Source organism: Pseudodesulfovibrio piezophilus C1TLV30, assembly GCF_000341895.1.
GTDB classification, from domain to species: Bacteria; Desulfobacterota; Desulfovibrionia; order Desulfovibrionales; family Desulfovibrionaceae; genus Pseudodesulfovibrio; species Pseudodesulfovibrio piezophilus.
The window spans coordinates 1,495,991-1,553,661 of record NC_020409.1 but is presented as its reverse complement, the minus strand read 5'-3'; the positions used below and the strand labels follow the sequence as shown (position 1 = coordinate 1,553,661).

General features: G+C 51.9%; 52 protein-coding genes (2 of these 52 running past the window's edge). 16 read left to right on the top strand and 36 right to left on the bottom strand.

Features of this window, described 5'->3' with window-relative positions:
- A protein-coding gene (gene ispG, locus BN4_RS07445) for a flavodoxin-dependent (E)-4-hydroxy-3-methylbut-2-enyl-diphosphate synthase (RefSeq protein ID WP_015414763.1) crosses the window boundary here: on the bottom strand, positions 1-522 show its beginning. Its footprint begins 549 nt before the window's first position; 522 of the gene's 1,071 nt are visible here — the first part of the coding sequence; the start codon lies at positions 520-522; the stop codon falls past the left edge of the window.
- 253 nt (positions 523-775) lie between these two features.
- The gene (locus BN4_RS07440; protein WP_015414762.1) at positions 776-1,264 is read right to left on the bottom strand and encodes a YchJ family protein; all 489 of its coding nucleotides are present in this window, start codon (positions 1,262-1,264) and stop codon (positions 776-778) included.
- Positions 1,265-1,466: 202 nt separating this feature from the next.
- On the opposite strand from BN4_RS07440, the gene arfB reads away from it, so the two are divergent.
- Positions 1,467-1,895, top strand: a complete 429-nt coding sequence (arfB, locus tag BN4_RS07435; RefSeq protein WP_041720807.1) for an alternative ribosome rescue aminoacyl-tRNA hydrolase ArfB — start codon at positions 1,467-1,469, stop codon at positions 1,893-1,895.
- Between the two features lie 23 nt (positions 1,896-1,918).
- Here the strand turns inward: arfB and BN4_RS07430 are convergent, their stop codons facing one another.
- From BN4_RS07430 to BN4_RS07420, 3 genes are all read right to left on the bottom strand, one after another.
- A complete protein-coding gene (locus BN4_RS07430; RefSeq protein ID WP_041720806.1) occupies positions 1,919-2,533 on the bottom strand; it encodes a 3'-5' exonuclease in 615 nt (204 codons plus the stop codon).
- Between the two features lie 133 nt (positions 2,534-2,666).
- Entirely contained in the window at positions 2,667-3,326 is a 660-nt protein-coding gene (locus BN4_RS07425) for a hypothetical protein (protein ID WP_015414759.1), read from the bottom strand.
- Positions 3,327-3,342: 16 nt separating this feature from the next.
- Complete coding sequence (locus BN4_RS07420) at positions 3,343-4,095, bottom strand: hypothetical protein (protein ID WP_015414758.1); 753 nt, start codon at positions 4,093-4,095, stop codon at positions 3,343-3,345.
- 107 nt (positions 4,096-4,202) lie between these two features.
- On the opposite strand from BN4_RS07420, the gene lgt reads away from it, so the two are divergent.
- On the top strand, positions 4,203-5,015 hold the full coding sequence (lgt, locus tag BN4_RS07415) for a prolipoprotein diacylglyceryl transferase (RefSeq protein ID WP_015414757.1): 813 nt from the start codon (positions 4,203-4,205) through the stop codon (positions 5,013-5,015).
- 376 nt (positions 5,016-5,391) lie between these two features.
- Here lgt and BN4_RS07410 read toward each other — a convergent pair whose 3' ends face one another.
- Together BN4_RS07410 and BN4_RS07405 are read right to left on the bottom strand one after the other, a co-directional pair.
- Positions 5,392-6,270, bottom strand: coding sequence for a glutaminyl-peptide cyclotransferase (locus tag BN4_RS07410; RefSeq protein ID WP_015414756.1), 879 nt, complete (start codon positions 6,268-6,270; stop codon positions 5,392-5,394).
- A 222-nt stretch (positions 6,271-6,492) separates the two neighbouring features.
- Positions 6,493-7,125 (bottom strand): TetR/AcrR family transcriptional regulator, encoded by a 633-nt coding sequence (locus tag BN4_RS07405; protein WP_015414755.1) that lies wholly within the window; start codon positions 7,123-7,125, stop codon positions 6,493-6,495.
- A 154-nt stretch (positions 7,126-7,279) separates the two neighbouring features.
- On the opposite strand from BN4_RS07405, the gene ispH reads away from it, so the two are divergent.
- The 5 genes from ispH to BN4_RS07385 all read left to right on the top strand — a co-directional run bounded on the left by ispH (position 7,280) and on the right by BN4_RS07385 (position 13,119).
- A complete protein-coding gene (gene ispH / locus BN4_RS07400) occupies positions 7,280-8,128 on the top strand; it encodes a 4-hydroxy-3-methylbut-2-enyl diphosphate reductase (protein WP_015414754.1) in 849 nt (282 codons plus the stop codon).
- A gap of 62 nt (positions 8,129-8,190) precedes the next feature.
- Complete coding sequence (locus BN4_RS17700; RefSeq protein ID WP_157871302.1) at positions 8,191-8,331, top strand: hypothetical protein; 141 nt, start codon at positions 8,191-8,193, stop codon at positions 8,329-8,331.
- Positions 8,332-8,556: 225 nt separating this feature from the next.
- The gene (locus BN4_RS07395) at positions 8,557-8,919 is read left to right on the top strand and encodes a molybdenum cofactor biosynthesis protein MoaE (protein ID WP_015414753.1); all 363 of its coding nucleotides are present in this window, start codon (positions 8,557-8,559) and stop codon (positions 8,917-8,919) included.
- 167 nt (positions 8,920-9,086) lie between these two features.
- Entirely contained in the window at positions 9,087-10,091 is a 1,005-nt protein-coding gene (gene moaA, locus BN4_RS07390; RefSeq protein ID WP_015414752.1) for a GTP 3',8-cyclase MoaA, read from the top strand.
- Positions 10,092-10,242: 151 nt separating this feature from the next.
- Positions 10,243-13,119 (top strand): bifunctional diguanylate cyclase/phosphodiesterase, encoded by a 2,877-nt coding sequence (locus BN4_RS07385; RefSeq protein WP_015414751.1) that lies wholly within the window; start codon positions 10,243-10,245, stop codon positions 13,117-13,119.
- Here BN4_RS07385 and BN4_RS07380 read toward each other — a convergent pair.
- The 3 genes from BN4_RS07380 to BN4_RS07370 all read right to left on the bottom strand — a co-directional run bounded on the left by BN4_RS07380 (position 13,116) and on the right by BN4_RS07370 (position 21,181).
- The gene (locus BN4_RS07380; RefSeq protein WP_015414750.1) at positions 13,116-14,666 is read right to left on the bottom strand and encodes a response regulator; all 1,551 of its coding nucleotides are present in this window, start codon (positions 14,664-14,666) and stop codon (positions 13,116-13,118) included. The genes BN4_RS07385 and BN4_RS07380 overlap by 4 nt on opposite strands.
- Positions 14,663-17,446, bottom strand: coding sequence for an ABC transporter substrate-binding protein (locus BN4_RS07375; RefSeq protein ID WP_015414749.1), 2,784 nt, complete (start codon positions 17,444-17,446; stop codon positions 14,663-14,665). The genes BN4_RS07380 and BN4_RS07375 overlap by 4 nt, the downstream gene beginning before the upstream one ends.
- An 81-nt stretch (positions 17,447-17,527) precedes the next feature.
- Positions 17,528-21,181 (bottom strand): DUF748 domain-containing protein, encoded by a 3,654-nt coding sequence (locus tag BN4_RS07370; RefSeq protein ID WP_015414748.1) that lies wholly within the window; start codon positions 21,179-21,181, stop codon positions 17,528-17,530.
- 234 nt (positions 21,182-21,415) lie between these two features.
- On the opposite strand from BN4_RS07370, the gene BN4_RS07365 reads away from it, so the two are divergent.
- Entirely contained in the window at positions 21,416-22,543 is a 1,128-nt protein-coding gene (locus tag BN4_RS07365; RefSeq protein WP_015414747.1) for an FIST signal transduction protein, read from the top strand.
- Positions 22,540-24,177: a PAS domain-containing sensor histidine kinase gene (locus tag BN4_RS07360; RefSeq protein WP_015414746.1), complete on the top strand. Its 1,638-nt coding sequence runs from the start codon at positions 22,540-22,542 to the stop codon at positions 24,175-24,177. Before BN4_RS07365 ends, BN4_RS07360 begins: the two co-directional genes overlap by 4 nt.
- Before the next feature lie 62 nt (positions 24,178-24,239).
- On the opposite strand, the gene BN4_RS07355 is transcribed toward BN4_RS07360, so the two are convergent.
- From BN4_RS07355 to BN4_RS07295, 13 genes are all read right to left on the bottom strand, one after another.
- Positions 24,240-26,555: a hybrid sensor histidine kinase/response regulator gene (locus BN4_RS07355; RefSeq protein ID WP_322785973.1), complete on the bottom strand. Its 2,316-nt coding sequence runs from the start codon at positions 26,553-26,555 to the stop codon at positions 24,240-24,242.
- Between the two features lie 12 nt (positions 26,556-26,567).
- Positions 26,568-27,908, bottom strand: a complete 1,341-nt coding sequence (locus BN4_RS07350; protein WP_015414744.1) for an SPOR domain-containing protein — start codon at positions 27,906-27,908, stop codon at positions 26,568-26,570.
- A 26-nt stretch (positions 27,909-27,934) separates the two neighbouring features.
- Positions 27,935-28,879, bottom strand: a complete 945-nt coding sequence (locus BN4_RS07345; RefSeq protein ID WP_015414743.1) for a type II secretion system F family protein — start codon at positions 28,877-28,879, stop codon at positions 27,935-27,937.
- Between the two features lie 12 nt (positions 28,880-28,891).
- Positions 28,892-29,866: a type II secretion system F family protein gene (locus tag BN4_RS07340; protein WP_015414742.1), complete on the bottom strand. Its 975-nt coding sequence runs from the start codon at positions 29,864-29,866 to the stop codon at positions 28,892-28,894.
- On the bottom strand, positions 29,863-31,251 hold the full coding sequence (locus BN4_RS07335; protein ID WP_015414741.1) for a CpaF family protein: 1,389 nt from the start codon (positions 31,249-31,251) through the stop codon (positions 29,863-29,865). Before BN4_RS07335 ends, BN4_RS07340 begins: the two co-directional genes overlap by 4 nt.
- Positions 31,248-32,435, bottom strand: a complete 1,188-nt coding sequence (locus BN4_RS07330; RefSeq protein ID WP_015414740.1) for an AAA family ATPase — start codon at positions 32,433-32,435, stop codon at positions 31,248-31,250. The genes BN4_RS07335 and BN4_RS07330 overlap by 4 nt, the downstream gene beginning before the upstream one ends.
- Before the next feature lie 181 nt (positions 32,436-32,616).
- Positions 32,617-32,898, bottom strand: a complete 282-nt coding sequence (locus BN4_RS07325; RefSeq protein ID WP_015414739.1) for a hypothetical protein — start codon at positions 32,896-32,898, stop codon at positions 32,617-32,619.
- Positions 32,899-32,920: 22 nt separating this feature from the next.
- Positions 32,921-34,345, bottom strand: coding sequence for a type II and III secretion system protein family protein (locus BN4_RS07320; RefSeq protein WP_015414738.1), 1,425 nt, complete (start codon positions 34,343-34,345; stop codon positions 32,921-32,923).
- Positions 34,346-34,353: 8 nt separating this feature from the next.
- Complete coding sequence (gene cpaB, locus BN4_RS07315; protein WP_015414737.1) at positions 34,354-35,175, bottom strand: Flp pilus assembly protein CpaB; 822 nt, start codon at positions 35,173-35,175, stop codon at positions 34,354-34,356.
- Between the two features lie 15 nt (positions 35,176-35,190).
- On the bottom strand, positions 35,191-35,772 hold the full coding sequence (locus BN4_RS07310; protein WP_015414736.1) for an A24 family peptidase: 582 nt from the start codon (positions 35,770-35,772) through the stop codon (positions 35,191-35,193).
- Between the two features lie 114 nt (positions 35,773-35,886).
- The gene (locus BN4_RS07305; protein ID WP_015414735.1) at positions 35,887-36,063 is read right to left on the bottom strand and encodes a Flp family type IVb pilin; all 177 of its coding nucleotides are present in this window, start codon (positions 36,061-36,063) and stop codon (positions 35,887-35,889) included.
- A gap of 547 nt (positions 36,064-36,610) precedes the next feature.
- Positions 36,611-37,711 carry a phosphatase PAP2 family protein gene (locus tag BN4_RS07300; protein ID WP_015414734.1) on the bottom strand — a complete coding sequence of 367 codons (1,101 nt, stop codon included), beginning with the start codon at positions 37,709-37,711 and terminating at the stop codon, positions 36,611-36,613.
- Positions 37,712-37,812: 101 nt separating this feature from the next.
- Positions 37,813-39,195, bottom strand: coding sequence for a sigma-54-dependent transcriptional regulator (locus BN4_RS07295; RefSeq protein WP_015414733.1), 1,383 nt, complete (start codon positions 39,193-39,195; stop codon positions 37,813-37,815).
- A 253-nt stretch (positions 39,196-39,448) separates the two neighbouring features.
- Here BN4_RS07295 and BN4_RS07290 point away from each other — a divergent pair, with 253 nt between their 5' ends.
- The 4 genes from BN4_RS07290 (at position 39,449) to BN4_RS07275 (ending at position 42,553) form a co-directional block, all read left to right on the top strand.
- Positions 39,449-39,835: a TadE/TadG family type IV pilus assembly protein gene (locus BN4_RS07290; RefSeq protein ID WP_015414732.1), complete on the top strand. Its 387-nt coding sequence runs from the start codon at positions 39,449-39,451 to the stop codon at positions 39,833-39,835.
- A complete protein-coding gene (locus tag BN4_RS07285) occupies positions 39,804-41,072 on the top strand; it encodes a VWA domain-containing protein (protein WP_015414731.1) in 1,269 nt (422 codons plus the stop codon). Before BN4_RS07290 ends, BN4_RS07285 begins: the two co-directional genes overlap by 32 nt.
- An 11-nt stretch (positions 41,073-41,083) precedes the next feature.
- Positions 41,084-41,554, top strand: coding sequence for a TadE/TadG family type IV pilus assembly protein (locus BN4_RS07280; protein WP_015414730.1), 471 nt, complete (start codon positions 41,084-41,086; stop codon positions 41,552-41,554).
- A gap of 270 nt (positions 41,555-41,824) precedes the next feature.
- Positions 41,825-42,553: a tetratricopeptide repeat protein gene (locus BN4_RS07275; RefSeq protein ID WP_015414729.1), complete on the top strand. Its 729-nt coding sequence runs from the start codon at positions 41,825-41,827 to the stop codon at positions 42,551-42,553.
- An 18-nt stretch (positions 42,554-42,571) separates the two neighbouring features.
- Here the strand turns inward: BN4_RS07275 and BN4_RS18120 are convergent, their stop codons facing one another.
- The 13 genes from BN4_RS18120 to BN4_RS07210 form a co-directional block, all read right to left on the bottom strand.
- Entirely contained in the window at positions 42,572-42,817 is a 246-nt protein-coding gene (locus tag BN4_RS18120; RefSeq protein WP_231856588.1) for a hypothetical protein, read from the bottom strand.
- A 309-nt stretch (positions 42,818-43,126) separates the two neighbouring features.
- The gene (trpA, locus tag BN4_RS07265; RefSeq protein ID WP_015414728.1) at positions 43,127-43,888 is read right to left on the bottom strand and encodes a tryptophan synthase subunit alpha; all 762 of its coding nucleotides are present in this window, start codon (positions 43,886-43,888) and stop codon (positions 43,127-43,129) included.
- Between the two features lie 122 nt (positions 43,889-44,010).
- Positions 44,011-45,174, bottom strand: a complete 1,164-nt coding sequence (gene trpB, locus BN4_RS07260; protein ID WP_015414727.1) for a tryptophan synthase subunit beta — start codon at positions 45,172-45,174, stop codon at positions 44,011-44,013.
- An 11-nt stretch (positions 45,175-45,185) separates the two neighbouring features.
- Entirely contained in the window at positions 45,186-45,809 is a 624-nt protein-coding gene (locus BN4_RS07255) for a phosphoribosylanthranilate isomerase (protein ID WP_015414726.1), read from the bottom strand.
- A 1-nt stretch (position 45,810) separates the two neighbouring features.
- Entirely contained in the window at positions 45,811-46,581 is a 771-nt protein-coding gene (locus tag BN4_RS07250) for an indole-3-glycerol phosphate synthase TrpC (protein ID WP_015414725.1), read from the bottom strand.
- Complete coding sequence (gene trpD / locus BN4_RS07245; protein WP_015414724.1) at positions 46,571-47,578, bottom strand: anthranilate phosphoribosyltransferase; 1,008 nt, start codon at positions 47,576-47,578, stop codon at positions 46,571-46,573. The genes BN4_RS07250 and trpD overlap by 11 nt, the downstream gene beginning before the upstream one ends.
- Positions 47,565-48,155 carry an anthranilate synthase component II gene (locus BN4_RS07240; RefSeq protein ID WP_015414723.1) on the bottom strand — a complete coding sequence of 197 codons (591 nt, stop codon included), beginning with the start codon at positions 48,153-48,155 and terminating at the stop codon, positions 47,565-47,567. Before BN4_RS07240 ends, trpD begins: the two co-directional genes overlap by 14 nt.
- Complete coding sequence (locus BN4_RS07235; protein WP_015414722.1) at positions 48,136-49,593, bottom strand: anthranilate synthase component I family protein; 1,458 nt, start codon at positions 49,591-49,593, stop codon at positions 48,136-48,138. Before BN4_RS07235 ends, BN4_RS07240 begins: the two co-directional genes overlap by 20 nt.
- 207 nt (positions 49,594-49,800) lie before the next feature.
- Entirely contained in the window at positions 49,801-50,574 is a 774-nt protein-coding gene (locus tag BN4_RS07230) for a prephenate dehydrogenase (RefSeq protein WP_015414721.1), read from the bottom strand.
- A 34-nt stretch (positions 50,575-50,608) separates the two neighbouring features.
- Positions 50,609-51,949, bottom strand: coding sequence for a 3-phosphoshikimate 1-carboxyvinyltransferase (gene aroA / locus BN4_RS07225; protein WP_015414720.1), 1,341 nt, complete (start codon positions 51,947-51,949; stop codon positions 50,609-50,611).
- Entirely contained in the window at positions 51,946-53,037 is a 1,092-nt protein-coding gene (pheA, locus tag BN4_RS07220; RefSeq protein ID WP_041720788.1) for a prephenate dehydratase, read from the bottom strand. The genes aroA and pheA overlap by 4 nt, the downstream gene beginning before the upstream one ends.
- Positions 53,038-53,170: 133 nt before the next feature.
- Positions 53,171-54,154, bottom strand: coding sequence for a 3-dehydroquinate synthase II family protein (locus BN4_RS07215; protein ID WP_015414718.1), 984 nt, complete (start codon positions 54,152-54,154; stop codon positions 53,171-53,173).
- Between the two features lie 16 nt (positions 54,155-54,170).
- The gene (locus BN4_RS07210; protein WP_015414717.1) at positions 54,171-54,968 is read right to left on the bottom strand and encodes a 2-amino-3,7-dideoxy-D-threo-hept-6-ulosonate synthase; all 798 of its coding nucleotides are present in this window, start codon (positions 54,966-54,968) and stop codon (positions 54,171-54,173) included.
- A gap of 541 nt (positions 54,969-55,509) precedes the next feature.
- Between BN4_RS07210 and BN4_RS07205 the strand changes: the two genes are divergently transcribed.
- From BN4_RS07205 to BN4_RS07195, 3 genes are all read left to right on the top strand, one after another.
- Positions 55,510-56,868, top strand: a complete 1,359-nt coding sequence (locus BN4_RS07205) for an ammonium transporter (RefSeq protein WP_015414716.1) — start codon at positions 55,510-55,512, stop codon at positions 56,866-56,868.
- Positions 56,869-56,909: 41 nt separating this feature from the next.
- Positions 56,910-57,242, top strand: a complete 333-nt coding sequence (locus BN4_RS07200) for a P-II family nitrogen regulator (RefSeq protein ID WP_015414715.1) — start codon at positions 56,910-56,912, stop codon at positions 57,240-57,242.
- A gap of 121 nt (positions 57,243-57,363) precedes the next feature.
- Positions 57,364-57,671, top strand: partial view of an EAL domain-containing protein gene (locus tag BN4_RS07195; RefSeq protein WP_041720787.1) — the start only. The gene runs 958 nt beyond the window's last position; 308 of the gene's 1,266 nt are visible here — the first part of the coding sequence; the start codon lies at positions 57,364-57,366; the stop codon falls past the right edge of the window.

Below are 57,671 nucleotides of genomic sequence, written 5' to 3'. Positions count from 1 at the left end.
CAGTGAAATTTTGATATCATGGAAACCTCGTTTCTCAAGCATGGAAATATGGCGCAGCCCCGATTCCACCATCGCTTCCGGCGTGGGGCCGCCATACTGCCGCAGGAGGTCCTTTTCCAGTGACCCTCCATTGACACCGATGCGAATGGGAGCCCCATGCGCCATGGCTGCTCGGACCACTGCGTCGACCCGATGTTCATTCCCTATATTACCGGGGTTGATCCTCAGTCCGTCAACACCGGCATCCAGTGCTGTCAGCGCCAGCCTGTGGTCAAAGTGGATGTCGGCAATGAGTGGGAGCGGTGATTGGTCGCAAAGGGCAGAAAGAGCCGCAGCCGCTTCATCGTCAGGAACTGCCACCCGGACGATCTCGCATCCGGCATCCGCCAGTTGCCGAATCTGTGTCATGGTGGAAAGGATATCTCGGGTGTCCGTGTTGCACATGGACTGGACGCGCACCGGGTTTTTCCCGCCGATGCCCACGTTCCCGACATTCAAGGTGCGTGTTCGGTTTCGTTTCATAGGGTGTGGGACAATACGTTATTTCGTGAGCCAAGCCAAGAGGCGCGGTAGCAGGTTTCGTATTGGGCAGGGCGTGTGGGGAACCGTTTCTGCCGAGGAGCATGGGGCACGAGAGGGAAGTGCCGTGCAGGAAGCTGCTCTTTGGGCCAAGTGACATTGGGATTGTCCGAAAAAAGAGCATTGGGGCGGTGAACGGCACAGAACTCAGAGCGTGGACATCCGGCAAAAGATGTCCACGAAGCTGTCTCAATTCTTATTTGGCGCAACATTTTTTGTATTTCTTCCCGGAACCACATGGGCACGGCTCATTACGGCCGATTTTCCGTTCCTTTCTGACCGGCGGGCCTGAAACCATGGTGCCATCCACGTAGCGCCAGTGCTCCCCGATCCGTTTGAATTCACCACGTTCTCGATGAATCAGCGCTTCATCATCTATGGCGTACTGGGCAGAAAATTCGACGATGCCTGATTCATCACCTTCGCCTCCGGCCCAGGTTTCATGGACCTCCAGTCCGAGCCAGTTGGCGCGTTCGGCCCATTCCTTGACTGATGAATCATCATGGCCTTCCAGAGCCTCGGGAGCCAGAGATTCCTTAAGGTAGTCCATATCCTTGAGAACATAGGCCGTGTAACGCGAGCGCATCAAAGCTTCGGCTGTAGGAGCGGGCTTTTCCCCTTTGATAAGGGGGGAGCAACAGTCGGCGTATTCCTTTTCGGAACCGCATGGGCATGCATTGGTCATAATGGTATCCTTATGGGCTGATGTCCGGGGTATCCTTGGACCGGCAGAAATCTTTGCCGGAACAGGACTGCCATGGGCGCGTCACCTTCAAAACAGCCTCGGTTGAGTTCAATGAGATGAGTGGAATATAAAGAAAGCCGCCAAGGTGTCAATTCAGATGTGGGGTGTTGCGAAGTTCTCCTGCTCATGGCACCGTGCGGTCATGATTCGCATTAATGACAACCTCACTCTTCCTGACGATGAAATTCGGTTTATAAATTCACGCAGCTCCGGACCGGGTGGGCAGCATGTCAACACCACGGACACGCGTGTGACCCTGCTTTTCAATATAGAAAAAAGTCGGAGCCTGACCCCGTTACAGAAGGTCGCAATAAAGGGAAAACTGCGTCGTCGGATCGACAAAAGAGGAGTTTTTCGCGTGACTTCCCAAAAATTCCGTAGTCAAAAGACCAACAAGGACTCTGCCATTGAGCGCTTTGTGGAGTTGATGCAATGGGCGTTGACGCCGGTCATGCCTCGAAAGGATACGGCTGTGCCAAAATCGGCAAAACGACGGCGGCTTGACCGAAAGCGTCGTACCAGTGAACGCAAGCAGCAGAGGAAAACCCCCAATGTGCGTGGGGAATATTGAGTTTTTGAGAGAGGGACGAACAATTACGGAATAAGTTCGAGTTCCTGAAGAGCCAGAAAAAGTTCCCGGCTGACCCAGGCATCCGTGGCCGCGTAGGATATCTGCTGCTGGGTCAATTTTTCCTTGGCCCAATTCGAGCATTGGGCTGATTTTGAGATGCGGAATCCAAGAAGATTGGCAGCCATATTTCGTAGGCCATGTGTCTGCATGCTCGCCTTGGCGCTGATGTCGGAAAGGTCGATGAACCCGGCGGGATCAAAATCGGCCAGTCGTTGCAGACCGAGGATGTCATCACGGACAGCAACACCTGTTTTGGTGATGCTCTCATCGGCAAGCAGGTCGCACAATCCGTCGCACAGCCTCAGGATATTTATTTGAAAAACATAGACCTGTTCAGCTGTCGCCAATTGGATTAATGATGGTGGGCCTGGTTTTTTGCCCTTTTTGAAGACTGGCCTAGTCTCGGTATCAAAACCGAGAATAGTCTCTTTTGCCATTTCCTTGAGGGCCTGGATTCGTTGTTTTTCGGTACGGACGACCGTGACCGGTCCCTCGTATCGACGCAGGGGCATTTCATTGATATCGGCCTTGGAAAAGACCTTGAGGTGGTGTGCGGGTATTGTTGCGGACTTGGTCATGCTTAAGAATCTTTTCGGGGTTGCCCCGTGGAAGTGGATGAATGTTTCTATATTTTTCCCCTGTTCGTCAAGCCCGGCGTTGAAAAAGTCTCTTTTTAGGGATGGATTTCCCGTTTCAGAGGCTTTTTTCAGGTCAATTGTCCACAAATTGCTTCTGATAGCAGGGAGTCCGATTCTGTCTCCACCAATAATTTCCATTGCAGAGGTCCATGGGAGCTTCGCTGCCGCGTCCGATGGATTTCAGGTTGTTTCTGATCTGTAAACGATAGGCTTGTTCGAGTTTGGCGACTGTTGTCCTGAGAGAGAGTGGGGTGCTGTCCAGGCTTTCAAGTTGGCGGGAGACTTCGTCGGACAGGATGGGCTGGCCCGGACTTGTCGCCATATATTTTTCAAGGAGTGTTTGAGTGGCGCTTGCGGCTTTTTTTCGGGCATGAGCCATGGCGGAAAAGAGCGGGGCTTCCCAAAGGCGGTCGTCTTTTTTGAATGCCATATCCATGGTCGAGATGCATAAGTCGTTCTTTCCTGCGTAATAGAAAGAAATTCCCGCCTGGGCCAGGTTCGAAGCAAACAGCGCCGTCCGGCTGGGGGGCGTTTGTGCCAACGCCTCTTCAAAGGCGTGTGCAGCTGCGCGGTAATAGGTGTTTGCTTTGTCTTCCTTGAGGAAAAAAGAGGCGGACCATGCGCGTTCAAAATTTTTCCGCCCCGAACGGAGCGCATTCCCTGCAAGGGCGCTGGTGGCTGCCAATATTACCAGGAGACAGACTGTCGTGATGAGGGAGAATCGTTTTTTCATGAAAAGTGGTTCCTTTTTATGGCAGGTACGCTCGTGCAATTCTAAAAACATCTTCGTAGGCCAGTTTATTTCTGATGGCCAGGGACATCTCCATTGCCATGTCCATCTTGCGTCCTGTTTCGGTGACGGCATTGTCTCGGATACTTTTGAGGTGGTATGCCAGAAAGTCTGCTTCGAAGTTGTCTATGGCCAACGCCACGGCTTCGGAAAAGAATCGGGAACCGAGGTGGGGCAGGAAACGTTCGAGACTTTGCTTTCCCTCGCGTCTTGAGTACATGACGAAAAAGAGCAATTTGACAAGCAGTCGGTCCGCCATGAGCTTGTGGTTGACCGAAAGCAGGATATTCATGTTGACGCCCTTGGGTTTGATTGCATCGAACATGGCGGTTGCCATGTCGAGTGCCCTGTCTTCGGAAATTAGCGGTGCCGCGAATTTCGAATCCATACGGACGAGCGTGATACGTGGATTTTCTCCAGAAGCAATGGCAAAGGCTGCGATACGCATGAGATCAATCTTTCGCCCATAGTCTTCGAGCTGGGTTTCTTTCTTGACCTGAGCGAGTCGGCGTATCATATCCGAAGACAGTGAAGAGAAAACCGTCTCCAGCAGGTGAAGAATATATGGCTCCTCAGTATGCGATCTCTCTTCATCAATGATTGTCCGGCCTTTTTTGGTATCCATGATTTTCTTGATGGAAAGCCAATAGGCGGCGAGTCCTTCGAAGGGCATCTCAAGTATATCAAGCTTCAGTGGTTTTTGCGTGTCCATATCTGACCCGGGCTTGACGTTGAAATCAAAAAGGCACACCTTGTGCCGCAAGCGCAGTATACCAGAATCTCACAAGAAAACAAAGACGGTCTCAACCGCAATCTTATATGCTCAGTTATCCGTATTTCGACCCGATCATGATTTCCGTCGGTCCCCTGCATTTGCGTTGGTATGGTATGATGTACGTTTTCGGCGTAGTGACCGGTTGGCTCTTGGGGCGCTACAGGGCGCGAAAACCGTGGAATAAAATGACTCCGGTGAAAATGGATGATTTTATCACCTGGGCCGTTGTCGGTGTGGTGTTGGGTGGTCGTCTCGGCTATTGTCTGCTCTATAACCTTCCTTATTATTCGCAGCACCCATTGAAAATATTGTATGTGTGGGAAGGGGGCATGTCCTTTCATGGTGGACTGCTTGGTGTACTCGTGGCCTGCTGGTTTTTCGGGCGAGCCAATGACATGCTTTTCAGGGAAATCGGTGACTTTGTTGCGCCGCTGGTTCCGCCCGGCCTTTTTTTCGGACGTCTTGGCAATTTTATCAACGCCGAATTGTGGGGACGTCCCACTGATGGCTGGTGGGGAATGGTCTTTCCCGGTGCCGGAGGATTCCCCCGGCACCCGTCACAGCTCTATGAAGCAGGGCTTGAAGGCGTGTTGCTTTTCATTGTTCTGTGGTGCTACTCAGCCAAGCCGAGGCCGCGAGGGTGTGTGGGGGCGATGTTTGTGCTTTGCTATGGAATTTTCCGATTCATCGTCGAGTTTGCTCGAGAGCCTGATGCCCAACTCGGTTTTGTCGCGCTCGACTGGATGTCCATGGGGCAGGTACTCTGCCTTCCCATGATTGTTTTTGGCGCGGGGTATTTGGTATGGGCCTCCAGAAAAGAGTCGGCTCATCCAACTCTCGAATCCTCCAGCAGGTAACCTGAGAGGCAAAGGAATCTGTCCCTCTAGCATCATTTTTGCTTCTTGTTGATATGATGCCATAAAAGAGATGCTCTCATTCGACAGGATGTTTTTTGCAAACGGTGAAAAGACAGAAGAGGAAATCGCCTGCGGCGGCATTGTTCGGTGATTTTGTCTCCGATGGCTCACGAGCTGTACCTGTGAGCATTCCATTCTCATCTTCGGCGAACGAAAACCATAGAGACTATGGGAAGTGTTTTTTTCCAGTAAAAAAACTAGAAGCCATTTTCCCTTGGGGATTTTGTCCATTTGTCAGGAGTTATGGGGAACGCCTTGCTTCTTCAAGGGGACCTTTTTTGATGGCATTGTCGAATTGGTTCCGTGTCTGTTTGATTTATTCCGGTTGGTTCACCGGTCTGCGCCACAGCATTTCATCGATGACAATTTCAAAGAGTTTGTCCCAATGCTTCCCGGTTACGTACAGGGTGCCTGTTTTTTTGTCATAGGCAATACCGTTGGCCACTCCGGCATTGCTGGAGAGGCGGGTGCGCAGGGGAGTGAGGTCTATCCATCCCTGGACGATACCCGTTTTCGGGGCGATAATAGCTATGGTGTCGGATTTCCAGACGTTGGCGAGAATCATACCACCGACATACTCCAATTCGTTGAGCATTCGTATCTGGCGGTTGCCATCCTTGACTGTCACGGAGCCGACGAGGGCAAAATCGTCAGGTCGATGAAAGTGCAATGTTGCCTTGCCTGAACTGAGGATGAAATTCGTCTCGTCATAAGTCAGTCCCCAGCCTTCGGTGGAGTCGCCTCGTTGCCGATAGGCAAAGCTGGCCATTAGTTCCAATGTATCCATGGAATGGATGAACCCGGTGCCGGAAAGCCAGGTGAGCATAAAAATTTTGCCATTATATTGTGTAATGCCTTCGGCGAAATATTTTCTCGGCGTGGATTGGCTGTGGATGACCGTGCCTGTTTGAGGGTCGAGAATGGAGAGAAAAGATTCCCCGAACCCCCCTGATGATTCGTAGAGGTGTCCGTTGGCAAAAAAAAGTCCCTGAGTATATACCTTTTTATCATGTGGGTGTTCGGACTTGATTCGTGCGATGTACATGGGAGCCTGGGCATGGCACACGGAAAGGGATGCGAAGATGGTGAGAATTGCCAGGATGCATGGTGAAAGAAACCGCTTCCCGCCTTTGTGCTCAGGAGGGTGCCCTGTGAAAGGCGAAATGGTTATGGAAGAATATGGGAAAAGGCGCATTGAGTTGTTTCCGTGTTGGGGCAGAATGAGTTCTCTTTGATGCCGGACAGAAGCTGCCAATTGTATCCAAACTCCGTCAGAATAGGAAAGAGGAAATTTGATGTCAAAGGATCAAGGGAACGAGGATGTCTGGTTCCGTGTCTGATTCCTTTTCAAGGGCATGGACTGCACAGAATGGTTTTTGGAAAAGAGTGCAACGGGAATGGGGGAGCGCTTGTTCTTTCAGTTCTGTCCTTTGACAGCGTTGAGTCCGCCAAGGGCAAAACGGACAAGATGCTGGACAAAGCTATTTCTATTCCCTTTCACGGCCGGACGTTTGAGACTCAAACGATCCAGAATGGGCTGGGTCAGGACGTGATCAAGCATCATGGCCCATATATTCGAACTGGAAAAGGCGAGCACCTGATCCGGTGTGTCCGGGCCGAGAATAGCAGCGACAATTTCGCGGAGTTCATTGGCGCGAGGCTCTACCTGTCGGTGAACGATAAAGTCGAGGTTGGGGCTTGGTTTTGCCATTTCCCGGAGGAAGATGGCCCACCGTTCATTAACCATCCCATTGCCGCGTTCATATATCTCATCCACCATCATTGTCAGATAGACCCGTAACCGCTCTTCCGGTTCCAGCGAAGTGTCGGTGCTGATGTCCGTGTGTTCTTCCATGGGAAAAACCTGCTCCAGGGCAGCGACATACAGGGCATCCTTACCTCCGTAGTGATAATTGACAGCGGCGACATTGGCGTTTGCCTTACCACATATATCACGGACGGTGGCCGCGTCGAATCCCTTGTCCGCAAAGACTTCAATTGCCGCGGCGAGGAGGGCATCTTTTGTGTTGACGTCAGTCTTGTCGTTCATAATGATTGTTTGCGGACTGTGTCCATCATGAAAAGATTAAACAATTAATTGAATTTAATATTCATTTTGCCACTATAAGTCAAGGTGCATGTTCGGAAACCCTCGGTGTGACTTTCCGTTCTGTGGCGTTCTTGAGTTTACCAGGAGATAATGCATGGAAGTGATACTTGCCGAAACTGCCGGATTTTGCATGGGAGTTGATCTCGCCTTGACCAAGCTTGATTCGCTTGTAGCAAGAGCCAACGGGCGGCCCATCTATATTCTTGGCCCCATCATTCACAATCCTCAAGTCCTGAAAAAGTATGCTGAACTGGGTGTCATAATTGCCGAAAAGCCCGAAGAGGTTCCGGACGGAACATATCTTGTGATTCGGGCTCATGGTATAACCCGGCAGGTGGAAGCCGAGCTTGCGGAGCGGGATATCATTATCAAGGATGCAACGTGTCCGCGAGTCAAGAAGGCCCAATTACTCATAGCGAGACATACTCGGAAAGGAGAGGAACTGCTGCTTTATGGTGAAGCGGATCATCCTGAAGTCAAGGGGTTGGTGAGTTATGCCGAAGATGGTCATTTTCTCTTTGAATCCGCCGAAGAATTGGCGAGCTACCCGCTCGTAAAGGACAAATCATATGTCCTTGCTGCCCAGACGACTCAGGACAGGGCGCTTTTTGATGCTATGACTCAAGAGCTTGCAGGTGATCCGACTCTCGATATAGTGGTGCTCAATACCATTTGTGATGCAACCAAACTCCGCCAGAGGGAGGCCAAAAGTCTTTCCAGCGAGGTTGATTTCATGGTAGTGGTCGGTGGCTTTAATAGTGGGAATACCCGGCGGTTGGCTCAGGTTGCCATGGATAATGGGACACCGTGCAAACATGTTGAGACGGTGGCAGATCTTGATCTTGACGAATTGACTTTCTATGAGCGGGTTGGTGTTACGGCCGGGGCTTCAACTCCCCGTCATCTCATTGATGAAGTGCTGTCTGCTTTGGAAAAAATGTAGCATATTCCACTTGTCGTGCTGGAAGTTGGCACGAACAAGGGGCCAGGCGGTTTGCGGAATGGATGGGATTCCACAAAGCTGACCCTGGCCCCGAGTCGTATGCCCATCGCGTTGTTTCCGACGTCGTCTGTGCGGTCCATGCATCCAAGGCAGTGGAGGGCGTTGGAGTGCGCGGCAGTCGATTTTACCTGGTCCAGGGGTGACGGAACCGGCGATAGGCTCACCCAGGAGAGGAGTACCAGTACGATGACAATGTCATCATTGTCAGCCTTACCTTAACAGACGTTGGGGAGTGTGGTATTATTATAATGCAGCGCGGGGATAGCTTTTGTAGTGCCGGACCGGGGGGAAAAACTCGACACTTGCCCAGGGGGCACTGACGGCATATCGAACAGTTCAATGGAAGACTAAAAGACAGGGAGATTCGCGTGGATATCAATAAAGCAATAGCAGATTTGAAGAAAGAGCCGGGATTTACCGAAAATGTTGGTATGATGCTGGTGCATAATGGCGTTGTCCGTGGTTGGTCGCGCAAGGACCGGACGGAAGTGACTGCCATCGAAGTGACACAGGATTATGAGAAGATCGAGGAAATCAGAAAAGAGATTGAAGCGTACGACGGCATCTTCAGGGCGGTCGCACATGCCAAGTCAGGAACCATGCTTCCCGGTGATGATGTCCTGTTCCTCATTGTGGCTGGTGATATCAGGGAAAATGTCAAAGCTGCGCTTGCCGATTTTCTTGATCGTGTCAAATCCGAGGCTGTGAGCAAAAAGGAAATATTTGCCTGATTTTCAACGATGAAAGATGCGATAGTCGCGGCTCGCATCTTTCAATGACTCGTCTCCGTTATGCCGGGGTTGATCGGCATGATGGAACCATTTATTGAATTGATTGGGCCTGACATTGATGTCTTTTATCTCTATGGCTCATATCCTGACTCAATGGTAGGGACCCCATGCACAAGCTCCTTGAAGATAAGCATGGTCGCAAGGCCAGCTATATGCGCGTCAGCGTCACAGACCGTTGTAACCTGCGCTGTACCTACTGTGCCGGTGAAGGACGTGAATTCATTCCTCACCCTGATATCCTGCGTTATGAAGAAATTCTTGAACTGATGGAACTTGCTGTGGGTTTGGGGGTGGAAAAGGTTCGTTTTACGGGGGGAGAACCTTTTGTTCGCAAAGGATTTGGCGATTTCATGATTCGGGCGGCAGCCCGGTTTCCCCAACTGGACTTGTGCGTCACTTCCAACGCCACCTTGATCGGGGAATATGTCACCCCTCTGGCCAAGGCCGGAATAAAACGGATCAATATTTCTCTTGATACGCTTGATCCCGCCATGTTCGAGAAGATTACCGGGCGTGATCTGTTTCAGGATGTTCGGGCGAATATTGATCGGTGTATTGAGGCGGGGATGACCGTCAAGGTCAATGCCGTCGCCATGCGTGGGGTCAATGATGGCGAACTGCCTGCATTTGTCGACTTCGCCCGTGAAAATGTCCTGGATATGCGTTTTATCGAGTTCATGCCTGTCGGTCTGGAGACTGGATGGGATGACAGCCGGGTTTGGAAATCCGAAGAAATATTGGCCGAGGCCATGGCCCTGGCTGAGATGGAGCCTGTTGTCGAGGCCGGGTGCGGACAAAGCGGACCTGCCCGAATGTTTTCCATTGTAGGCGGGAAAGGGCGTATTGGCTTGATCTCCCCCTATACCAATCATTTCTGCGCGACCTGCAACAGATTGCGGCTGACATCGAACGGGAATTTGCGCACCTGCCTTTTTTCCGACAAAGTGTACAAGTTGCGGGCAGTGCTGCGGAATCCAAAGCTTGGTCTGTCAGCAGTAGAGCGCATTTTGCGACGAGCCAGCAGGCACAAGCCCATGGGGTATGAATTGCTGGAACGGATGCCGGCTGGGCAGGGTGTGTGTCGGACTCGGATGGCATCCATTGGTGGTTGATGTCTCGGAGTGAATCCTTCGGAATCAGAGCCTGCCGGTTTTTTTTGCTATAATCATCTTTTCAAAAGCGGTGTGAGTCTATACTGTTTAAATCTACGCCTTTGTTCTTTACGTGGGTGATCGGATTCGAGCCAGTAACAGGTAGTTCGCTTTGAAATTATTGAAACAAGATATCAGTATAAAATACCACCTTATTGCGTGGTTTTCTCTCGTTTTTCTCCTTATTACCGTTGTCACATCGGGTATAATCTTTTCAGGGGTTAGAGAAACTCTCAAAGAAAATATCATTTCCGAGTTGAGTTCTTCCACAGATGCCATCCGAAATATGGTCCAAACTGCCGGTCGTGTTTCCGTACGGAACAGGCTCCGGGCCATTGCTGAAAAGAACGTCGAGATTCTTGCAGGGCTGGAGGCAGAGGTGCAGGCCGGGAATCTGGATCGTGAAACTGCTCAGCTTTACGCGCGGAAGATCTTGAGCAGCCAGACTATTGGCAAAACCGGGTACATATACAGTATAACACCCCAAGGTCAGGTTACGCTGCATCCCAGCCCATCTCTGATGGGTAAAGATATCTCGGAGCAGTGGCTGGCCAAGGCTCAGGCGTCCATGCTCAGTGGATACATTGAATATGATTGGGCCAATCCAGGAGAGACCATCGCGAGACCCAAGGCGCTTTATATGGACTATTTCGAGCCTTGGAATTGGATTGTTTCCGTTTCCTCCTACCGAGAAGAATTCACTTCCCTTATTGATATCAACGATTTCAGGGCCGGCTTTGACCGATTTGGGATAGGTCCTTCCGGGTACGCATTTATTCTGGACGGACGGGGGGAAGTGATTATTCACCCCTGGCTTGCCGGGAATGTTTCCAATGGGTTGGATGCGCAGGGAAAGGAGCTTTTCAAGTCGCTGTTGGGGCGCAGGGATGGGCAGTTACAGTATCTCTGGAAAGATCCACAGCATGGAGAGCCTCGTAAGAAAATTATGGTTTATCGGTATATACCGGAGCTTGATTGGACTGTCGCGTCGGCCAGTTATCTGGATGAAGTATATGCCCCGCTGACAAAACTTCGGAATGTTCTGATCCTGGCTTCCATAGCTGCTTTGTTGCTTCTTTTTCCGATTGCGTATTACCTGGGGCTTTCGTTTTCCCGGCCCATATCCAAACTGGCAGCCAATATGTCAGCTGCGGAAAAAGGGGATATTTCGGTTCGGGCTGATATTGTCGGTGTGGGGGAAGTTGCCGAGCTGGCCAGGCATTTCAACCAATACATGGAGCAGCTTGATGAGGTCAGGCGTGGACTCCTCTCGGAGATAGAGGAACGGATCAAGGCAGAACAGCAACTCAAGCTTTTCGGCATGGTTTTCGAGCACGCTCTGGAAGGTATTTCCATTACAGACCGCCATGGAGCCATTATTGCGGTGAATCCTTCCTTCTCAACCATAACCGGTTTTGAGCCGGAAGAAGTGCTTGGGAAAAACCCGCGAGTCTTGAAATCCGACAGACATGATGCCGGTTTTTACAAGGATATGTGGAAGGTTCTGAAGGAGCGGGGAGCCTGGCATGGTGAAATATGGAATCGGCGTAAGAATGGAGAATCGTACCCGGAAATTCTGAGTATCAGTTCAATTCGAGATGAAAACGGCGATGTGAGTCACTATGTGGCTGTGTTCCATGATATCTCCGATATGAAGCTGAAGGATCAGCAGATCGAACATCAGGCATACCATGATGCGTTGACAGGTTTGCCCAACCGCGCCCTTGCTCAGGACCGACTTGGGGTGGCTCTTGCGCATGCCGGGCGGGATAAGACAAAGGTGGCGGTACTGTACCTTGATCTGGATAATTTCAAGAATGTCAATGACTCATTCGGTCATGCCAAGGGAGATGTCCTGATTCAGGAAGTTGCCAAGCAGCTGCAAATTCACTTCAAGAACGCTGATACGGTCGCACGATTGGGCGGCGATGAGTTTCTTTTGATTTTCGAGGAAGTTGGGAGTGAACACGAGGTTGCGGAGATTGCGGAAAAGGTACTGAGAGCCTTTGATGCTCCGTTCTTCATTTATGATCAGGAAGTGGAAATATCGCCCAGCATCGGTGTGACAATGTTTCCGGATGATGGAGAAACTCCCGGAGAATTGATCAAGAACGCAGACATGGCCATGTATCAGTCGAAAGCGAATGGAAAAAATTCCTATTTTCTCTTTACCAAGGAGATGAATGCGCGTGTTTTCAAGCGTATTCAGCTTGAAAGCGATATGCGGCAGGCATTGAAGGACCAGGAATTTACGGTTTTCTTCCAGCCCAAGGTCCAGTTGGGAAGCGGCGCGGTGGAAGGGGTGGAGGCTCTCGTTCGCTGGCAGAAGCCTGACGGGTCTTTGATGAGCCCTGCAGATTTCATCCCACTGGCTGAAGAAACCGGGATGATAGTCCCTCTGGGCGAATTTGTCCTTGAGACATCTTGTAAGGCCATGCAGGTTTTTGATGGCATCGGATGCTCTGACATCCGGGTTTCGGTGAATCTCTCACCGATTCAGTTCCAGCAGGATGATTTGGTTGAGATGGTAGTTTCCAGCCTTGAACGAAATGGACTGTCACCATCCAAGTTGGAACTGGAGATTACAGAGTCCACGCTCATGACCGATGTTCAGTCTTCCATTGCCAAGCTCAACCTTCTGGTGGAGCATGGGATATCCATCTCCATTGATGATTTTGGAACAGGGCACTCCTCACTGTACTATCTCAAGAATTTTCCTATTGATGTGCTCAAGGTCGATCGCTCTTTTATTCGGGATATCACGACCGACGCTTCAGACGCTCAAATTGTTGAAACGATCATTCTTATGGCCAGAAACCTGGGTATAGGGGTGGTGGCTGAAGGCGTGGAAACCAAGGAGCAGATAGAAATGCTCCGAGAATTCGGATGTGAATTGATTCAAGGATTCTATTACAGTAAACCCTTGCCCTTGGAAGAGGTTATTACATATGTCCGGTCCATCGGGACTGCGTGCATGATCGAGAGTTAGTCTTTACTCTCATCACCATAGGTTGCTCTGAGCTCAAGAATTTCATCCAGGTTTTCCATGAAAAGATCAATGATTGTCGGGTCAAAATCGGTCCCGCGATTCTGTTTCATATAATCGATGGAGTCTTCCAGGGGCCATGGTTCCTTGTGGGGGCGGTGACTGTCCAAAGCGTCGAAGACATCGGCGACGCGGGTGATTCTGCCAACAAGCGAGATCTCTTCTCCGGCAAGACCCATGGGGTATCCTTCGCCATTCCATTGTTCGTGATGTTCCAGCGCAATAATGGCTGCGAGATGCATCAACGGTCTTTCCGACCCTTTCAGAATATTATAGCCAATTGTCGGGTGTCCCTTGATGATGTCAAATTCTCTGGCATCCAGCTTGGATGGTTTCAAGAGTATGGAATCGGAGATGCCTATCTTGCCGATGTCATGCATGGGAGAGGCCAGTTTGAACTGGTTTGCTGATTCTGTATCCATACCGGAACGCAGGGCGAGAAGGTGTGAGTATTCTGCGACTCGTCGTGCATGATTTGACATTCCCATTGTGCGGCTTTCCACAACATCGCCAAGGATGAAGAGAAGATCTTTTTGCGTTTCATTGAGAACCCGATGGAGGTCAAGGTTGTCATAAGCTGCTGAAATATTGTTTGAAAAAACTTCTATGAGGTCTCTGTCAATTTCACTGATGGGACCGGAACTGCGGAGGTAAATGACACTTTCAGAATCACTGGCAGTTCTGTAGAACCCTACGAAAGTGTTATCCTTGAAGAATGTCTGTTTGTTTTTTGTTGCGAACTGTATGCTTTGAAGAGCTTCCTTGTCCCCCAAGCGTTCCAGTGGCATATCTCTGGTCAGGCTGTACTTGCCGGTGGAAGCGATAACCTTGAAACTACCGTCTTCCTTGGCTGCGGCCAGGCCGGATGCTCGAGCCATGACAGTGTCATCGTCCAGACTGAGGGTTGCTACGAGTTGTGTCAGGACACCGGAAGCGAATTCTCCTAGGGATTGAGATCTGAAAATGGTTGGAGAAGCCGCGACTATTTGTGACAGTCCAGCCCTATTTCGCTCTATGGTGCGGAGATCTCGATAGGATCTGATGGCGGTCGTCACTGTTGTGGCGAGTTTTTGTGAAGTCAGTTCCGCCTTTTCCTTGTAGTCGTTGATGTCATATTTGAAGATGACCTCCTGTTCGGGGGCCTCGCCCGGCTGGCCGGTCCGCAGGATGATACGAATGAGATTATTGTCCAATTCGTCCCTGATCCATGCGGCGAGATCCAGGCCTGCCTGGTGTGTTTCCATGACCACATCCAGGAGAATGACTGCTATATCCTGATGTTCCTTGAGCAGGCTTTTCCCTTCTTCAGCAGAAAAAGCAGAGAGGATTTCCAGGCCGTTGCCCTCGAATGTGTAATCTTCCAGGACCAGTCTGGTGACCTTGTGCACAAAGCTGTCGTCGTCTACTACCAACAGTTTCCAGAGTCGTTGTTCAATAGGGAGTGCTGTCTCTGTGGTTTCTGCTGCAAAAATTAATTCGTCATCAGTCATGCTGGATTTTCCTGTTCTTCGGAGCCATGACTCCGGTTGAGTGGCATGGTAATTACGTACTTGATGCCTTCACCTGGCGAACTTTCGAATTGAATGGAACCGCCCAGCGTCTGGGTAACGGTATTGAAAACGATATGCAGGCCAAGACCGGTGCCGCCTTCACCCCGTTTCGTAGTATAAAACGGTTCGAAAATTTTGTCTTCAGCCTCTTTCTCAAGGCCGATTCCATCATCACTGTATGTGAAAAGGAGCATATCCTTTTTGACCTCACCTCCCATGATCATTCTTCCTGACGAGCCATCCGGGTAGGCGTGTGTCAGGGAATTGACCAAGAGATTGGTGATGATCTGCATAATGGCACCAGGATAACTGAAGAGTTCGATATCCGGGCAATGGTTTTCGATGCTGTGGGTTGTTCGCTTGTATTTGGGCCTCAGACTTAAAAGGACTTCATCAACATATTCCCTGAGATTGAATTTTCTGGGTTGTTCAGAGGATTGGTCTGCCGCGACCTGTTTGAAGCTCTTGATGAGTTCTGCGGCCCTGCCGAGGTTTGTCAGAATACTCGTGGAGGATTCTTTGCCTATGTCGATAAAGCGTTTCAGGTCCGACTTTTTAAGATCGCCCGTATCGAATTTCTGGGCCAGTTCCATGATTCGTTCCTGGAGAAAGGAACTGGCGGTGACTCCGATGCCAAGAGGCGTATTGATTTCGTGTGCGACTCCGGCCACCAGGCCTCCCAGAGCGGCAAGCTTTTCGGAGAGCACCAGTTCTTCCTGGGTTTGATGCAATTGTTCCAATGAAGTCTCAAGTTCATGTTTTGCTTCTTCAAGATTGCGTGTGCGCTCGGCAACCCGAAGTTCCAATTGTTCATTGAGGTGTCGCAGTTTCTCCTCAGTATTTTTCAAGGAAGTGATATCCCGTCCTTCGGCAATGAGAAAGAGAATCTCACCTTCTTCATTGGTGGCAGGCTTGAGGGTGAATTCCACGACCATATGACTGCCAGAAGCAAGTTCATGAGTCGCTATCTTTCTGACCACTTCCCCTGTCGCTGCACTTTTTATGGCCTGTTTCAGCCAGGTCTGCATGGACTCATTTCTTCCCCACCAGGGTGTTTCCCAATAGGGTTTGTTGAGGATGTGTTCAGAAGTGACCTCAAAGGCATCAAGGATCGCTTCGTTGACCTGAATAAGGGTTCCATCCAGGCTGAGAATGGCAGAGAATTGGTATGTCTGGTTAAATATGGCGCTGAAACGTTCCGCACTGCTTTTGAGTGCGGCTTCAGATTCGCGTCGTTTGGTGATGTCCACGGATAGGATCAGGACAGCCGGTTCATCGGAGTCCGCCGGTATATACGGGAGCCGTGTTGTCTGAAGCCAATGCAGCGTTCCGTCGGCATGAAGATACGGCTCTTCCATGACCACCTTGGGAAAATTCGTTTGAAGAACCATGTTCTCATCAGCCTGCATTTGAATGATCTGTGTCGTGTCCGGGTGGACATGGGCATGAATGCTGCCAGTCAGAGCTTCGATGGATTGCCCGAGACTTTCTGCCATGGTTCTGTTCAGGAGGATGAATCGGCCTTCTCTATTTTTTGCATAGATCATGTTCGGGACCAGGTCGATAACCTGTCGCAAGCTCTCGCGATTCCTGTTCAACTCCTTGGTTCGCTTGTCGATGCCCCGTTTGAGGCGACGGTTGAAGAGCAGCAGAGACAGGGCTGCCGCGACTATCAATCCGGCCGCGATGACCATATACGGCATCCACCTGGCAAAAGTTTCCGCCCGTCTGCGATCTTTGGATATATAAATAAAATCATCGAGAGGGTGTGTGTCCTGTATTATCCCAATGGTTTTATAGGCCTCACCAATAAGTTCCCATCGCTTTCGATTCATGGACCCTACGGATATGAGCTTGGGGAAAATCAGCCTCTGCATTGTTTCGGCTTCATAGCGGAGTTCCCCGAGACTTCGTTGGGAATTATATTTCAGACGGATAAGCTCAATGATTTCCTCTGTGTGAGTCATTGCGTATACCCATCCCTTGTACGTTGCTTTGGCGAATTGTTCGACAAGCTCGGGATTTTTGCGAGCGAAGGGAAAGGAAGTGAAAAGACAGTCTCCATAAAAATCAATGCCATATGTCAATGGATTGATGATATTGATTTCATGTTCCATCAATTGCAGGCGGTAGGGCTGGTCCGTGATATAAGCAGGGATGGCGTCGGTCTCACCGTTGATGAGATCATCCAGTGACCTGGAGAGAGTTTGCAGGACCATTTCATCGCGGGTGATTCCCTGCTGGGCGAGCATGGCCCACAGAGGGGCCACAGTGCTTCCCTTGAGCATTACGCGTTTTCCGCGAAGATCGCGTGGCACCTTGATACCGGATGATGCCATGGTGACGATGACATTGGGAGAATGCTGGAAAATTGCGCCGATGACGACAACAGGTTTTCCTTGATTGTAGTCGAGCAGGAGTCTCGAGTCTCCGATGCCGAAGTCTGCTCTGCCAGCTAGAACTTCTTCAGTTACATCGGTGCCAGGGAGGCTCTCCCTCAGGATGACATCAATTCCCCTTTCCTCATAATACCCTTTGGCCTTGGCTGCATAGTACCCGGCAAACTGGAATTGATGTGTCCATTTGAGTTGGACAAGAAGGGGCCGTGTTCGGGATGGCGGAGCTGCATTTCCTCCAGCAGCAAACAGCATCAGTCCGAAAAAGATCGCTGTTGCAGTGAGAGTTGGAATGAGTCTTGTCTCTGAAGCTCTTCTACCCATGTTTCATGACTCCGCGCGAGATTCCATTATGGACTAATATGTCTTAAATTTCAGCTGGAGGCAGTTATAAATATGTGCGGCTCATCGTATGCCGAGATCGGCTCTGTATTGGGGCACTCCTGCTTTTTTTGTTGTTTCACTATGCTTGTCGAGAAGGTACACTCGCTCGGCCAGAGACGGGTTTTGAGTGAGGATATAAGTCTTTACGGCAGCAGCTCGTTGCATGGCCAGTTCATCCAGAAGATTTTTTGTGATTATGATGTGGTCCTGGATGAATTTTTCCATGATCGGGACGGGTTGGATGTCAACCATGAACAAGGTTGTTGGCCTTATATCATCAGGATCAGGCTCTTCCTTGTATGCTTCAAAGAGGAATTCTTCATATTCATCCGGGGCTATGGTCAGCTCTTCGACCGTGGTAGCCGCACGTTCCTTGCGTGAGAGAGAGTCATATTTCTGTTGTTTGAGTTTGTTGTCGAATATGACGTCCTGTAATCCTTGAGAATCGGCGATTGGGTCAATACCACCGTCGATTTCGAGTTTGAGAGCCGACCGTTGACTAAGGGCTTTGATGGTCGCCTCCAGTTTCCGTTTGCCTGCTGCATCCAGGGAATGCTTACCCGGTTCGAAAACGACGAAATCCATATTTTCGCCCCCTCCACCGAAGATAGATCCGATAAGTGAGAAGGGTGAAGCCAAAGCCTTGACAAACAGGGAGGTAATGGCACGGAAAACGATTCCGCCAATGCGGAAATCCGGGTCATCCAGACGGCCGCGAATGGGGAGATTCAGCTCCATGTCTCCATTGCTGTCCTGAAGTAGGGCCAGACCGAATTTGACAGGGACACTGGGAGCATTCGGTCGTTTGTCTTTGGCACCCAGAATCAGTTGTTCGATGAAAAATGTGTTATCTGCCGAAAGTACCCAGTTCTCAGTCTTGAATTTGACATCGGCAGACAGGCGTCCCTTTTCTATGGGATAGGCCAAACTCCTGACTGTATAGGGAGACAGGGGGACCAGTTCCAGGCCTTTCATGGAGATGTTGAGGTCCGAATAGATTGGAGTGATGATCGGATTGAGTACTCCCGTGACAGCAACCGGTGTAGGACCAACTGCCGCACTGAGTGTCATGCGCGGACGTGTTTCCCTGGCTTGTGTAATCTCTGTGAGATTGAGTTTGATGTCGTTTATTTCTGTTGTGTAGGTCGGTGAAACAGAGGCGTCACGCAAGGATATCTTTCCGTTTTGCATGGTGACTTTTCCTATCTTCAACGTCTCGAGAAAAGTTTTGGGGGAGGTTGGTGTCCCATTCTCGGCGTCAGCACGAGGGGACACCGATGTTCCGGTATCCTTTTCAGCTTCTTTGGTAGGGGCTGTCTCAGCCTCTGTTTCAGAAGACGGTTCCGGTATATGAAAAGCTCGTCGAATATTCAGTTGTCCTTTTTCGTTGAACTCCACGCTCGCTCGTGGTCCATTCAGTCCGATGGATGCAATGGTCAGGCGATATGGTTCGTTGGTGAAATTGATATCTGCGAAGTCCAAAGATTCGATTCCGGTTAGTTCTCCATGCCCTGTTTTGTCCTTGAGGCTGACTTTTTTGACTCCCGCATTCCCCTGTACGGAAAAATGCAGAGTGCCCTGTCCATTATGGGAATACTGAAGATCGGCATAGGCGGTCCCACCGGCAAAGAGTAATTCCGTGTATTCTCCGAGGATCGGGTCCAAAGCATCCAGGTTGGCATTTTTGACCCGCAGTGTGCCTTTCCCTTTCAGAGAGTTCAATGCCACTCGGCCCAGAGCGGTGATATGTCCATTCTTTCCCCATCCGGATGCGATTTCATAGGTCACAGGCTTTGGGGAATAGGTTGACATTCCGTTGATGTCAGCTTTGATGGCATTCAAATCCATGGTGGTCGTGCGGCTGAGAGTTTGGTCCTTGAAAAGAATTTTTCCCTCTTGCATATGGAATGCGGTGATGTCTGCTTTCCATTCGACTTCTTTCTCGGTGGTTGCTTTCGAGTCCTTGCCGGTTTGGGAGGGTTCCATTTTTTTATTAAATATATCAATGAGATCAAGGGTTCCTGATTTGTCCCGTTCAATCCTGATGGTTGGTTTGACCAGGGAAATGTCAGCGATGGTCAGAGCCTGGCTTGCCAGGGAGAGTGTTGTTCCTGCAAAGGTTAGGGTCTTGAAATCCAGGCTTGGGGTGGGGTTTTCAGGTATACGGAGTGCGAAGTCGGAGAAGGTCAAGGTGCCGTTACCCACGTCGAGCTCAAGAGGAGTCTCTGAAACCTTGAGCCGGAAGGAGGCCTGGGCAGTCAGGGAGCCGGAGTCCGCGATAATGGGGAATTCCCGTCCAATATATGGATTGAGGGTGGGAATATCTAGACCGTTCAGGTGGAGATTTGACTGAGCCTCAATGGGGTCAAGAGTGAGAGAGCCGTCCGCCACGATGCGCTCCGTGTTCCCGACGGAAAGGGAAAATGTGCCGGGTGTGTCCTTGCGAGTGGAGATGTCCCTTCCAGTGAGCGTTATTTCATTGAAGCTTCGTTTGAATTCTTCAGGCAGGGACCGATCCACCCAATCCACGACCCCTGTTTTCACCGCGAGGGAGTGCAGGTCCAGAAGCAGCCGGGAGTCGTCCTTGTCATTTTTACTGGAAGTCGGTTCTGTTTTTTGCTCCGCAAGGGCATACTGCTGCCAATTGAGGGAGTTGTCCTTGTTCTTTATGATCTTGCAGTATGGGTGATCAACAGTCAGATCGGTCATACTCAGCTCGTGACTCCCCAGTGAAAAATTCTCCATATCAAAAGAGATTTTCTTGAAAGAAAGGACAGTTCCTTCCCCGGGAGCTGTCAGGGAAAAGTCGTCGATAGAACCGCCGCCGCCAAGGAAAAGATGTATCTGCTTCGTATCCGGTCGGTCAAAGAAGAGAGAAATATCTGATGTAAAACGTCCCGTTGCGAGCTTCAGAGGAGTCTCGAAAGGAAGATATCCCCAATACTGACCAAGGTCGATATCCATAGCTCCGAGTTGGAATTCCGTACGCAGGGAATTATCAAAGGGCAGGATTTTTCCTTTCAATTCAAAAGGGTCACCATTGACCACCGCAGTGAATTTCGGCTGCATGAATTGTTTCCGGTCATCGAGAAAGCTCGATGTAAAAGGGATCATCATGGTCAGTTGGGAGATGACATGACGTTTGTTATGGGGTTTGTCGTCAAAGATGATGGTGGCGTTGTCCATTTCAAAACCATGAAGCGCGAAGGGGACCATCTCGTTATCTGATTTTGTCTCTGGCGTGGTCGGGGGAGTGGGTTGAGCTGGAGGAATCAGGTCCGATATGGAGTACTTCCCATCGCCGAAGAACGTAACATCCACGGTCATATTGCGGAGCGAGAGGTCCGCAATGATTGGGGCGAATCGCCACAATGAAGCGAGACTGGGCCGCAGAGACATGAATCCCAGTGAAAGCAGGTGCCCCTCATCTTCACTTTTTTTGATTTCAAGGTTCTGTATTTCCAATCGAAGGGTCAGGGGATTGAAAGTCACTTTTTCGACGGAAGTATTCCGGTGAAGCTGAATGCTGCCTTGCTCTTGAATCGCAGATTCGATGATTGGGGGGAGGACGAAGAATCCAGCCAGGACGTAGCAAAGAAAAATGACGATGAGCCAAAAGCAGACGCGGCGGCTCCGGGGAGTGGCATAAGGGATTTTGTCAAGAAAAGTCAGCATGAGGCTCTCTGTTTGAGAAGGTTTTTTAAAGCTCCCGTCAACGGTAGCAAAAAATGGCCTTTTTTGCCACTGTTCCGGCAGGTTTTGTTGTCTGTTTTTTGGAGATGAATTTGTGCGTTGTCAATGGTTTTCGGCCTGTTTTATCATGGCTTTCCCCTGGGGGGTCTGATAGTGAATTCTGCGAAAGGCGGAGGGGATCGGCCCACTCTTCAAGACTCTTTCCGAAGGCAGGGTATGATGCGTGTTTATTCAGAGACCGAAGGGACGGTCAAAAGCCTTGAAGCAGTGGTTGATAAGGCGCTTGCCGATGGAAAGGCAAAGTGTTTGATGATCATGGCATGCGATGACAACGGGTATACGAAGGAATCGATTGATGACTTCCTTCTCAGGCTTCCGGTGTCTGTCTTCGGGGGGGTGTTCCCTTTGGTTTTTCATGGCAGGGTTCCTTTGTCGAAAGGAAGTGTGGTCATCTCCATGGAAGAGGAAGCCCGAGTGGATTTTATCCCTGGCATGAGTCGCAGCGATATGGATTTCGAAGAGGTTCTCGACGAGATGGTTCAGGATGACGACCAGTTGCAGACCTTGATGATTCTGGTGGATGGCCTTTCCAGTCGAATTGGCGCGTTCATTGATGCGCTCTATGCTGTTTTCGGCCTCGAAATCAACTATATCGGCGGTGGAGCAGGATCGCTTTCCCTTCAACAAAAGCCCTGCATCATCACCAATGAAGGGCTCAAGCAGGATGGAGCCGTGGTCGCAGCATTGACCGCACGGAGCGGGATTGGTGTTAGTCATGGGTGGACTACTGTGAGTGGGCCGTACAAGGTGACGGAATCCAGAGGCAATGTCATTGAGACATTGGATTGGCGGCCTGCTTTCGAGGTGTATAGAGAGGTTGTGGAAGCTCATTCCGGGACAAAATTCATTTCGCGCCCGTTTTTTGATATCGCCCAATCCTATCCTTTCGGTATCGCCAAGATGGGGACGGAACGGGTTGTCCGCGACCCCATCACTCTCGACGGAGACAGAAACCTCATCTGCGTGGGTGAAGTTCCGGTGGGAGACTATGTGGACATATTGCACGGACAGCCAAAGACTCTCATAGAGGCCGCAGGGTTGGCTCTGACCAAGGCCAGACGAGACCTGCCGGAATCGGTTAGGCCCGGCCTGGGGCTGATTATGGACTGTGCTTCCCGCATGCTGTTTTTGGACGATGCCTTTGAAGATGAACTTGTTGCGATGGTTCCCGAGGAGACGCTGTTTGCCGGTGCATGCAGCCTTGGTGAGATAGCCAACAGCGGGAAGGATTACCTCGAATTTTACAATAAAACCGCGGTGGTCGGCTTTCTGGAGGATGCGTGAGCTCGTTTCTTCGCGAACGTATCTTTTACGAAATAGCCATGGGTATCGGCAATAGCCTGGATTTAGAGGTTATGCTGAGGGAAGCGTTGTCAACGTATCTCAGGAAGCTCAATTGTCTGGCGGGAATCGTGCTCGAAAATCGAGAAGGAGGTGATGAAACCACTTCCTTTGAATCGGTCTTTTCCATTCCCAAGCGACTGAAGCGAAAGAGCGTGGTCAGGGAAAGCCTCGAAAGTATTCCTTGCGGGCTTTCGACGGGAGCGAAGTCCGATTTCTTGCTCTCTTTGCCAATGCAGGAATGCCGGGATGGACTCAGGCATTATCTCATGGAGTTACCCGGATACGGTTTGCTCCTGCTGGTGAAAAGCGATCCGGGATTTTCCCTCCCCGAACTCAAGGCTTTAGCTCCCATAAACAGAAAACTCGCCGGAGCTTGTCTGGCCTGCACTGCCAATCAGCGTTTGCAGCGAGAGATTCTGGTGCGGGAAGCTGCCGAGGAAAAATACCGCTCCATTTTCAATAATGCCGTGGAAGGGTTGTATCAATCTTCCATGGACGGGGTGCTGCTGGAGGTCAATCCCGCTTTTGCCCGTCTTCTCGGGTTTTCTTCTCCCCGTGAGGCTGTGGAGGGCTATACGGACCTCGGAAATGAGCTGTATGTACACCAGGGGGATCGGGATCGATTTCTCGGCAGGCTTGCGGCTCGGGGCCAGGTCTCGGCCTTTGAAATCGAATATCGCCGGAAGGATGGTTCCACTGGCTGGCTTTCCCTGTCTTCCCGATTGGTTCGTGATGAGCTTGGTGTGCCTTCCTCCATAGAGGGCATGGCCGAAGATATTACATCGAGACGGCAGGCGCTTGCAGCCTTGCGGGAGGCCAAATTGGAAGCCGAACGCCTCAGCCAGCTTAAGTCGAGTATTATTTCAATGGTTTCTCATGAACTCAGGACACCCTTAACGTCTATTCTGGGATTTTCCAAGATTACGCGGAAGAGAATTCTCGACATCTTCGAACATGCTACTGGGTGTTCTGATGAGATTGCGTCGCATCTGAAACGGATTGATACGAATACCCAGGTGGTTATTTCCGAAGGGGAGCGCCTGACGGAACTGATCAACAATGTATTGGACCTTGCCAAGCTTGAAGCGGGCGGCTTCGAATGGAATATGGTTCAAATATCGATGAATGCGATACTGGAACATTCCATTGCTGCCACTGAGGTCCTTTTTCAGGAAAGCGGTGTCGAGCTGGAATGTACTATTGAGGCCGACCTCCCGCCTGTGCTGGGTGACAGGGATCGAATGATTCAGGTTGTCATCAATCTGTTATCCAATGCCGCCAAATTCACTGAAGCGGGAATCGTCAAACTTGGTGCTCGGGTGGAAGATGAGACCCTTGTTGTCGAAGTCGCGGATACCGGTGTCGGCGTTCCGCCGGATGAAGTCGTTTTGATCTTTGATAAATTCCGCCAACTGGGGAATACCTTGACAGATAAGCCCAAGGGAACTGGATTGGGATTGCCCATATGTAAAGAAATAGTGGAACATCACAACGGGAGAATCTGGGTTGAGTCTGTTGTGGGTGAGGGGAGTGTTTTTGCGTTTAGTCTACCGATATCCTCTCTGCCGGACTGATTCCTTTCATTGCCCGCAGCTCTTGGCGTGGAGTTCCCGCTGTATGGGGTGGGAGTGTGTGCTCAATGCCCAATCAGTTGGCGGCTGATGCTGGCGATGAGATCATGTTTGAGTATGGGCTTCATGATGAAGTCGCCAATACCTATGTCTCGGAGACGGTCATATGAGACAGCATCGGAAAATCCAGTACAGAGAATAATCGGCATATCAGGACGGATTTTCAATATCTCCCGTGCCAACTCCATGCCGTTCATGTTGGGCATGGTCTGGTCCGTTATGACCAGATCGTACTCTCCGGCCCGGTGCCTGAAAGCTTCGAGCGCCTCAATGGATGAGGTGCGGGTGACCACTTCAAAGCCACAGGCGACGAGCATTTCCCTCCCGATATCGGTAAGTGGCTTTTCATCGTCCACGAAAAGTATCCTGCCTTCACGGAAGACCAGTTCGCTGGTCGCTTCGGCGACGGGGCGTTCGTCCATGGCTGTTTTGGGCAGGAAGACATGGAAAGTCGCTCCCTGTCCCAGATGATTTTCAAGTTCAAGATAGCCGTCATGCCTTTTCACGATACCATGGACCATGGCCAACCCCATACCAGTCCCCTCGCCTTGTTTTTTTGTCGTGAAAAATGGATCGAAAATTCGTTCGACAACATCGGTCGGGATGCCGTTTCCCGTGTCTGAAACCGAGAGACGTACGAATCGCTCAGGACTTCCCAATCCTTCTGAAGGGAAAATTTCATCACCATGGGAAGCATCGGTGAGCGTTACGGTGAGCGTGCCTCCCCTGGCCTTCATGGCATAGGATGCGTTGGCGCACAGGTTGAGCATGATCTGATGCATTTGGGTGGGGTCGGCCAGGACGCTGTCCTGGTCCGTTTCCATGCGAGAGATGATTTCCACGTTGGTCGGCATGCTTGAGCGCAGGAGCTTGAGGGCTTCCTTGATCAGGGGGGTCAGGGTCATGGGGTGGCGTTCCTGTGGTCCCTGTCGTGAAAAATTGAGAATCTGGTTCACGAGATCGCGGGCACGTTTTCCGGCTCGAGCAATCTCCCTGACCCGGCGCTCAAGCCCGGATTCCGGTTCGGCCGAACTCTCGATGATCTCGGCATAGCCCAGAATGACGCCGAGGATGTTGTTGAAATCATGGGCAATACCCCCTGCCAGGGTCCCCAGAGCTTCCATCTTTTGCGATTGCCGGAGCTGTTCCTCAAGCCGTTTCGGTTCGGACATGTCGAAGATGTATCCGCGAAGCTCTTCGAGCTTTCCTTCTTCGCTGAAAACGGTATCGAAGTTGGCCAGCAGGTGTTGGTTGATGCCCCCGCGCCTGAGCACGATTTCGTGGTTTGTCACGCGATGGTGCCCTGCGATGATTTCATGCAGTGGCTCGGACGCTCCCATGATATCCCACAGCGTGAAAATGTCTTGCCCATGCGCATCCTGTGGGGAATCAAAGTTGAAGAGAGTGGTAAAGGCTCCATTGCAATCAAGGATGAGTCCGTCACCGTCTGCGGCAAAATTGCCGGTAATGTCCTTTTCGAAAAGCATGCGGTATCGACGCTCACTGGCCTGGAGTTCGCGAAGAACAGAGGCGCGTTTGGCAATGTCGAGCCTGAGGCGACGGTTGACGGCGTTCAGTTCGGCTGTTCGGGCTTCGACTTTGGAGGTCAGCGTCTCATTGAGTTCATAGAGACGATTTTCCAAGTCCCGTTTGGAGCAGAGCGATGCGGCTATCTGTTTGAGTTCGGCCGAGCGAAAAGGCTTTTGGACATAGAGCAGCTTTTCGGGCGGACACACCCGTTTATTTATTTCCTTGAGCGGTACACTGGCTTCGGAAGAGAGAAGCACGATTTCGATATGGTGATCCAGGGCGCGAATCTTTTCAGCCAGATCAATTCCGGCCATGGTGGGCCTGCCGCCGAGATGAACTTCCACCAGGGCTATGGCAAAGGGGTTTTTCTTCGCCAGGGAGTTTGCCATGGTGGAGAGGGCCTGCTCGGGTGAGAGACATGGAATAACCTCGAAGATCGGGTTGTTCGCTTCCGCCCTGATTTCTTCCTGTGAAGGAAGTTGCAGGTCATCATTGAAGAGAGCCTCCAGCTCCGCAGGCTCTTCACCCTCGAAACAAAGGACATCCCGGTATCGGGTCAGCATTTCCTCGTCGTGATCCACGGCGAGAACGCGAAAACGGCGGGTCTCTTCGGCCAAAGGGTGTTCCTCCTGATGGGCCGAGTTTCGGTTCGTGGCCCAGTTGGTCGCCCAAACATATTGAATTCCGGGTGAAAAGGGAAGGTCACACAAGGCTTGTGACGGTCCCGGCCGGGCAGCGGAGGGGTGCCCGGCCGGAATTTCAAGGGACAGTACGCATTCTTCTGATTTCAAGGAGTCCCTTTTTTAGAGATGGGTGTCCTTCTGTGAAGGGATGATGCGTTCGTATACTGTGGCTCTGTCGAGTTTGAGGGCGGTCAGGACGTCAGACCGGGCGGCCTGCGCCGACTCGATTGAGTCGTAATCGCCGACGAGGACCCGATACCAGAGCCCCTTGGGGCCGAGGTCCACCTGGTTGATCCAGGGGATGAACCCTTGCTTTTTCAGTTCGGCGCAGTGGTTGAACGCCCACTCGTGATCTCGCCATGAGCTGACATGGAGCCCATAGCTCTTCTTCTCTATAGTATCCCCGTCCTCCGGTATCCTCGAGACAGTCTGAATGGAGGATGGCGGCGGACTTGCGACTGCGGGAGATGCCGCAAGCCCGCCGGTGTTCTGCTCCGAGTCGGGGAATGACTCAGGGAGCAGAGGGTTCGGGGTGGAACCGCTTTGTGAAGTGGTCTTGGCAACGAGCCTGAACCGAGTGGCCATACGGGCGCGTTTCAGATTCTCGGCAGCTTTGACGTAGAAATTGGGCGAGAGTTCTATGGCCCGTTTGAAATAGGGAATAGCTTTGTCCGGGTGGTTGTCAGCAAGAAGGACATAGCCGAGATTGTTGTTCGCTCTGGATTCTCCCCCTGCGTACTTGAATGATTCCAATGCTTCATCCAGTCGATTCATCCGAGCCAGAGCCAAGCCGAGATTGTTGTATGTGCGGGAAGAGACATCGCCGTTCTTCAGGGCCGATCTGAACGCGTTCACAGCTTGCTCGTATTGGTCCTGTGCTATGTGTACGACACCAAGATTGTTGTAGATTTCAGTGGAACTTCCGGTGTGGTTGAGATCGAGGGCCGCTGTGAAATTTTCTACGGCACTGCCATAGTTCCCGTCCCGGTCATCAAGGATGCCAAGATAATTATGCGCTTTCCAGAGCAGCGGGTTGAGGCGGATAGCCTTTTCAAGATGGACTCTGGCTTCCTTGTATAATCCAGCACGGAAATACACTGCACCGGCACTGGCATTGGCGATGGCATGATCCGGGTCTTTTCCAAGAACCTTCATGAATTCACTCAAGGCTTGTTCGTCCAATCCTTTGAGAACAAGAAGATTTCCCTTCTTGACCCTGATATCGAGATTGTCGGGGCTGATGGCCAAGGCGGTATTGTAATGCACGAAAGCCATCTCATAGTTTTTGCGGCGTATCAGGCCGTCGGCTATCTTCTCATGTTGTTCGGCAGTCAGATTGACCTGTTTTTTCTTTCCATACGCAAACTCCTTGAATGAAGGATCACTTTTCGCCTTCCCCGCACAGCCGGTGAGGGTTATCAGGGCTATAATGGCAAGAATGATGTGGATTGACTTTCTCATGTCTTTGTCTCCTTGTTCCAGTCGCGTCAGCCGTTGAGCTGCGAAAAAACATCTATGAGCACAATCACGGCAGGCCCCATGATAGCGATGAACAGCGCGGGAAGAATAAAAGTGATCAGGGGTAAAAGGAGCAGGACCGGGAGCTTTGCCGCCTTTTCCTCCGCCCGTTGAGAGCGTTTGGTCCGCATGGCATCGGAATAGACACGCAAGGTGCGGCCGACGCTGATACCGAAAATATCAGCTTGTACGAGTAATGAGGTCAGGCTGCTCAGATCCTCCTGCCCCACTCTTTCGGAGAGGGAACGAAGGGCATCTGCCCGGCCTTTACCGGCTCGTAATTCAAGGGTTAGAATCTTGAGTTCGAGACTGATGATCGGACCTGAATTCCTGAGTTCCCGTTGGACGCGTTCAATGGCTTGGTCAAGGCCCATACCCGATTCCACGCAAACCACCAGAAGGTCGAGGGCATCAGGAAGTTCATTTGCAACGGCCAGTTGGCGGTTCGCAATGCGTTTCTTCAACCAGAATTCCGGACCATAGATACCTGCCGCTGCAAATCCGAGGGTCCCGAAGCTCGTGTAGGTTAAATCCATATCCGGGGAGAAGAGGAATCGGAAGGCCAGGAATCCTCCACCGAGAACAAAAGCCATGACCGCTTTGGCTCCCTGAAATCGGGTGGCCATACCGTGTGCCCGTAATCCTGCCTGGATCAGGGCGATACGAGTCTTGCCGGTCTCTTCGGATTCTTTGGGACTGATCCTGGCACCCATTCGTTCGAAAAGGGAGCTGAATTTCGACCACAGGTCACTGAAGGCGGCGGATGACGTGGTGGCGGCCGGAACTCCGGATACGCGTTCTCGCAGGCGGGCGGAATCGCTTGCACTGCCGAAGTAGCTCGCAATACCGTACCCGGCCAGGAGGACCGAGGTAAAGCCAACGGCAGCGGCGAAATAAGGGATGAGATTTGTCATGTTTCTCCCTCTTTACACTTTGATCTTGACCATTTTTCGCATCACTACGATGCCGACGCTCATGGCGATGATTGCACCCCAGGTCATGGTCCGGCCCAGTTCAGTGGTCCAGAGTCGAGACATATATTCCGGGTTGAGCATATAGAGCGCGCCGGAAATGAAAAAGGGGAGTGAGGCAAGCAATATGGCTGAGATGCGACCTTCGGCGGACAGCACCTTGATCTTGCCGAACAAGACGAACCGTTCGCGGACGAGGCTGGCGATGTTGGAAATGATCTCCGCCAGGTTGCCACCGGTTTCGCGCTGGATGTTGATTGAGACGATAAAGAATTTGAGGTCTGTCACATCCACGCGATTTTGCAGGTTTGCCATGGCGCGGTCCACGTCCATGCCGAAATTGATTTCATCAATGGTGGTGCGGAATTCGCTCCCTATGGGGTCTTCGAATTCATCCGCGACCATTCGCATGGCTCCGCCAAAAGTATGGCCGGCCTTGAGCGCCCGGCTCATGAGATCGAGAGCTTCGGGGAGCTGTGTCTGAAAACGATCCATGCGGCTTGTTCTGAGCTTTTGAAGATACAGGATGGGCATGATACCGCAGACGCCTGCAAGAGCCACGGCAACCATTAGATTTTGGGCAAAGATGATGCCGATATATATCCCGATCAGCCCGAGCAGGGCACATACCAGGAGATAAACTCCGGCTGATCCTTTGGCATTGGCCTGCTTGATCGTCTCTTCCAGATTGGCGGCAAAGCGGAGTTTTTTGAGTGCCCGATTGAACCACGGCATGGTGCTCATGGCGGTCTGTTTGAGAATCAGGTCAATGGAATCCGATTCCACTTCGGTCAGGGCAAATTGGCGAAGGCGCTGCTTGACCCGTCCTTCTGCTTCGTCTCGACGGGAGCGCAGGAGCGCCCCGATGCCCATGAAGAGCAGGAAAAGGACCGCCGCACTTCCCAGGGCGATGAGGATTGTTATGGTCATGACAGCTCTCCCACTTGTGGTCTTGGTGAGGCTTTGAACATGTCCCCCGGAAAGGTAAAGCCCATCCGTTCGAGTTTTTCGGCAAATTTAGGGCGAATACCGCGAGCTGTGAAATATCCTTCCACCTTACCTTGTTTGCTGACGTTGGTCTGTTCGAATGAAAAGATTTCCTGCATGGTGATCATCTCTCCCTCCATACCACTGACTTCCTGAATGGAGATAACTTTTCTTGTCCCGTCCACCATGCGGGTGGCCTGGATAATGACATCAATTGCCGAGGAGATGTATCGTTTCATGGACATGGGAGAGAGGTTCAATCCGGCCATGGAGACCATGGTTTCCAGTCGCATCAAGGCATCACGCGGTGTGTTGGCATGAATCGTGGTCAGAGATCCATCGTGGCCCGTATTCATGGCCTGGAGCATATCCAGTGCTTCTGAAGCGCGGCACTCTCCGACGATGATCCGGTCAGGGCGCATGCGCAGGCAGTTCTTGACCAGCTCGCGTTGATCTATCTCCCCTTTGCCTTCGATATTGGCCGGACGTGTTTCCAGTCGAACAACGTGGTCCTGCTTGAGTTGCAGTTCGGCCGCGTCCTCAATGGTGACGATACGTTCGTCTTCGGGGATATTGCGCGACAGGCAGTTGAGCAGCGTTGTCTTCCCTGAGCCGGTTCCGCCCGATATGAGGACGTTCAAGCGAGCCTTGACAATGCCGTCCATGAGTCTGGCCATGGGTTCGGTCAGCGAATTGAAACTGATAAGATGGCTTATTTCGAGGGGGTCTTTGGAAAATTTGCGTATGGAGAGCGAAGGACCATCGATGGCCAGAGGCGGAATCACGGCGTTGACACGGGAACCGTCCATGAGTCGGGCATCGCACAGGGGTTGGGATTCATCGATACGGCGGCCGACCTGAGAGACGATACGGTCGATGATTTTGCGCAGATGATCGTCATCCTTGAATCTGGCTGGGGTCGGCTCCAATTTGCCTGCGCGCTCCACATATATCTGCTTGTATCCATTGACCAGTATGTCGTTGACTGTCGGGTCCTTGATGTACGGCTCCAGCGGTCCCAAACCAATGACTTCATCCTGGATTTCCGAGAGCATACGTTTTCGTTCTGCCAGATTGAGAGGCGCGCTCTGGAATTCCTCCCAGAGCAAGCCTTCCGTGACCTTGGCTATTTCTCCACGCATCTCGGCTTCACTGAGGCTATCGAGGAGAGACAAGTCGATGATGTCGATCAACCGATCATGGATACGAGTCTTGATGTCAAAGTAGTGGTCCGCAAGTTCGGTGCTTCTGGACGAGGACGTTTTCCTTGAAGCTGTGGGCTTGCCTGCCTTGGGTGTCTTCTTATTCAATCGTGCTGCAAGATTCATGAGACAGCCCCCGCTAATTTGGCATCAATCATGTCCTTTTTGCGTGAAAAGAGAGAGGCGAACGGAAAGGAAAAGGAGCGGGACTTGGGTTGCTTGCGGTGGTCCAGCCCCCTGGCCATGGCGATGATGGTCTTGGCAGCGGGTGATTTTGGGTAGGACTTGACCAGGGGAGTGCCCTGATTCAAGGCGGATTGGACTGATGAGGTATCTTCCGGGATAACCCAGGGAATCCGACGGGAGAGTACATCCGCCGCTTCAGCCACGCCAATGGTGGTATCCTTGGTGACTCTGTTCGCTATCAGGGTCATGCGTCTTTCGGCATCCGGGTCCTGACTGCGTATGGACTCTATCAGTCGGGAAGTCCGAGCCAGACTCGGGAGTGTCAGATGCAGGGGGAGCAGGATGGAGTCGGCCATTTCCACTTCCTTGGTCAATTTGCCGCTCTCCGGGAAATTCGTGTCGATGATGACAAAGTCGTAACTTTGGCGGAGTTGTTCGAGAATGAGGTAGAGAGTCTGTGCATCGGGCCGGTCTCCTTCGGCGGGACCGGGCATAATATGCAGGCCGGAGGGGTGCTCTGTCACGAGTGAATGCAGGTAGGTCGCGTCCAGGCGCGAGACGTCCTGCATCAAGTCACCCCATGTGTATTCGGGCTTGAGGTCGAGGAAGTACTGGACCTCCCCGTTCGGGCGACGCAGATCGAGCAGAAGCGTGCGTCCAGGCGCTCGCCTGTTCAATTCCCAGGCAAGGTTCACGGCTACGGTCGTGTTGCCGAGTCCGGCCTTGCCACTCATCAGGCTGATAATCCGTCCTTTCTCTCCAGTATCACTGTCCAGACTGGAGCGCATGGCCGTGCGCATGATTGCCGCGCGAAAATCATTTTCCTCTATGGGGAAGTGCAAAAATTCACGGATACCGTTTCTCATGCCTCGGATAAGGATGTCCGAATCAGCATGACTGCCAGCAAGATAGACATCTTCGGCCTGACCGGACTCCAGGGCGTGAATGATATGCGGAAGGTCCTCGTTCACGGAGTCGCCAGGTTCGTATATCAACACCCCCATCTCGTCATTTTCTTCATCAGCCAGACGCACCATGTAGTTTGATGCGATTATCCGCTCCAGCTTCTTTCGTTCTTCGCTGTCAATAAGCGCCAGTGTGACAGGTATTATTCTGTTGTTCATCGGTTCCCCCTTTATCGCGGATCATGCCTAATGGATGATCCTTACAGCCTTGGCGGTTCCGGCCCCCTCATCTCCAAAAGGGGACAGAACGTCAAAAAGTGTCAGGTCAAGCAGCAGAATCGTTATCATGAACGCCATGAACAACAATTCTCGCCAGTAATATGAATATCTGGACCACATGTTACTTGGTCCCGATAATCGTTTCGGACACGGATGGCCCGCTTGCGGCTTCTGTCTTTGGTCCCGCATCATATTTTTTTGCAACGGAAGCGGCATAGCGCCCATTCAGCCCGACAACAGGAGCATCGCCACCTGCCTCGGGATTGAATATTTGTTGTTTGACCGCCATGCGGACGGAACTGCCAAAAGGAATGGTTGATTCCTTGTGCTCTACCTGTGTCAGGCTGCATCCGGCCTGAAGCAGGATGCCGATAGCCACTATCGAAACAAGTCTCTTTTTCATGAGTCGTTCCTCGTTCTCTTCCCTATTGGGACCAAGAATGGCCGAATTGACCGTCAAAACCGTTTTCGGGGCGGACCACGGTTGCAGTTCCGGATGATTTGCCTTCCGCTTTGGCCGAAGTCGCTTCTTCCGTGGGTGTGTTTTCCCCCTCCAGGAGGCCGAGCATGTAGAACTCATAGTCGCTTGGTTCTTTGAATCCATCTGTGGGCAAAGTCTGGCTGGCCATGTCGATGGGCTTGACCAAATGCGCGGTGACGATGATCACAAGTTCCGTCTTGTCCTTGGAAAAGTCAGTGCTGCGGAAGAGAGTTCCAAGTATCGGAACGTCTCCCAGTACCGGAAAGCGGGTATTGTTTTCCTTGAGGGACTCGCTGATCAGACCGGCGATGGCAAAGGATTGGCCATCTGCAAGGTCAATGACAGTGGATGCGCGACGAGTCTTGATGGCCGGGATTTCATAGCCGTCATAGGGCAGAGCCTGGGTGTAATCGAGTTCGGAGACCTCCGGGCTGACTTGAAGGTTGATGGCCCCGGAGCTGAGAACCGTGGGGGTGAACCCGAGCCCCACTCCGAATGGCTTGAATTCGACCGAAACCGTGCCAAGCGAACCTGGCATTGGGATGGGGATTTCACCGCCCACGAGGAAATTTGCCGACTCACCGGAAACGCATGTCAGGTTTGGTTCGGCCAGCAATTTGGCCAATCCCTGAGTTTTGAGGGCGTCAATGAATCCGGTGATGGATGTGTTGCCGCTGGTGTAACTGGCCACGCCAGTGATGTGGTCTGTCAGATTGATCACCCCGTCCCCATCCGAAGAAAGACTCGTGAGGTTGTTCAGGAATGAGTATAACGTAAAATTGCTGAATGTCGCTGCGAGGTTGACGCCCATACGTTTGAGGACGGTCCGGCTCATTTCCGCGACCCTGACTTCAAGCATGACTTGTTGAACTCCGTCCACACGCAGAAGGTTGACGACTTTTTCCGGGGCTTCGGCTTCGGCCAGGGCAAGAACGCTGGTGAGGTTGCCGGTGCTGGTCACGTAGCCGGACAGGGTGATGGATTCCCCGGATGAGAGGACTTGGATCCCCTTCTCCTCCGGCAGAATTTCATGAATCATGCGCTTGAGTCGCGTTACATCCGGAGTAATGACCAGATCGTACACAGCGGAGACCGTCGAGCCTTCCCATAGGGTCAGAGTCGTGGTTCCCAGTGTTTGCCCGGTAATGTATATCTGTGTGGGAGAAAGCACCACGATGGATGCTGATCCAGGTTGGGCTATGGAGACTCGACTGACTGGTTTGTCCGTGTTCAGTATGGTGGATTTGTCGAGCACTATGCGGATCACGCCTGGTGCTTCCGTGTTCATGATCTGCACGTCAGCCATGGCTGTTCCGGGGAGTATCACTGCCAGAAGCAGGAAAAGATATATGGTATTGGGTGTCTTCATGGCTGCTCCTAGAACTTCAGGGTCCGGGAATCGCCGCCGGTGATGACTTCGACCTTGACCCGAGAACGGCTGGTTCGCCTCTGACGGGGCTTTGGCTTGGGGCGCAATGCCGCGAGCGCCTTGCGGGCCGTGACTCCGGTTGTCAGAACCTTTGCGGTATCCTGTTCGTTGCGCAGGGCGAAATTCAAGGTCCCCTGGGTCGCGGCCAGGGCCAACCGTTCACTTTCCGCTGGTGAAAGTTCCAGGGTATAGACATCCACGGATGCGGTCTTGCCTTCGGCGTTGGGCGGGGAAAGTTCTGTTCCAGTGGCGATGATTTTGATTCGTTCGAGAACCAGCTTGGTGACAGGCTTCTCGTCATACCCTTCGGGCAGGGTGACAATCACATCCACACGATCACCAGGCCGGACGAATCCGGCCAGTCCCATGACTGAGTTTCCCTTGACCGACATGGCGCGTTTCCCCGGTTCAATGAGGGCGGAGACACCGCCTCCCATGATGGAGGGGTCTGCCAATTTGGACTTGGTGACCGCTTCATTGCCGGAAATATTCGTATTCAGCACACGGCCTTCTATCTCCTTGATCGAAGCGAAGGACCCGGTCGGTTTGGAGTCTGGGGTGAACTGTTTGACCGTGAGCATGTCGGAGACGAGCTTGCTCCCGCGATGGATGTCCTCTCGTGCCACAACCACGCCCACAGTGGAAGCTTCCGTTCTGGGGGCGGGTTGTTTGGTCAGTTTGACCGACCACATGAAAATGAGGCCGCCAGCGGCAATGGCCAGCATCAGGGCTATACCTATCTGGAGGAGTGCTCGTGTTGATTTGCTCATGGTGTTTCCCCTGCCTTACAGAGCCAGCACTGTGCCGGTCTGTGTATAGTTGAAAATCATGGCTCCCAGAGTACCTATGGTAATGGCGACGCCGTAGCACAGGCGGGGGAGAGTCTTCTTCGCCTCAATGGGGGAATAGTCGAAGGTTCTGGTGGACAGGGTTCGCAGAAAGGTGCCCCAGATGTTCATGAAAATGGCCTTCATGTACTCTCTGTGCCGTATCATGACCAGCAGGGCATATATGCCGCCGATAATGCTGGTTAACAAAAATGCGGTGAAGGTGGTGTTGACGCCGAGCCATGCGCCGATTCCGGCCATGAGTTTAACATCTCCTGCCCCCATCATGCCGAGGAGGAACGGGATGAACATGACGAATAGTCCCAGTGCAAAGCCGGAACTGCTGAGGATTAGTCCGTCCCACCCTGCGTGGATGGTATGTGCGCCCAATCCGGTGGTGATGAGAGGAAAAGTGAGCCAGTTGTATATGCGCTGGCGTTTCAGGTCGGTGACAGTGGCGATGGCAAGTGCCGCTGCAAGGACGCTGCTGATGATGATATCCATGGTTCCCCCGATATGAGCCAAGGTTCCGTGCGTCATCCGTTTTCCCCTCGGACGACAGGACCGGGACGAGCGGGCTGCTTTCCCGCAAGCCCCGGTCCGGCTGCTCTGGCTGCTTCCGTTAAACGGTAAAATTATGCTCCATGCTCCGGCTTATGATGCCGTTGCAGTCTCCATCTCGGTAGCGATGGTGCTGAAAGTCTTGGTAACAGCGTCGCCAAGCTGGGTCACGGCGGTGATGATGCCCAGGGCGATGAGTGCAGCGAGAAGGCCGTATTCCAGGGCAGTTGCGCCTTCTTCGTTCATGATCAGATTTTTGATGATAGACATTGTGTTTCTCCTTGTTTGACTTGGCTCATGGATGAGCCGAAAATTTTGTTTATGTGATGTTTCACTAGCCACGAACCCAATTAAGCAACGGCCGTGCCAAAGGTGTCTGTTTGTGGTATTTATAATATAATATACTTGTATTGTTGATTTTTTTTTAAAAAACTGGGATTGAGAATGGAGTCTCCAATTGTCTTTTTGAAAAGGGGAATCCATCATTTGTGTATTCTTTAAAAGAGCTTCTTGAAGAAATCAAAGTGCAAAAATCTTTTAAAAACAAAAGGTTAAGGCAGTCTATAAAAAATAGATTCATGAAATATTAAATGGAAACGTGTGGGGAGGACTTCTCGAAGGTGCAACGGTACTTGAGGTGCAACGGTACTTGAGGCGCATTGGTTGCGAGTCTCAAGCAAGGGGACGCCACGTTGGTAGAGGGGGGAAATCGAAGGGAGATGAAGACTTGATGGGAAGCGTGTCCAGAAAGTCCCCCTTATCTGGATGGTAAGAGGGACTTTCTCAATGAGAGGTGCTTTTCTTCTTCGTCAGTTTTTTACCACGACAGGGATTTTCTGGTGAGAACTTTGCCTGAGAGATGCCAGATGAGAGTTGTCAGCATGATGGAAACATACCCATCCACTGCATAATGCCAACCAAGATGGACTGAACCGATCAGAATAACTCCGCAGTAGAGGGAAAATACCCATCCGGCGAATGGGTTGATGCGCCATCCAAGCAGCACCATGAGCCATGCAATGGAAACATGCATGCTGGGCATGGCGGTTATGCCGGAAGCCATGGTGGTTGATTTGAGGTCGTAGCTCTTCAGCAGGATGTCCTGCATGTCAAGCGCCCATATTGGGTATATGGCATCGGCGTGGTGTAGATAGGTCATGAGGGGAGCATAGACATTGGGGACGTCCCCGAAGCGGTGGTAATAGCATGGTCCGGCAGAGGAGAGGAATGTCGCAGCAAGGGTTCCGATGAGTATCCAGCAGAGGAAAAACGCCAGCAGATACTGTTTTCTGAGCTCCTTGTTCGTGACGGAAAACGCCTGCCAGTAGAAGACCACAATGATCAGAAAGAGCCAGAGATTGTACATGATGTTGATGGCAAAGGTCATGATCGGGAAGCCGATGAAAGGCTGCAACCATTGCCATGGATCAGTGCCGAGATGCAGCCAGCGGTCCAACTCGCTCAAATTCGTATCAAGATGGAAGGGGATGACGGCGGGAATCATTCGTTTGAAGTTGGCAAAGGTTATGAGCATGAGAATGAAAAGAGCAATGGCCAGAGTCGCTCCGAAGAGGCGATCAAGAGTGAAGAATTCGTCTTTTAATTTTCGCATGACATGGGGAAACAGTTTCTCCGGCATGTCATGGATTTCGGCTTTGAAACAATAGATAATAAAAAAGAATCCTAGGGTCAGGGCAAACAGAAAAGCTGCTGTCCCGTTGTACAGGGCGAAATGGGCAAGTGATTCCAGGTGGAATATCTCTATATATATGAAGAGGGCCAGGGTATACAGGCTAACAACAGCTATGGGGATGATGTGAGCATGAATGTTTGCAAGAAGAATGGAGAAGGCGCGCCCACCAAATTTCAGCGTAGAGACTGCCGATCGGTGAGTTGTTGCCTGCAAGGTTTGGAGCATGGGAAACCTGCCAGATGGGTTCAGGGAACATGGGCGCGCACGAACTTCTCATGCGTCAAGAAAGACTCCAAAAAAAATGGATTCTTCCTGGCTATGGGCCATTATGCCTTGAATTGTGCAGGATCCATGCCGTGTTTCTTGAGTTTGTTCCAGAGATTTTTTGCTGAAATGCCGAGCGATTCGGCTGCGTCAGTCTGTGTCCCCCCGGTGAGACGCAGGGCGTTCTCGATGAGAGATCTTTCATATTGAATAAGTGCCTGTTTGAGTGGGAGGGAGGTTTCAGGCAGTGAGAGTCCGGCATCCTTCTGCGGTTGTTTGTTGGAAAAAGCCTGGTCCACTTCAGATGGAGTAATGACGGATGAAGTGCAGAAGATGGCGGCGCGTTCCACTGCGTTGGCAAATTGTCGGATATTGCCAGGCCAGTCGTAGTTGAAGAAAATTTCCATGGCATCGGCAGATATCGCGCTTATATCAGTGCCAAGGCGGCGGTTAGCTCGATCCAGAAAAAAATCTGCCAATTCGGGCAGATCAGTCTTGCGTTCCCGCAGCGGGGGCAGGATCAGGGTCGCGACATTCAGTCGATAGTAAAGATCGCTTCGGAAGTGGCCTTGAGCGATGCGCTCTTCAAGATCAAGGTTGGTGGCTGCAATGATGCGAACATCGTATTTGACCGGTTTGGCTCCTCCCAATCTTTCAGCCTGTTTCTGTTCAACGGCACGGAGGATTTTAGGCTGAAGGTGCATGGGCATTTCGCCGAGCTCATCCAGCAGAATGCTGCCTCCTTTGGCCATCTCGAATTTACCGTGCTTGACAGATGTCGCGCCGGTGAAGGCTCCTTTCTCGTGTCCAAACAATTCACTTTCAATGAGATTTTCCGGGATGGCGGCACAGTTGAGCTTGACAAATGGTCCCTTCCCCCGGGTGCTCATGGCGTGAATGGTATCTGAAACCAGTTCCTTGCCGGTTCCGGTTTCTCCCATGATCAGAACATCGGCATTGAGTTCCGCGACACGGGCAATCCTTTTCTTGATGGCCTGCATGGGAGCTGATTGGCCGATGATATCATGAAGGGGGCTGGTTGAACCGCGCTTTTTCAATTCTGCCAGCTCCAACTGCATACGGCGTTTTTCCATGGCGCGGCGGACAACAACCTCCATTTCACTCAGAGAGAATGGTTTGGTGAAGTAGTCATAGGCTCCATGTTGCATGGCTTGAACGCCGGAATCCTTGGAGGCATAGCCGGTCATGACAATGACATCCACTCCGGGGGCGGCGTCGGCGAGGTGGGGCAGCGCCTCCAGCCCGGACATGCCTGGGAGTTTGATGTCATGCAGTATGAGGTCGTAGTCTCCAGCTCCAGCCTTGGTAATGCCGTCTTCGGCAGTCGGTGCCGTGTCGATCTCATATCCCTTGTCTGTCAATGCTTCGACCAGCATTCCTTGAAAAGCGCGATCGTCATCAACAATCAGTATTTTTTCAGCCATACCCTCTCCTCCTTTGTCCCCTGCCCTGTATAATACAGAGTTTATTCCATTAAATCCACAAAAAATAGATGGGCAGGCCAGGTGTGGTGGCAATTCCAATGTTTCATTTTTTTTGTTTCTTGCAAAAAAATGTTTTATATCAGGTAATTGCCTATTTAAATAAAGATATTTATCGTCAATGGCATATCCATTGCTAATGCCGAATACACAGCTCGTTTCGGGCTGGAAGAATCGCTGACAAGGAGATTGGGCAATGAGAAAGAGAAACTTTTCACGCCAGGGGCTGGCTGCGGTGGAATTCGCCTTGCTGCTTCCGGGCTTTGCCTTGCTGCTCTTCCTGATTATTGAAGGTGCCAATGCCATGCATACATATTCAAGTTTGGTCGAAGCGAGCCGCGAGGGGGCACGTTTGGCACTGATGGATGGTGAAACATCTGAAATTGAAACACTGGTTCGGGCAATCACAGATGACCTGAACTCCGAGGCTCTGCGGACGTCCGTGACGACCGATACGGCCTCCAACACCGTGACTGTCGAGGTTTCCTATGATTACCAACCGTTTGGCGAGTATGCCATCGAAATGCTCACTGGCGAGGACTCGCTCACTCTTGCAGCGCAAACAACCATGCCGCTTCCCTGATAATTCCCGTTGTGGTGCCACGAGCATCCTGCTGGCTCTGCTGGTTCCCGTCATTCTCGGAATGGTGGGGTTGGCTGTGGACATGGGGAATATGTATGTTACGCATACGCGCCTTCAGGCCGCTGTTGATGCAGGTGCTTTGGCAGGAAGTCTGGAATTGCCATATGATCCTGACATAGACAAAGGGCTGGTCAAGCAGGCTGTTACTGACATGATCCATACCAACATGCCTGCTGCCGTAGTCCAGCAGGTTTCTCCCGGCACGGAAGTTCGCAGTGTCGTGGTCAAGGCCAAGGCTGAGGTCAAGCTTCTGATCATGGGCTTTACCGGTATCGCCGATCATTGGGTCTCGGCGTCAGCCGCCGCAGGTTTCAATAAGCTCGAAGTAGTTTTTGTGGTCGATAATTCCGGCTCCATGAAAGGCACGCCCATCAATTTGGTCAAGGAGGCGTCCATTGAGTTAACAGAGTTGCTCATGCCGGATGGGGCAGACCCGGACACCAAGGTCGGTCTGGTTCCCTTTCGCGGCAAGGTGAAAGTGGGAGATGATGTCGATGGTCTGGATGGTGGCTGCCGCAATGCGGACGGAAGCGTTAATAACGGCATCAATGATGAGTTCATGGATGACTATTACGCGCTTTCCTCTCGATACCGTCGTTCCATTGATTTGGATACGTGTTCGGATATTCCCGAAATCATGCCTCTCTCCCAGGACAAGGACGAGATCATTTCGGCCATCAATCAACAGACTGCCACCGGAAATGCCTCTGGCACGCTTATCTCCGAAGGAATCAAATGGGGGCGAAATGTCCTGACGCCGGAGGAACCGTACACCCAGGGTGGTGACAAGGAAGATATGCGCAAGATCATGATTGTCCTGACTGATGGGGATACGGAAGATGGCGAATGCGGAGGCTCCTACAGGGCCTCGTATCGACCGAATAATTATTGGACCAACGCCTACTTTGGTATGGGCGTCGATACGGCCCATTGTGAAAATGGCGGTGTCCTGAATGAGGAAATGCTCGCTGAGGCCGAATTGGCTAAGGATGCGGGAGTTGAGATTTTTTCCATCCGCTTTGGGTCTTCAGATAATACCGATGTCAGTTTGATGAAGGAAATTGCCTCCAGCAAAACAGGAACGGATGACCATTACTTTGATGCACCATCAGTCTACGATATCCCGGATGTCTTCAAGGAAATCGGGAAGCAGTTGGGCTGGCGGCTCTTGAACTAGGGAGAACAAGTATGAAACAGCGTAGCAATATTGCCCGTCGCAGAGGCGTCACCACCATTGAGTTCGCCCTTATCATTCCATTCATTTTTGTTTTGGTTCTCGGCATGGTCGAATTCGGATCGATCTTTTATTCGTGGCTGAGTATTCAGAAAGCCGCCCAGGTCGGAGCACGCTTTGCCGCGACCGGAGTGGGAGATGAAGAGGGAAATCGCTTGTCGCAAATCGTTGCCGAGACCGAGAAATGGCTGACGGCACTGGATAACGGAGCAAAGGAAATCACTGTCTCTTCCTGGCCCACAGCCAGTGCCACTGGTGATGGTGTGGAGAATGATCCCGGTGGGCCGTGCGAATTGGTCCAGGTCTCCGTTATATATCATTATCATCCCTTTACTCCTTTGGTTGGGGATGTCTTCCCGGAGGTGATCAATCTGGAAGGCCATGAACGAAAGCTTAATGAGCCGTGGAAGCCTTGTGGCGAATAGTGTCCTTTTCCCAATTTATTTGGCAGATTCCCATCGGTCTTTTTTCGAACGGATAAATATTTCCTTATAAATTTATTTTAATAAAAGGCCCGGCTCGGTATACTCTTTACGTGTACCGGGTCGGGCCTTTTATTTTTATTCGCAACAGCTTGTGGTTATGATAAGAATTATTGATTTTACTAAGGCTGTGCTGTACATCCTTGACTGTGAGTATTGATATATCCACGGCACGTACAATCATAATGGACATGACGGAATGGAGACTCGACTTTGAGTGATTATCCACAAATACTCGGTGTCTATTCGCTTCAATTGGAAGCGGAAATAGGAACCGGCGGCACGGCAGAGAAGCGTTCGAATATAACATATTGGTATGCTCGGCAGATCTCACAAAAGGAATTTGAGGTGCAACCGCTCAATGCGCATCATGTCCCTTCCGGCGTCCGAACCGTTCTTGGCGAGCTTGATTTTCTCAAGCAATACACCCCGGAACCTTCTTATTATCAGATTCATACTGTCCCTGCTCTTGAGACTTTGGCTCGAAAGATCGAACAGGGCGAGCAGGCCTTTTCCGCTGGAAATATGGATGAAGCCGAAGGGCAGTTCATCAAGGCGTTGATGATTGATGAGAAGAGTATTGATGCCAACTACGGATTGGGCGAGGTCTACTCACACACCAAGGAATTCAACAAGCTCAAGCGGGTCTTGAATACTCTGCTCGGCATCTCCGAGGCATTCACCTACGAGCATCGTCAGAAATTCAATAAGTTCGGCATCAGTTTGCGAAAGAACGGCCACTATGATGAATCGATTCGGTACTACAAGAAATCCCTGGAAATCGTGAATGACGACGAGAATGTCCATTTCAATCTTGCGCGAGTCTATTTTGAAAAAGGAATGAACGAGCCGTGCATGGCGAGTCTGAAAGACGCTTTGAATATCAATCCTCAGTTCATGGAAGCGCAAAAGTTTTTGAGATATTGCGAAAAAAACATGTGATAAACTGGGGACAATTTTTCAGCGGTCATCATCCCGAGCGATATCGACCATATCGTAGAAGATGATACTCAAGATGGCAGACCATCCCACGACATGAAAGAGTATGTTGCCTGTTGTGCTCAATGAAGATTCGATAGAATTCAAGACGGCACTGATGAGGAAGACGGAACAGGTTAATAAAAGGACACCCATCATATGGCATGCCCAATACATCACTCGATTTTTTTGCTCTCGATAACTGATAGCGGTCCACATCTGCATCATGGTTGCCCATACTATCGGAATCGCAACAAAAAATAAAAGTAAATTGCTTTCGTTCGGCAATTTGAAGTCGAGATAAAACTCGAAGTACAACACTCCTGTTATGAATATGAGAAGATCTCTCATAAGGACGAATAGAATCATCCGGTAAAACTAGATGAATTTGCGTGTACAAGCAATGTCCTTGGCACAGACAGAGAGTGCCTATGCTGACCACGTGGGTATTTTATTCCTCTACCGCACAGGATATTCTCAGTGAATAAGCATAAAAAAGCCCGGAAAACCGGGCTTTTTTATGCTTTCATGTTTGATTCAAGTCCAGGGAGCCATGAACTCCTGACTCGATTTGCCGCTTTCTATGTGGCTGATAAGCGCTGAACCGAAAACCGCCGCGTCCAGAAGCCCTTCAAATTGGGAGAGTTGATCAGGGTGTTTGATCCCAAAACCCAAGGCAATGGGGACCGTGAATATTTCGCGGGCTTCGGTCAGTTTTTCCTTAATACGGGCAGGCAGGGATTCCCGTTGACCAGTGGTGCCGAGGACCGAGACAAAATAGCAAAATCCAGTAGCACCCTTGGCATAGAGTTTCATGCGTTCCCGGCTTGTATTCAATCCGATAAGCGGGACCAGAGCCACTCCGTGGGATTCGATGGCTTGCTTGACAAAATCGGCTTCTTCGTAGGGTAAGTCAGCGATAATCAGTCCTGATACCCCAGCGGCCTCACAGTCCGCGCCGAATTGCTCCACTCCGTATTGGTAGACCGGGTTGAGATACCCCATGAGCAGCAATGCCGCATTGAATGAGCCTTTGCGCTTCTTGAGGCCTTCGAATATCCAAGTTAGGTCGATGCCGTCCTCCAGGCATTGGAGGGATGCTTTTTCCACCACTGGGCCATCGGCTACCGGGTCGGAAAAGGGCATGCCTATTTCAATGATGGATGCGCCTGCTGCGTCCAATTCTTCAAGTTCCTTCCAGAACTGTTCCCTGTTGGGGAAACCAGCCGGAAGAAATGGGATGAGGCCCACGGACCCTTTGGTCACAGCCTCGTCTATTTTTATTTGCATGGGATTCATATTTTACCCCTTCTTTACCACTGGCGTCTTCGAGTGCGCCAATGTGTTGTGGTGATGTGTCGAGTTCCCTCACGGGGATGGAGTGCACAGATGCCTGTTGGGGCTGTCTGAGTTCTCCGGCTCTACAGAATCTCGTCCAGTATCCCGAGATCCTTGTCTCCGCGACCGGACAGGCACACAAGCACGGACTTGCCTTGAAGCATCTTCTTGTTTTCAATGGCGTAGGCCACGGCGTGAGAAGATTCCAAAGCCGGGATGATGCCTTCACGCTGGGAAAGTACTTTGAAGGCATTGATGGCCTGTGCGTCATTGATGGTGACATATTCACCACGGCCGGAATCGTGCAAGTGCGCGTGTTCCGGTCCGACTCCAGGATAATCCAGACCTGGCGCGATGGAGTGGGACGGCAAAATCTGTCCTGTTTCTGTCTGTAGCAGCTTGGTCTTCATTCCATGCAGGATACCGTCCGAGCCAATGCTCAAGGGAGCGGAATTGTCACACCCCGGTTCTCCTGTTCCTGCTGCCTCCACACCTATGATTCGGACGGATGCATCGGGGATGAAGTGGTGGAACATGCCGATGGCATTGGAGCCACCTCCGACACACGCGACCACGGCATCGGGCAGAGAACCATTGTTGCGATCCATGAATTGCTGGCGGGCTTCTTGGGAAATGATCTGCTGGAATTGGCGAACCAGTGTCGGAAAGGGGTGTGGTCCGGCAGCGGTGCCAAAGCAGTAGTGCGTGGTTTCCTGATCGGACAACCAACGGCGCAACGCCTCATTGATGGCGTCCTTGAGGGTCTTGGTGCCGGATTCGACAGCCACTATCTCCGCACCCATGAGTCGCATCCGGTTGACATTGGGGGCTTGACGGACCACATCCGTGGCCCCCATGTAAATAATGGCCTTCATATCGAGCATGGCGGCCGCGACAGCCGTGGCCACGCCATGCATGCCTGCACCGGTCTCGGCCAGCAGTACATTTTTTCCCATCATCTTGGCTAGAAGGCCTTGTCCGAGGGTGTTGTTAATCTTATGTGCGCCGGAATGATTGAGGTCTTCCCGTTTGAGCCAGAGGTCAAGCCCGAGATCTTTGGAAAGATTAGCGCAATGGGTCATAGCCGAAGGACGGCCTACATTTTCCTTGAGCATATCGATAAAGCGTGTCTGGAACTCCTCGGAAGGGAGGATGGTTTCCATGGCTTTTTCCAGTTCGATAAGCGGGGGCATGAGCAGTTCCGGGATGAACTGGCCGCCGAAATCGCCGAAGTAACCTTTCTTCATGGTCAATATCCTTAATCCAGTTGTGCGAGGCGATCGAAAATGGCCCGCAGTCTGGTTTCGTCTTTGATGCCTGGTCCCGACTCCACTCCGGAATTGATGTCCAGTCCAGGAGGGTTGAGAGCAAGAGCTGAATCCAGATTTTGGGGATTCAGACCTCCTGCAAGGAACCAAGGTGTCTGTATTTCAATATGTTGGAGAACGCTAAAATCAATGGTTTGCCCTGTTCCTCCCTGTCCGGTCGACCCTGCGTCGAGCAGGAAGTGTCCGCAGACCTCGGCATAATTGTCCAGGTCACGTATCAGTGCGTGAGTCGAGGTGTACGTACTCGGCCAGAAGACCCGGATAACTCGATCCGGGCCGATGCTTTCGCAGAAGTCCACATCCTGTCCGCCGTGCAATTGGGCGGCATGGAGTCCGCACCGTTCCATGATCTCGTTGATCTCGGTGGCGGATTGGTTCACGAAGACACCCACTTTAGTGACACCGGTTTTGACCGAGGCCACAAAGTCCGGGTCGACGTTGCGTGGACTTTTGGGGTGGAAGATGAAGCCGAGCAGATCCGCGCCGAGTTCGACACAGAGTTCGACATCCTGCATGCGGGTCATGCCGCACACCTTGACCACAGGGCGTGCCATGTTATTTCGCTCCCGTCAGTTCAGCCAATTTTGCGGCCGGATCATCTGTTTCCATCAGGCAGGTGCCGATAAGCACGGCATCGTATCCGAGCTGAGCCATTTCGGTGACCTGTTTCCGTTCGGAAATTCCGCTGGCGCAGATCCAAAGTTCGTCTTCCCGCTTTTGGGCGATGAAGTTGCGAGCCTGGTCCAATGATATCTCAAGGGTGTCGAGATTTCTGTTGTTGACCTGGATGATGTCGGCTCCAGCTTCTCTGGCCATGTCGAGGTCTGCCTGGTCAAATATTTCGACGACCGGAGCGAGACCGGGCATCCGGGCGATCTCGATGAGTTGGCTGAGGTGGGTCGCATTATCACACATGCGTGCAATGAGGAGTACGGCCGAAGCCGGGCTGGATGCCGTCATGGCGACCTGGAGCGGGTCGAAAATGAAGTCCTTGCGTAACAGGGGGATACCGGGCTGGTTCATCATGAACAGAAAATCCGGGGTTCCCTTGAAGTATTTGTGCTCAGTAAGCACCGAGATGGCGGCTGCGCCGTTATCGGCATACATATCTGCATAATCGAGAGGATTGAGGTTCTCCCGCAGGATGCCCTTGCTCGGGCTGGCGGGCTTGAATTCGGCAATGACCGCTCCCGGCCCTTTTGCCCTGATGGCCTCGACAAATGATGGGCGTTCACCCTGATAGGCGGCAGGAACGCGACCCTCCATGAAGTCTTTTCGGAGAGAGTCGATTTCCAGTTGCTTTGCTTCCCTGAATTTATCCAACATACGGAATTCCTTTTTGCAGTCCTTGATTGACGACATCACGGGCGATATCGGCGCATTCAGCCATAGTGCCCTTGTCCAGAAGATGCAGGCACCCTGCCAGATTCAGGGCCACCATGTCCATCATGGCCTGGGGGCCTTTGCCTTCCAGAATAGTACGCAGTCGTGCGACTGCATCGGCTTTTCCTTCTACCCGGACATCCTTTGGATCGTACGCGGCAAAGCCGAGTTTGGCAGGGTCAAGGACAGTTTTTTCCATGACACCGTCGTTGACGATATAGCCTCGGTTCATGCCCCAGGTCGTGAGTTCGTCAAAGCCGCCTGCGCCGGAGAATATCAGCGCGCGTCTTACTCCTGTCAGGAGTAAGGTTTCACCCATGAGGTGAAGTTTGTCCGGGTCGCCTACCCCGAGCAACTGATGGGATGGTCTGGCTGGGTTGAGCAGCGGCCCCATGAAGTTGAAAAGGGTGCGGATGCCGAGTTGCTGACGCACGGGCATGACGTACTTGAAAGAGGGGTGATACGCTGGGGCGAAGAGGAAGGCGAAGTGGTGCTTCTCAAGTCCTTTGGCTGCCTGCTCGGGAGACAGGTCCAGTGGGATGCCGAGAGCTTCCAGAGCATCGGCAGATCCGCAGGAAGAGGACAAGGCCCGGTTACCATGTTTGGCGACGGTAAAGCCCATGTCAGCGAGAAACAGGGAGACGGCAGTGGAGTTGTTGAAACTGCATTGTCCGTCACCGCCTGTGCCACAGGTATCTACAACCGGTTCCTTACGGGAGCCATCGAAGCCCGGAATCTTGTTGGCATGGGCGACGCCTGCGCGCACTCCTGCGGCCAGGTCTGTGGAGTCCTCTCCCTTGGCCCGCAGCCCCATAAGGAAAGCGCCTGTCTGTGCTTCGGTCATGTTGCCGTCCATAAGCTCGGTGAACATGAAGTCAGCCTGTTCGTCGGTCAGGGAATGTCGCGTGGCAAGAATTTCAAGTATTTCAGGAATTGTCATGATCATATCCTTTCATGTTCAAGAAGTTGCGAAGCAGGGCAGGGCCTTGGGGCGTCAGAATGGATTCCGGGTGGAACTGCACGCCGTGCCAGGGGCGGTCTTTATATTGAATACCCATGATTTCGCCCCGCTCAGTGGTGGCTGTCACTTCAAGCATCTCCGCTGCATCCTCTGCCGGAACGACCAGTGAATGGTAGCGGCAGACGGTGAACGGGGATTCCACTCCGGCAAAGACACTTTTCCCTTCATGAAATACGCGGGATGTCTTTCCATGCATGATCCTTTCTGCCCTTTTGACCGGTGCTCCCGCAAAATGTCCCAGGGTTTGGTGCCCGAGGCAGACGCCGAGGACAGGGGTTTCCTTGGGCAATCGAGCCAGAAATTCCAGGCAGAAGCCTGCATTCGCTGGGTTGCTCGGCCCAGGGGAGAGACAGACCCGTTCGAGTGTGCCCGAGGTTGCCAGAGCCAGCAGCTCTTCCCTGTCATTGCGAACGACAGTCGGATCAGACCCGAGTTGTTGGAATGCCTGCACCAGATTGAAAGTGAAGGAATCGAAATTATCGATCAGCAAAAACATCAGTGCCTCCCTTGCCGGAAATGACTTCCAAAAGCACGCGCGCCTTGTTTTGGCACTCGTTCCACTCTGATTCGGCGTTGGAATCATACACGATTCCGGCTCCAGCCTGCCAATGGCACAGACCATCACGAATCCACATGGAGCGGATAGTGATACCTGTATCCAAACTGACCTCTCCGTCATCCAGCCCCATCCATCCGATGCAGCCTCCGTAAGGACCGCGTTCCTGCGGTTCCAGTTCGGCGATAATCTCCATGGCGCGGATTTTGGGAGCGCCTGACAGGGTTCCGGCCGGGAAGGTTGCCTGAAGAACGTCAATTCCGTTGAGTTCCTCCTTGAGCGTGCCCTCCACATAGGAGGTCAGGTGCATCACGTGTGAGAAACGTTCGACGTTCATGAACTGCTCAACCGAGACCGTTCCCGGCTTGGAGATGCGGCCAAGATCGTTGCGTCCCAGATCGACGAGCATGACGTGCTCGGCGCATTCCTTGGGATCGGCGAGCAGTTCTTCTGCCAGACGGCGGTCCTCTTCTTCGGTCTCCCCCCTCCAGCGAGTTCCTGCAATGGGGCGGACTTCCAGTTCGCCTGCCACACTGCGGACCATCATTTCAGGGGATGAACCGAGGAGGGTGGTTCCGCAACTTGTGCCTTTGGACGCACAGTCCGGGAATTTCATGTAGAACATGAATGGCGAGGGGTTGGCCTGCCTGAGGCGGCGGTATATCTTGAATGGTTCGTCCGGCACAGGCACGGTGAAGCGGGTGGAAAGGACCACCTGAATGCATTCGCCTTCAGCGATGAGTTCCTTGCATCGTTCCACGCCCGCCATGTATTCTTCCTTGCCGGGATGGATAGTGGGTGCCCCGACCTCGGGTGCAGTCAGGTCCGCACCCCACTGGACCGGTGCAGGAGTCGGTGTGGCCCCTTCATCAAGGCTCAGATAGCAGCAGGAGTGGCGCAGGTGATCAAAAAGAACCAGTTGGCCGGGGAGAACGAGGCATGCCTCGGCATCGGCCGGTTTGCAGAATTTCGTGAGTTTGCGTTCGAACATTCCTGCCACGCCGTAGCCGAAATAACCGTATAGCCCTCGGGTGAGTCCCGGAAGACGATCCCGGTTATTGCCCCCTTCGGCGGTTTGCTCCATGGAGATGGTCTCGATAGCTTTTTTGACGCCGGAGAGGTATTCCATTCCTTCCAGTTTCTTGAGAGGAGCCAGGCGGTCGTCAGTGGTTTCAACGACAAGTTTGCCATCCACGGGGTGAAGCACCAGCCGATAATCCCAGGCAATAAGACTGTACCGTCCCAGGCGCCCGTCAACTTCTGCTGATTCGAGCAGTATCCCAGGCTGATCGCCAACCAATCCCATATAGAGACTGATGGTGGTTTGCACATCAGCAGGGAGCCATTTCCCATGCTGTTTCAGTGAAATCTTTTCCATTGAATGTATCCTTGCAAAAATATGTTTGATGCTTTTTTAATGGTAGGGGCGAGGTATGACCTGCCACCCTTTTACTTTTTTCCGATTTTCCGCTTTCTTTCACGTTCCGTTCATGACTGTTCTCCCTAAAAAAATGAAGCCACACCCTTTGGATGGGTGCGGCTTCGGTTACGTCGTAATCAATGCGTCCGGCTTTTGACCGCACCCCTAATATGTTTGTTCGTGACGCCACCACCACTGTGCGCGGTTGGCCAAAAGGTCGAGATCTCCACCAGCGGCAAGGCTGAGGTAAGACATGAATGAGCGGTTCACTTCCTGCAAAAACGGATTTGCCTCAGAAATGATCTCAAAAAGCTCGGTGTCCTGGGTCAGCATCTTCCGGGCTGAGTCAAGCCTGCGGTTGAAGGATGGCGTGATGAAATTTTCTATGCCGTTCACATCTCGGGCCGCAGCAAGAAAAGCGACAGTGGACGTGTAATTCAGCCCCTGGATAAATGCCATGGCGCGGTCGTGATCTTCAGCCGTGGAATCGAAACAGGAGTAACCGCATGATTCCATCAGGGCCGAGACCCTTGTGGCTGCATCGGTGTCACTCTTTCTTCCCGGAACAACGGCGATTCTGGGAGTGAACCCCTGGGGAATCACCGGGCCGAAGAGCGGGTGTGTCCCGACTATGGGGCCATCGTATGCATCGAGCATGGACTTGATGGGCAGGATCTTGACCGATCCGACATCACAGAGAATGGTGGGAGGGGTCAGGTACGGTTTGACCTGTTTCAGCACTCCTGCCATGGCAGTGACTGGAACACTCAGGATAAGCAGGTCGCATCCATCCAGTGCCGTGCGGATTTCCGCATCCGAAAACGGGCGGTTCAACGGAACGACATCGCAGCCCAATCGGGTGAAGGCGCTCCTGAAAACGCTTCCCATCTGGCCGCTTTCGCCCACTATGGCGATTTTTTTGCAATCCACGATATTCATTGATGTGTCCAGTGCCTTCTCATTGGAATGTGCATTATCCGATGATCTTGTTCCATTCATCGAAGAATCCGGGAAATGATTTGCCGACACAGGTCGGATTGTCAAGTGATACATCAATTCCCGCCAGTTGGAAGATGGACATGGACATAGCCATGCGGTGGTCTCCGTATGTGGTAAAGTCGATGGTGTGCCCCTTGGGCAGTCTTCCAGGGCGAATAATCAGAGAATCTTCACGTATTTCAGTGGAGGTTCCGGTACGAGCCACTTCCTTGGCGCAGGCTGCGAGACGATCGGTTTCCTTGATCCGCAGGTGGGCCACGTTTTCTATGGTCGTTGGTGAAGAAGCGTATGCGGCTGCCACAGCCACAGTCGGGACCAGATCCGGGCAACGTCCCATATCGACCTGAATGCCGCGCAAGGAACTCGGCTCTATCAGGATACCATCAAAATTGACTTTGATGGATGCTCCCATCTGGCTGAGGATATCCAGAATCGCACGATCTCCCTGCAACGAATCCGCAGCCAGTCCTTTGATCAATACTGGACGTTTCCCCACAGCTCCTGCGGCGAGAAAATAGCTGGCATTGGACCAATCGCCTTCGACCCGATAATCAGAGCAGTCATATCCTGTGGGCTTAACCACGAATCGAATGGTGCCAGGAGTGATTCCCTTGACGCAGCGCCAAGGGGTTTCCTGCCATGTCCCTTCACGTTTTTGTTCAACGGTGAAGCTGACCTTGAAATCTTCCATGATTCGCAGGGTCAGGGCCACATAAGGCCAAGAGACGGCTTTGTTTCCGGTTATGGTGATAGTCACGTCGTGGTCTGCCATGGGAGCACCCATGAGGAGGCCCGAGAGGTACTGGCTACTTTCCTCAAGTGTTATATCGACATTTTTTTTCGTGTACCCTTTGCATTTCATGACGAAGGGGAGGAATCCTTCCTGCTCTTCATAGTCAAATTTGGTCCCCAACCGCACAAGGGCTGTGGTCAGCTCTCCCATGGGACGTTCATGCATGCGGGGTGCTCCGTGGACATGGAAAGTCCCATGCCCGGCGGCGGCCACGGCGGTCATCAGACGGCAGGTAGTACCGGATTCGTGCATGAAAAGTTCATGGGGCTTTTCCCCTTTGTGCTTGCCGTCGGCATTGCCTCCTTTGGGCCCGTCTTCCATGCCGGTCACAATGAGGTTGCCGTTTTTTTCCTCGATGGCAGCCCCGCAGGCAGTGAGACAATTGCGCGTGCGTGTAATATCATCGGAGACGAGGATTGATGATATTTCGGAAGTGCCCTTGGCCAGGGCCGCCGCAATGAGGGTGCGGTGTGACAGAGACTTGCTGGGCGGCGCATTGATGACGATCGGTTCCTGGGTCATTGTCTTTCCTCCTGGGTGGGGTAGGTTCCAAGCACACGAAGTGTGTGGCACTGTTGTCGGATATCTTCGAGAACGTCTTCGTATCGTTCTGCGCCAAGGTCACATTCGAGATCAGCGAAGAAAACATATTTCCATTTTTCTCCACGAAACGGGCGTGATTCCAGTTTGGTGATATTGATGCTCTGGTGTGCCATGGTTGTCAGAACGCGTGCCAGGGCACCTGCCTTGTCCGGCAGGGTGAACAGGATGGTCGTTTTGTCCCGTTTGTCTTCCTGGGAAGGCGACGATCCGATAATAAGGAACCGGGTCCAGTTGTCCGGCAGGTCTTCAATGGACTGCGCCAGGATATTCATGCCGTGCATGTCGGCGAGCTTGGCATGGCCCACCACGGCTGCGGCTTTTTTGCCCGCGACCACCTCTGCGGCTTCTGCCGAGGATTCCATGGGAATAGTCGGCACATCACGCAGGTGCGTGCGGAGCCAGTCCCTGCATTGACCCAGAGGTTGCGGATGGGAGTAAACCACTTCCACATCCTCTATGCGGTCGGCATTGGACATCAGGCAGTGGCTGATGCGACTGAAAACCTCGGCCTGGATAGAGACTTTGTATTTCATGAACAGGTCGACGACTTGTCCGACAGTGCCTTCAATGGAATTTTCCAGCGGGATGACGCCAAGTTCGGCTCCCTCCTCCGCAACAGCACGAAATATTTCTTCGAAGTCCCCTTTGGGGGTCAGGGCTGCGGAACTGCCCATGTGCTCAATGGCGGCAAAATAGGAAAAGGTTCCTTCGGGGCCGAGGTAAACGACTCGTTCCGGGCGTTGCAAATGACGGGATGAAGACATGATTTCCCGATAAATGGTACGGAGGTGCTTATCGGGAAGCGGGCCAGGGCTTGAGTCTGCAATTTTGTCCATGACCTCCTGTTCCCGAAACGGCTTGTAGATAGGCTCATTGTGGGCGGCTTTGTAACGGCCCACGCCGAGGCTTACCCTGGCTCGTTGGTTGAGAAGGTCCACGATCTGTTTATCCAGGCTGTCAATTTTGACTCTGAGGTCTGTCAAATCCGGGATATCGCTCTTATCCATGTCGCCCATGAGTTTCTCCAGTCCGCTTTCCTGTTCTGATTTCAGCGTCAGATTTTTTGATGAAAGCACTGCAAAAAAGTGTTTGTGAGAGTTTCCCGGTCCCTGGGGTTCAGGGACCGGGACCATGAGAGATTTATCCCTCGACGATTTCTTCCTTGATCCGCATACCGAAGTGACGACCGGCTTCGTCAGTCTTGACCATGATTTTGTCACCAACGGAAAGAGTGACTACAGAGACAGGGGCACCCTTGTCGCTGACAACCCGAATTGTTTCGGCGTTTTGCAAAAAGACCTGGCCTTCCTTGATACCGTTTTCGGTTTTGACTTCCGCCTTGATCAGCAGCATGGGGCGAACTTCGACCTTGACACGGCCAACTGTAGCCAATGAGGTGGCTCCATCTGCGCCGACAATGAGAACATCAGTCCCTGCCGCGAGTTCTTCGAGATATGTGGTCTTGTCACCCGGCATCTGCGCGTAAGCGTGGACTGCCCCGGCGTTGACCCGAAACGGGCGTGCCGCCACATAGGGGTTGGATTCGGTTTCGGCATGAACCAAAAAAGAAAAGGCCGAGGAGTTGCCGATGAGCATTCCCTGGCCTTTTTTCAGCATGGAAATAGTATCCACACAGACTCTATGCCCGAGTCCTGTTGATTCAATGGCTGTAACTGTGGCGACTTGAAGCTCCATTGTTCCCTGCGACAGTTTGAGTTCCGCGACAATTTGCTTGAGATCGGCAGCACCTTCAGGCAGGACGACGACAGTATCACACCCTCGTTCCAGGATGCCTGCTGCCAGTATGGCTCGGTCATAATTTTCGCATTCCAGAGCCAGAGTGTCCACCTGCGCGAGGATGTTTTCCACCGGGATGATTTCCCACCCCTTTTTCAGGACAATGTCCTTACCATCCAGAATGCCCTTGATTGCAATGTCCTCGTCTGATTTTTGGGTCAGTTCGACAACGGGCATGGCCTCAGGAGTGATGACGGTGACACGGCCGAGAGCTTCCACATCCTTGACGTGGGCCTCGTCCACCATGACAGCGTCCACCCCGGATTCCAGGGCCAGAGTAATCAGGTTCTTGTCAAAGGGAACGGATTTGAAGATGACTTTTTTCATGGAGAAGTTCCGTTGGTTAGCCGTTGAGGTAATTGAGGGCGACATCCACGGATTCATCAGCGTGGACGATCATGTTCAGTGCTTCGACCAGACGGGTGGGATCCTCATGCTGGAAGACGTTGCGCCCGACGGAGAGCCCTGCGCCTCCGGCCTCCAGAGAATCATGCACCATTTGGAGAAAGGACTCGGTGCTGTCGAGTTTTGGCCCGCCAGCGATGACGACAGGGACACAACAGGCGTCGCATACTTTGGCGAAGGTGTCGATATCTCCAGTGTAGGGAACCTTGACAATATCTGCCCCGAGTTCCGTGCCGACGCGGGCACAGTGAGCGACGACGGCAGGGTCGTATTCATCGGAAATCTTAGGTCCGCGGGCATACACCATCGCCAGGAGCGGAATGCCCCAATTGGATGCTTTCGAAGCCACCATTCCAAAATCGGCCAACATGGCGGATTCGGTTTCGTCACCGAGGTTGCAGTGAATGGAGACGGCGTCTGCGCCGAGTCGGATGGCATCCTCAACCGAGGCGACCAGGGATTTTGCATTGGGGTAAGGAGAAAGGCTGGTTGATGCTGACAAGTGGACGATGAGGCCAATGTCCTTGCCGGAAGCACGATGTCCACATCGGACAAGCCCTTTGTGCTCAATGACTGCATTGGCTCCACCGGCGACAACTTTGCCGACAGCTTCGCGCATATCCACCAGTCCATCAATGGGGCCGACAGTGACTCCATGATCCATGGGGACGACTATGGTTCTGCCTGTGTTACGATTAACGATTCTTTCAAGCCTGATAGCTTTGCCTATGTGCATTTTCTCTCTCCAGTGGTTGTCTCTCTCGGACCATGGTTCTCATGAAACCGGCGGGAGATAAAAAAACAAGGGCCGCCGGCTTTCGCCCGCGGCCCTTGAAGAGGTTCTTTGTTCTGCTTGTATCCACCAGTTGGTTACAGTGCACCTCTCCCAAGACCGCGAGCGCGGCAATACCAATATCCAAAATAAAAGAAGGAAAAGTATGTTGGGGAGGCAATGGTGGAATTCATGCAAAATTCATATCCCCTCCGATAATGTTCTGTCAATATAAAAATAATTGCGATTTCGAATAGATGTCTTCTATTACCTTATATACAAGTAAGCCCTGTTTGTTTTTCTTCTGAATACTGAGTTGACAATTTTTGTATATTTTAGAGACTTCAAAAATGTAATAAATTACAAATTTGCAAAAATAGTAAGGTTTCATACGTCTTTGAATTGGCTGTTTTACATGAATAGCAATGAAAATGCAGTTTGGCACGGGTCTTGATAGAAGGGAGCCAGGTTAGAAACGCATTCCACTTCAAGGAGGAGTATCGTAATGTTTTTGAGAAAGTCCCCGACCCCTACGTTTAGCAAGGCCGTTGTCGCGATGGCAGCCATAGTGGTTGCCCTTGCCCCGACCCTTGCTCATGCAGAAGAGGTAGAGTACCTCACCCAGTCCAATGGTAACATCCTTTGGACACTTGTTGCCGCCATCCTGGTCATGTTCATGCAGGCCGGGTTCGGTTGTGTCGAAGCCGGGTTCACCCGTGCAAAATCGGCCGGTAATATCATGATGAAGAACTTTCTGGATTTCGCAGTTGGTTCTGTCGTCTTTTTCCTGTTCGGTTTTGCCGTTATGTTCGGCCTGGATGCAGGCGGATTTATCGGCACCTCCGGCTACGCCCTGAGTGGTGTGTCTGCTGCCGACCTGCCCTGGTCTTACACTTTCTGGTTCTTCCAGTCCGTGTTTGCTGCGACTGCCGCGACCATCGTCTCCGGTGGTATGGCCGAACGGACCAAATTTTCCAGTTACATTCTTGTTTCCATTGTCATTACCGCTATCATTTACCCAATGTCCGGTCACTGGGCCTGGGGTTCACTGTGGCTTGGAGATGACGGTGCCGGTTGGTTGGAAGGCCTTGGATTCTGTGACTTTGCCGGTTCCTCGGTCGTTCACTCTCTCGGTGGTTGGATTGCCCTGGCCGGAGCATTGGTGCTTGGTCCTCGTATCGGCAAGTACACCGAAGACGGAAAAGCCAATGCCATTCCTGGTCACAACATCCCCTTGGCTGGTCTGGGTGTTTTCATCCTTTGGTTCGGTTGGTTCGGATTCAATCCCGGTTCCACCACCACTGCTGATGACACCATTGGTCTGATCGCCATGAATACTTCCCTGGCTGCTGCTGGCGGTGTCCTTGGTGCCATGTTCATCTCCTGGTTCCGGTACGGCAAGCCTGACATCTCCATGACCATGAACGGAGCATTGGCTGGTCTGGTGGGTATCACTGCCGGTTGTGCCACTGTTTCGCCCAGCGGTGCTATCGCCATCGGCCTGGTCGCCGGTTGCCTGGTTGTCCTTTCCATTGAATTCATCGACAAGGTTCTCAAGATCGATGACCCCGTCGGAGCCTCTTCGGTTCATGGTGTGTGCGGTGCATGGGGAACGCTTGCCTGCGGTTTATTCAATCTTGATGGTGGGTTGTTCTATGGCGGCGGTTTCGCTCAGCTCGGTGTTCAGCTCATAGGTGTCGGTGTCTTCTTCGTCTGGGGATTTGGTACTGGCTACATCTTGATGTCTGTCGTCAAGGGGTTGTTTGGCCTGCGTGTCACAAAGGAAGAAGAACTTAAGGGTCTGGATATTGCTGAGCACGGCTCCGAGTCCTACAACGGATTCCAGCTCTTCAGCAACGAATAGGCGCGAAGTTCGATCACCAGACACTATAAGGAGAAGAAAAAATGAAGCTCATCATAGCATACATCAGACCTGAAAAACTCAATGACGTGAAGCAAGCCTTGTTCGCCAAGGAAATATACTCCATGTCCGTGACAAATATCCTGGGATCAGGTCGTCAGAAAGGGTTTACCGAAACCTACCGTGGCGTCCAGATGGAAGTGAACCTGCTCAAGAAAGTTCGTCTTGAAATCGGCGTCAATAACGACTTCGAGGCGAAAGCCATAGAGGCCATTCAGACCGCAGGACAGACCGGAAGCGAAGGCGATGGTGTCATCTTTGTCACCGAGCTTGCCAAGGCGCTGCGTATCAGAACCGCCGAAGACGGTATCCTTTAAAACTGAGTGTCAAGAGACCGATATGGCCGGGGCGGCGAGTCCGTCCCGGCCTTTTCAAAACTCCAACCGAACGCGAAGCAGCCTGTCACAGACGACTCTCCGTCAGTCATATGTAATTTCAATGGCGACCACAGCACCCAGCCTTCATGACATAATTGAGAATGAACGGATTCTCACCTATTTTCAACCGCAGGTCTCGCTCAAGCGCAAGGCTGTCATCGGGTTGGAAGCCTTGAGTCGGGGATTTGACCCAGAGAGTGGCGAGCTTATACCTCCTACGTCTTTATTTGATCAGGCTCGGGACGGGGTGTCCCGTCTTGCTCTTGATCGGGTCTGCCGGACAAAGGCTGTGGAATCATTTGCAACGCTTCATCGTCGTGACAAAAGTGTCATGCTTTCCATGAATATCGATGCGTCCTGCATCAACAG

Coding starts and splice junctions, on each gene's coding strand:
- BN4_RS07210 (WP_015414717.1), bottom strand. CDS start 54,968: ATGCACATAGGCAAAGCTATCAGGCTTGAAAGAATCGTTAATCGTAAC.
- BN4_RS07330 (WP_015414740.1), bottom strand. CDS start 32,435: ATGAACAACAGAATAATACCTGTCACACTGGCGCTTATTGACAGCGAA.
- pheA (WP_041720788.1), bottom strand. CDS start 53,037: ATGGATAAGAGCGATATCCCGGATTTGACAGACCTCAGAGTCAAAATT.
- BN4_RS07345 (WP_015414743.1), bottom strand. CDS start 28,879: ATGACAAATCTCATCCCTTATTTCGCCGCTGCCGTTGGCTTTACCTCG.
- BN4_RS07250 (WP_015414725.1), bottom strand. CDS start 46,581: ATGTTGGATAAATTCAGGGAAGCAAAGCAACTGGAAATCGACTCTCTC.
- BN4_RS07335 (WP_015414741.1), bottom strand. CDS start 31,251: ATGAATCTTGCAGCACGATTGAATAAGAAGACACCCAAGGCAGGCAAG.
- BN4_RS07425 (WP_015414759.1), bottom strand. CDS start 3,326: ATGAAAAAACGATTCTCCCTCATCACGACAGTCTGTCTCCTGGTAATA.
- BN4_RS07255 (WP_015414726.1), bottom strand. CDS start 45,809: ATGGCACGCCCTGTGGTCAAGGTGTGCGGCATGACCCGCATGCAGGAT.
- BN4_RS18120 (WP_231856588.1), bottom strand. CDS start 42,817: ATGATGCAGATGTGGACCGCTATCAGTTATCGAGAGCAAAAAAATCGA.
- BN4_RS07290 (WP_015414732.1), top strand. CDS start 39,449: ATGAGAAAGAGAAACTTTTCACGCCAGGGGCTGGCTGCGGTGGAATTC.
- BN4_RS07295 (WP_015414733.1), bottom strand. CDS start 39,195: ATGGCTGAAAAAATACTGATTGTTGATGACGATCGCGCTTTTCAAGGA.
- aroA (WP_015414720.1), bottom strand. CDS start 51,949: ATGACCCAGGAACCGATCGTCATCAATGCGCCGCCCAGCAAGTCTCTG.
- moaA (WP_015414752.1), top strand. CDS start 9,087: ATGCACAAGCTCCTTGAAGATAAGCATGGTCGCAAGGCCAGCTATATG.
- BN4_RS07325 (WP_015414739.1), bottom strand. CDS start 32,898: ATGAAAAAGAGACTTGTTTCGATAGTGGCTATCGGCATCCTGCTTCAG.
- BN4_RS07235 (WP_015414722.1), bottom strand. CDS start 49,593: ATGGAAAAGATTTCACTGAAACAGCATGGGAAATGGCTCCCTGCTGAT.
- BN4_RS07370 (WP_015414748.1), bottom strand. CDS start 21,181: ATGCTGACTTTTCTTGACAAAATCCCTTATGCCACTCCCCGGAGCCGC.
- BN4_RS07365 (WP_015414747.1), top strand. CDS start 21,416: ATGATGCGTGTTTATTCAGAGACCGAAGGGACGGTCAAAAGCCTTGAA.
- trpB (WP_015414727.1), bottom strand. CDS start 45,174: ATGAAGAAAGGTTACTTCGGCGATTTCGGCGGCCAGTTCATCCCGGAA.
- BN4_RS07340 (WP_015414742.1), bottom strand. CDS start 29,866: ATGACCATAACAATCCTCATCGCCCTGGGAAGTGCGGCGGTCCTTTTC.
- BN4_RS07310 (WP_015414736.1), bottom strand. CDS start 35,772: ATGACGCACGGAACCTTGGCTCATATCGGGGGAACCATGGATATCATC.
- BN4_RS07350 (WP_015414744.1), bottom strand. CDS start 27,908: ATGAGAAAGTCAATCCACATCATTCTTGCCATTATAGCCCTGATAACC.
- trpD (WP_015414724.1), bottom strand. CDS start 47,578: ATGACAATTCCTGAAATACTTGAAATTCTTGCCACGCGACATTCCCTG.
- BN4_RS07280 (WP_015414730.1), top strand. CDS start 41,084: ATGAAACAGCGTAGCAATATTGCCCGTCGCAGAGGCGTCACCACCATT.
- ispH (WP_015414754.1), top strand. CDS start 7,280: ATGGAAGTGATACTTGCCGAAACTGCCGGATTTTGCATGGGAGTTGAT.
- BN4_RS07320 (WP_015414738.1), bottom strand. CDS start 34,345: ATGAAGACACCCAATACCATATATCTTTTCCTGCTTCTGGCAGTGATA.
- BN4_RS07205 (WP_015414716.1), top strand. CDS start 55,510: ATGTTTTTGAGAAAGTCCCCGACCCCTACGTTTAGCAAGGCCGTTGTC.
- BN4_RS07300 (WP_015414734.1), bottom strand. CDS start 37,711: ATGCTCCAAACCTTGCAGGCAACAACTCACCGATCGGCAGTCTCTACG.
- BN4_RS07440 (WP_015414762.1), bottom strand. CDS start 1,264: ATGACCAATGCATGCCCATGCGGTTCCGAAAAGGAATACGCCGACTGT.
- BN4_RS07200 (WP_015414715.1), top strand. CDS start 56,910: ATGAAGCTCATCATAGCATACATCAGACCTGAAAAACTCAATGACGTG.
- arfB (WP_041720807.1), top strand. CDS start 1,467: ATGATTCGCATTAATGACAACCTCACTCTTCCTGACGATGAAATTCGG.
- BN4_RS07420 (WP_015414758.1), bottom strand. CDS start 4,095: ATGGACACGCAAAAACCACTGAAGCTTGATATACTTGAGATGCCCTTC.
- BN4_RS07305 (WP_015414735.1), bottom strand. CDS start 36,063: ATGTCTATCATCAAAAATCTGATCATGAACGAAGAAGGCGCAACTGCC.
- cpaB (WP_015414737.1), bottom strand. CDS start 35,175: ATGAGCAAATCAACACGAGCACTCCTCCAGATAGGTATAGCCCTGATG.
- trpA (WP_015414728.1), bottom strand. CDS start 43,888: ATGAATCCCATGCAAATAAAAATAGACGAGGCTGTGACCAAAGGGTCC.
- BN4_RS07405 (WP_015414755.1), bottom strand. CDS start 7,125: ATGAACGACAAGACTGACGTCAACACAAAAGATGCCCTCCTCGCCGCG.
- lgt (WP_015414757.1), top strand. CDS start 4,203: ATGCTCAGTTATCCGTATTTCGACCCGATCATGATTTCCGTCGGTCCC.
- BN4_RS07240 (WP_015414723.1), bottom strand. CDS start 48,155: ATGTTTTTGCTGATCGATAATTTCGATTCCTTCACTTTCAATCTGGTG.
- BN4_RS07375 (WP_015414749.1), bottom strand. CDS start 17,446: ATGGGTAGAAGAGCTTCAGAGACAAGACTCATTCCAACTCTCACTGCA.
- BN4_RS07410 (WP_015414756.1), bottom strand. CDS start 6,270: ATGCGCCTTTTCCCATATTCTTCCATAACCATTTCGCCTTTCACAGGG.
- BN4_RS07230 (WP_015414721.1), bottom strand. CDS start 50,574: ATGAATATCGTGGATTGCAAAAAAATCGCCATAGTGGGCGAAAGCGGC.
- BN4_RS07215 (WP_015414718.1), bottom strand. CDS start 54,154: ATGAAAAAAGTCATCTTCAAATCCGTTCCCTTTGACAAGAACCTGATT.
- BN4_RS17700 (WP_157871302.1), top strand. CDS start 8,191: ATGGGATTCCACAAAGCTGACCCTGGCCCCGAGTCGTATGCCCATCGC.
- BN4_RS07430 (WP_041720806.1), bottom strand. CDS start 2,533: ATGACCAAGTCCGCAACAATACCCGCACACCACCTCAAGGTCTTTTCC.
- BN4_RS07380 (WP_015414750.1), bottom strand. CDS start 14,666: ATGACTGATGACGAATTAATTTTTGCAGCAGAAACCACAGAGACAGCA.